We start from the raw sequence: 56,550 nt of genomic DNA on the forward strand, positions 1-56,550 counted from the left end.
GCCGCGCTCACCGTCACGACGGTCATCCCGACGGAAACCCGGACGGTCGTCACGACGCTCGAACCCACCACGACCACGCTCACCGTCACGACGGTCATCGCGGCGGAAGCCCGGACGGTCACCGTCCCGACGGTCGTCACGGCGGAAGCCCGGGCGGTCGCCGTCACGCCGGTCGCGGGAGAAACCGCCGCGCTCACCGTCACGACGGTCATCCCGACGGAAACCCGGACGGTCGTCACGACGCTCGAACCCACCACGACCACGCTCACCGTCACGACGGTCGTCCCGGCGGAAGCCCGGACGGTCACCGTCCCGACGGTCGTCACGGCGGAAGCCGCCACGGTCACCGCCGCGGTCGCCGTCCCGGCGGTCATCGCGGCGGAAGCCACCACGGTCACCGTCACGGCGCTCGTAGGAGGACGAAGAGGTGCGCTCGGTGGTGCTCGGCGCGGCGGACGCGGTGTCCGTCACGACGGCGGTCGGCTCGGCGCCGTCCACCGACTCGGCGGCAGCACCGGCGTCCACCGCGGCGGCACCGTCCGTGAGGACGGCGGCCGGGTCTTCGCCCCGCTCCCGCGCGGCCCGCGCGCTCAGCCGGTCGGCCTCCTCGCGCAGTTCGGTGGCGCGGCGCTGCGCCCGCTCCAGCTGCTTGGCCAGGTCCGAGACCTCGCGCTCGGCCTGCTTGGCGGCGCCGGACACCGACTCGGCCTGGACCTCGGTCATCGACCGGGCACCCGTGATCTCGGCGACCTCGGGCTCGAACACCCCGCCGCCGCCCACGATGTGGCGACCGGCGTCGACGCCCGCGTCCTCCATCAGTCGGAAGATCTGGCGCCGCTGGTGCGGCAGGGCCAGCGACACGACCGTGCCGGAGCGACCGGCGCGGGCGGTGCGGCCCGAGCGGTGCAGGTAGTCCTTGTGGTCACCGGCCGGGTCCACGTTCAGGACCAGGTCGATGCCGTCGACGTGGATGCCGCGCGCGGCGACGTCGGTGGCGACGAGGACGTTGACGTACCCGTCCTTGAAGTCGGCGAGGGTGCGGGTGCGCGCGCCCTGCGTCATGCCGCCGTGCAGGGCGTCGGCGCGGACGCCCGCGTCGCGCAGCTGCTCGGCGACCCGGTCGGCACCGAGCTGGGTGCGCACGAAGATGATGGTGCGGCCCTTGCGGGCGGCGATCGCCGCGGTGACCGGGGCCTTGTCGCGCGGCTTCACGACCAGGATGTGGTGGGTCATCGTGGTGACCGCACCGGCCGACGGGTCGACCTCGTGGGTGACGGGCGCGTTCAGGTACCGCTTGACCAGGGTGTCGATCTCGTTCTCCAGGGTGGCGGAGAACAGCATCCGCTGACCGCCCTGGGGAACCTGGTCGAGCAGCTCGGTGACCTCGGGCAGGAAGCCCAGGTCGGCCATCTGGTCGGCCTCGTCGAGGACGGCGACCTGGACGTCGCCCAGCGAGCAGGCGCCGCGGTTGATGACGTCGCGCAGCCGGCCGGGGGTGGCGACGAGGACGTCGACGCCGCGCTCCAGGGCGTAGATCTGGTTGCCCATGGACGTACCGCCGCAGACGACCTTCATCTTCAGGCCGAGCACGTCGCCGTACGGCTGGAGGGCGTCCGCGACCTGCATCGCGAGCTCACGGGTGGGGGTGAGGATGACGCCGCGGGGGCGCTTCTTCGCGGTGTGGCCGCCCGCGAGGGTCGTGAGCAGCGGCAGGCCGAAGGAGAGGGTCTTGCCGGAGCCGGTGCGGCCGCGGCCCAGGATGTCCCGTCCGGCGAGCGCGTCCGGAATGGTCGCGGCCTGGATCGGGAACGGGGTGGTGACGCCGTTCTGGGCGAGCTTGCGGACGACACCGTCGGGCAGACCCAGGTCACCGAACGTGACGGTCGGCTCCTGCTCCTCGACGACGGCCTCGGCGGCGGGCTCAGCGGCGACGGCCTCTTCGGCCACGGGCTCCGCGGCGGTGGGCTCCTCGGCGGCCTCGACCACCTGGGTCCCGGCCTCCTCGGCGACGACCTCGGCGGCGACGGTCTGCGCCTGGGGTGCCTCGGGGCTCTCGACGACGGCGACGGCCGCGGGGGCCTCCACGTCGACCTCGGGGGTGGTGGGGGACTGCTGGGGGGTGCTGACGGTTTCGGCGTCCTGGTTGAGGACAGCGCGGTCAGCAGGGGAAACGGACATGCGAAATGCGAACCTTCCGGAGTTCACGGCACGCGCCCAAACTCCGTGAAGCTGCTAAGCGACCGCCTCTATGCGGTCCGGCCACGGCAGGGAGTACGCGCCACACGCGGCGCGCTTCATTCCTCGCTCTGTGAGGAGTGCGCCGGGCAAATGGGATCAAACGATCTACCACCATACGCACCTTGAGCCCCCCGAGGCAAATGCGGTCGGCGTGACCCGCCTCACCCCCGCTCCCCCGCCCGGTGGGACCCCACCGGACCGGACACCTGACCGAGCGGCGAGGAGCGGAAACACCGGTTCGCCGGGCCGGCGTTCCCCTCCGCCTCCCGAACCTCCGTGTCCTCTTGCCCTGACAGGGAGTTGGACAACCGTAGTCAATCACCGCCCCGGAGGTGGCCCCGTGCGTTCCCTGCCCGTACCCGTCCGCCTGGCCACCCTGGCGGCGGCGCTCGCCGCCACCGCGGGCTGCGTCAGCGTGGGCGACGAGGCCGCCCCGCGGGGCGGCCCCTCGCAGTCCTCCGGTTCCCGCAGCGGCGGCAGCGCCGTGGAGACCGACGGCGTCCCGGAAGCGGTCAGCGACGCTGACGGACACCGCACGGGCGGCTCCCGGAACGCGAAGACCCAGCACAGCGGCAAACCGGCGGACCCGGACGCCAAGACCCCGTCCGCCTCCGCGCCGGGCACGGCCGCGCCCGGCGCCCCCAAGGCCACGACGCCCGCCGGGACGACCCGGGCGCCCCGCCCGGTGGAGCCGGGTGCGCCCACCCTGAAGCCGCCCGAGCCGGCGCCCACGCCGACCCGCACCACCCCGGAGCCTGAGCCCCCGAAGCCGACGCCGGAACCCCCCGCGCCCCCGGAGCCCACGGTGGCGGAGCCGTCCTCGTCGGCGCACGAGGAGCCCCCGCCGCAGGGGCAGGCGGCGGCCCGCACCTTCCGCGTGGAGCCGTCCCCGGAGGCCGGCCAACCGGTGGTGTGACCCGGCCCCGCGCCCCGGTCCCGCCCCCGCGGCGCCCCGGTCCCGGACAATGGTCGTGTGCTGGAGATGACGCGAGAAGCGTTCGAAGAGCTGGTGGCCGATGCGCTGGACACGATCCCGCCGCAACTGACCCGGGTCATGGACAACGTGGCCGTGTTCGTGGAGGACGAACCCGCCGCCGACGACCCCGAACTGCTCGGGCTCTACGAGGGAACCCCGCTGACCGAGCGCGGCGAGTGGTACGCGGGGGTGCTGCCCGACCGCATCTCGATCTACATGGGGCCGACCCTGCGCTACTGCGAGACCCCCGAGGACGTCGTCCACGAGGTGGCCGTGACGGTGGTCCACGAGATCGCCCACCACTTCGGCATCGACGACGAACGCCTCCACGAACTCGGCTGGGGCTGATCCACGGGCCCCCGGTCGGGCGCGGTTCGACGCGGTCCGGCGCGGCTCGTGACGCCGCCCGTAAACCGTTTTGGCGATACCTCCCGCCATCCCATATGCTTCTCACGTCCCCGACGCGCCGGAAGGTGCGCAGGCGGGCCGATAGCCCTCATCGTCTAGCGGCCTAGGACGCCGCCCTTTCAAGGCGGTAGCACGGGTTCGAATCCCGTTGGGGGCACCGTGTGCGAGTATTCTCGTCACACGATCTTGGTCCTGTGGAGCAGCTTGGAGTGCTCGCCACCCTGTCAAGGTGGAGGCCGCGGGTTCAAATCCCGTCAGGACCGCTTGCAGATCGCCTCGGCGAACTGCGTGGCTGGGTAGCTCAGTTGGTACGAGCGATCGCCTGAAAAGCGATAGGTCGCCGGTTCGATCCCGGCCCCAGCCACCTTCACCTCCTCACAGGGGTCCACACGCCCTCTCCGGCTCCCCGGAGGGGGCGTTTCTGGTGTCACCCCCCACGCCGGCCCCGCAACCGCCCGCCGACCGACGCCACACCGCCCCGCCCACCCCACTCCGCCCCGCCCCGCCCCGCCACGGCCGCAGCAGACCCCGCACCGCACAGGGCTACGCAGGGCCACAGAGGGCCACCTCAGCGACACAGATCACCGACGGGCCGACTACAGCGCGGCGCGATATCTGGGTACCCTCAATCAAACTCCATAAGTTACCGCTTAGTAATCTGCACTCGCAGGCCCGAGGAGCCTCCATGCAACTCGCCGCGATCATCGTGTCGTTGGTGCTCGCCACAATCGGCGCAGCCCTGTTCGCCCGGGCCATCGCCCAGATCTACCGGTACGTCCGGCTGGGTCAGAACGTCCCAGCAGGCACCCGAACGGATGATCCGAAGCAGCGGACGTTGACAGTGGTCCGGGAGTTCCTCGGCCATACCCGGATGAACCAGTGGGGCGTCGTCGGCGTGGCCCACTGGTTCGTGTCGGTCGGCTTCTTCACCCTCGTGCTGACCCTGGTGCACGCCTTCGGACAGCTCTTCCAGGCGGACTGGAGCCTCCCGCTCATCGGCACCTGGGCCCCGTACGAGGTGTTCACCGAGCTGATCGGCGCCCTCACCGTGCTCGGCATCCTCACGTTGATGGTGATCCGTCAGCTGTCGCTGCCGGGCCGCGCCGGGCGCAAGTCGCGTTTCGCGGGCTCCAACATGGGCCAGGCGTACTTCGTCGAGCTGGTGATCCTCATCATCGGCGTCGCGATCCTGGTGCTGCGCGGGCTGGAGGGCGCCCTGCACCACGTGGACGGTTACACCGCCGCGTACCTGGTCTCGTACCCGCTCGTCGCCGCCTTCCGGGGGCTGGACGTCACCACGCAGCAGAACCTCGTCTACCTGTTCGCGATGATCAAGATCTCCACCTCCTTCATCTGGATGATCACGGTCTCGCTCCGCACCGACATGGGCGTGGCCTGGCACCGGTTCCTCGCGTTCCCCAACATCTGGTTCAAGCGCCGCGCCGACGGCGGCACCGCGCTCGGCGAGCTGCTGCCGATGACCTCCGGCGGCACGCCCATCGACTTCGAGGACCCGGGCGAGGACGACGTCTACGGCGTCAGCCAGGTCGAGCACTTCTCCTGGAAGGGCCTCCTCGACTTCTCCACCTGCACCGAGTGCGGACGCTGCCAGTCGCAGTGCCCCGCCTGGAACACCGGCAAGCCGCTCTCCCCCAAGCTGCTGATCATGTCGCTGCGCGACCACGGGCACGCCAAGGCGCCGTACCTGCTCGCCGGTGGCGGCAAGACGATGGAGGGCGAGGAGAAGGCGAGCGCGGAGGCACTGGCGCAGGTGCCCGCCGCCGCGCTCGCCGAGGCCGAGCGGCCCCTCATCGGCACCGCCGAGGAGAACGGCGTCATCGACCCGGACGTGCTGTGGTCCTGCACCACCTGCGGCGCCTGCGTCGAACAGTGCCCGGTGGACATCGAGCACATCGACCACATCGTCGACATGCGCCGCTACCAGGTGATGATCGAGAGCGCCTTCCCGTCCGAGGCGGGCACGATGCTCAAGAACCTGGAGAAGAAGGGCAACCCCTGGGGCCTGGCGAAGAAGCAGCGCCTGGAGTGGGTCAAGGACGTGGACTTCGAGGTCCCGGTCGTCGGCGAGGACGTCGAGGACCTCACCGAGGTCGACTACCTGTACTGGGTGGGCTGCGCCGGGGCGCTGGAGGACCGGGCGAAGAAGACCACCAGGGCGTTCGCCGAACTGCTGCACATCGCCGGCGTGAAGTTCGCGATCATGGGCGGCGAGGAGCGGTGCACCGGCGACTCCGCCCGCCGCCTCGGCAACGAGCCCCTGTTCCAGCAGCTCGGCCAGGAGAACGTGGCCATGCTGAACATGGCGTTCGGCGAGGACGACGAGGACGAGTCCACCCGCAAGCCCAAGGCGGCGAAGCGGATCGTCTCCACCTGTCCGCACTGCTTCAACACCATCGCCAACGAGTACCCGCAGCTCGGCGGCGACTACGAGGTCATCCACCACACGCAGTTGCTCCAGCACCTCATCGACGAGGGCCGGCTGGTGCCGGTCACCCCGGTCGAGGGGCTGATCACCTACCACGACCCCTGCTACCTCGGCCGGCACAACAAGGTCTACACGCCCCCGCGCGAGATCATGGACAAGGTGCCGGGACTGCGGCAGCAGGAGATGCACCGCCACAAGGAACGCGGCTTCTGCTGCGGCGCGGGCGGCGCCCGGATGTGGATGGAGGAGCGGATCGGCAAGCGCATCAACAACGAGCGGGTCGACGAGGCCCTGTCCCTCAACCCGGACATCGTCTCCACCGCCTGCCCGTTCTGCCTGGTGATGCTGACCGACTCGGTCAACGGGAAGAAGAACGACGGCCAGGCCAAGGAGTCGCTCCAGGTCGTCGACGTCGCCCAGCTCCTGCTGGACTCCGTCAGGACCCCCACCGACGGCGAGCCCCCGGCCGGTGCGTCCCCCGCCGAGAACGCGCCCGAGCCGGAACCCGCCACGTAGCCGAGCAACGGACGCCCCCGTCAACCCGCAGAGGCCCGGATCACCCCGAGGAGTGATCCGGGCCTCGCCCGTTCCCGGAAACCGCCCCGGGCCTCACTCCGAAGGGTGAGCAGGACCCCGTCCACGGTCAGGCGTACGAGGTCCCCACCAGGGCGGGACGGCCGCTCGGCGCCACCGAGGTGAGGGTCGTATGAGGGGTACGGACAACGCCGTACGCGGGCGCGAGCGCCGTGCAACCCTTCCTCCGGGCCCCTTGGCGCCCGCACGCCGGACGGGAATCGGGCCCCTCCGGAACCCCCGCGCCCGCCCGGCCACCCCTTCCTCCACAGGAGCCGTAGTGCGCCACAACCGATCGGCCGCCGCTCTCGCCGCGGCCGCGTTCCTGCTCGCCTCCGGGGCGTGCCTCACGCTCGCCGCACCGGCCCACGCCGGCACCCCCGGCGGTACATACGCGAACGACCGCAACAGCGACTTCGACGGCGACGGCCGCGAGGACGTCGTCACCGCCGCGCCCACCGCCACGGTGGCCGGCGCGCGCGGCGCCGGCCACGTGAGCGTCCGGTACGGCTCCGACCGGGGCCCCGGCGCCGAACGCGCCGTCCGGATCAGCCAGGCCACCGCCGAGGTGCCCGGCGCACCCGAGGCCGACGACGGGTTCGGCACCGCCCTCGCCACCGGCGACCTCAACAGCGACGGCTACGACGAACTGATCGTCGGCGTGCCCGGTGAGGACCTGGCCGGACACCGTTCCGCGGGCGGGGTGACCGTGCTGTGGGGCGGCAAGAAGGGTCTCAGCACGTCCGGCAGTTGGCTCCGGGCCCGCCACCCCGCCGAGAACGCGCACTTCGGCGCGGCCCTCGCCGCCGCCCGCTTCAGCGCCGCGCACCCCGGCGACCTGCTGGCCGTCGCCGACCGCCACGGACTGGAACTCGCCGAGTGGGCGCCGGTCCCGCCGCCCGTCGACGGCGGTGGCCCCGGCGGTCCGCCCGGCGGCATCGCCCCACTGGACACCACCCCGCACGACACCACCCCGGACGGCACCACTGCGCACGACACCACCCCGGACGGCACCGGGGCGGCCCGGTCCCACACCCCCGCCCGGCCGCTCGCCCGCACCGCGCTCCCCCGCCCGGCGGGCGCCCGGGCCACCGTGGTGCGCACCCTCACCACCGGTGACTACAACAGCGACGGGCTCGCCGACCTGATCGCCTCGGGCACCAGCACCGGAGCCGATGGCGGCGCGGGGTGGTCCGCGTACTTCCCCGGCGGCGCACGGGGCCCGGCGTACGCCCGTGACCTGGTCGGCGGACCCGTCGCCGCCTCCGGCGACATCGACGGCGACGGGTACGACGACCTGGTCACCGGTGAACCCGCCGCCTCCGACGCCGCCTCCGACAGCGGTGGAGCGGCCCCGGCCGGCGGTCTGGTCGGCGTACGGTACGGCGGCCCGTCCGGCCCCGCGGCCGAGCCCCAGTGGTGGACGCAGGACTCCCCGGGCGTCGCGGGCACCCCCGAGCACGGCGACGGATTCGGCAGTGACCTCTCCGTCGCGGACGCCGACGGCGACGGCTACGCGGAGGTCGCGATCGGCGCGGCCGGCGAGGACGTGGGCCGGGTCGCCGACGCGGGCGCGGTGTGGGTCCTGAAGGGTTCGCCGACCGGGCTCACCGGTCGCGGCTCCACCCACTGGAACCAGGGCTCCCCACAGGTGCCCGGCGCCGTGGAGCGGGGCGACTCCTGGGGCGCGCAGGTCCGGTTCACCGGCCCCGACGCCCAGGGGCGGTACGCACTGCTCGCCGCCGCGCACCGGGAGGACGACGGCACCGGGAGCGTGTGGCTGCTGCCCGCCGGCCGCGACGGGGTCGGTGCGGCCGGCTCCTCGACGTTCGGCGCCGGCCGCCCGCACGGGGGCGCCGGCCACTTCGGCGCGGTGATCGACGAGTAGCGGAAGGCGGGCGGCTGCGGCGGCCGTCCGGGCCCCGCCGCAGCCGCTCCTCCCCCTCGGGTACTACTCCTCGTGGACGAGCCGCCCGGGGTGTTCTCGACTACCCGAACGAGCCCCCGTACCCGCCCCCTTAGGGGATGTCACAGCTCGGCCGCAAAGCCCCTTCCGGTGGCCCCGCCCCGGCACGCCGCCGCTCCGGACCGGGTACGTTCGATGACGTGGCTGGATTCAGGATCGGACGCGGCCGGGACAACCGCACACCCCAGACGCGGGGGCAACAACAGCCCCCGCCGCAACAGCCGTACGGGCAGCAGGCACCTCCGCCCCCGTACGGCGGGCCGCCCGCGCCTGCCCCCGGACAGCCGCCGTACGGGCAGCCGCAGCAGTACGGCGGCGGCCCCGGTGGCCCCGGCGGACGGGACGGTTCCGGTCGGCGACCGCCCTACGGTCAGCCGGCGCAGTACGGCGACCGCGGCGGCCAGCCCCGGCAGGGCGGCCAGGGCGGCGGCGGTTGGCCGCAGGGCCCGGGCCCCGACCAGGGGTACGGACAGGGCCACGGTCAGGGACCCGGCCGGGGCGGCCAGGGCGGCGGGTACGGCGGCGGGTACGAGGAGCCGGAGTACTTCGGCGACGGCGGGCACCAGCAGCACGGCGGCCCCGACCCGTACGCGGCCAACAACGCCGGCCACACCCAGGCGTTCGCCATCGGCGAGGACCCGTACCAGCAGGGCGAGACGTACCGAGCGGGCGAGCAGGCGGCGCCCCCGACGGGTCCGCCGCTGCCGTGGAAGGACCTGCTCAAGGGCATCGTGCTGCGCCCCGCGCAGACCTTCCTGCGGATGCGCGACTACACGGTCTGGGGCACCGCCCTGGTCGTGACGTTCCTCTACGGCCTGTTGGCGATCTTCGGCTTCGACGGGGCGCGCGAGGACGCGATCAGCTCGACGCTGTCGGCCGCGGTGCCGTACGTACTGCTGACCGGTGTCGTCATGGTGTTCGGCGCGTTCGTGCTCGGCGCGGTCACCAACACCCTGGCCCGGCAGCTCGGCGGCAACGGCGCCTGGCAGCCCACGGTCGGCCTCTCGATGCTGATCATGTCGATCACCGACTCGCCCCGCCTGGTCTTCGCGATGTTCCTGGGCGGCGACGCGCCCTTCGTCCAGGTCGTCGGCTGGATCACCTGGCTGGCGGCGGGTGCGCTGTTCACGGTGATGGTGAGCAAGTCGCACGACCTGCCGTGGCCCAAGGCCCTGGGCGCTTCGGCGATCCAGCTGGTCGCGCTGCTGTCGATCATCAAGCTCGGCACGTTCTGACCGCACGAAGGCGCGCCCCCGCTGGAGGGGGCGCGCCTTCGGTCGTCTACAGCGCGTCGCGCGACGGGGTGACCGGCGTGCCCGCCTTGCGGACGGGCGGCTCGACGCTCCACGGGAAGTTGATCCAGTCGTCGGTGCGCTTCCACACGTACTCGCACTTCACGAGCGAGTGCGACTTCTCGTAGACGACGGCGGACCGGACCTCGGCCACGTGGTCGAGGCAGAAGTCGTGCACCAGCTTCAGCGTCTTCCCGGTGTCGGCGACGTCGTCCGCGATCAGCACCTTCTTGTCGGTGAAGTCGATCGCGTTCGGCACCGGTGCGAGCATCACCGGCATGGCGAGCGTGGTGCCGACCCCGGTGTAGAACTCGACGTTGACCAGATGCAAGTTCTTGCAGTCCAGGGCGTACGCGAGCCCCCCGGCGACGAAGACCCCGCCGCGCGCGATGGAGAGGATCACGTCGGGCTGGTAGCCGTCGTCCGCGATGGTCTGTGCCAGCTCGCGCACGGCGGTGCCGAACCGCTCGTACGTGAGGTTCTCGCGCTCGCCGCTCATACCTGGGTCCGGTGGAAGTTCAGGAAGGAGCGCGAGGCGGTCGGCCCGCGCTGTCCCTGGTAGCGGGAGCCGTAGCGCTCGGTGCCGTACGGGAACTCGGAGGGCGAGCTGAGCCGGAACATGCAGAGCTGGCCGATCTTCATCCCCGGCCACAACTTGATCGGCAGCGTCGCCAGGTTGGAGAGTTCGAGCGTGACGTGCCCGGAGAACCCGGGGTCGATGAACCCCGCGGTGGAGTGCGTCACCAGTCCGAGGCGCCCGAGGCTGGACTTGCCCTCCAGCCGGCTCGCGAGGTCGGCGGGCAGCGAGATGACCTCGTACGTCGAGGCGAGCACGAACTCGCCCGGGTGCAGGATGAACGGCTCGTCGCCCTCGGGCTCCACCAGTCGCGTCAGGTCCGCCTGCTCGACCGAGGGGTCGATGTGCGGGTACCGGTGGTTCTCGAACACCCGGAAGTAGCGGTCGAGGCGCACGTCGATGCTCGACGGCTGCACCATGGATTCGTCGTACGGGTCGATGCGCACCCGTCCCGCGTCGATCTCGGCCCGGATGTCCTTGTCTGAGAGAAGCACGTCCCGAGGATACGCAGTGCGACCCGCCCGCCGCGCCGCCGGGCGCGTCGGCCCCTGGGCGGGGCGGGTCGCGGGGGTGCTCGGCGAGGGGGCCCCAGGGGCGACCCGTCGAGGCCGGGGCGGGCTGCTCGGGCGGCTCGCGGGCCGTGGGCGGGGCGGGCGTGGGGCGGGGCCGGGGCGTGCGGGGCCGGGTCTGGCCGCGGGACTGTGGCTGCCCGCCGGGGCCTCGCGGCCTACGGCTCCGAATCCGGTTCCGGTGCGACTCCGGCTCCGGTTTCCGGCGCGCCCGCGCCCGGGGCTAGCGCTTGGTCAACGGGACGGGGACGGGGACGGCGCTGCGGAGCCTGGCGCACCGCGGGCAGCGCAGGAGCCGCCCGGGGCCGAGCCGCCCGGCCTGCTGCATCGGGAACGAAGCGGTGCTGAACACGTGCCCTTCGGCACAACGAACTACAGTGCGCTCCATCAAGTCCTCTGAGCCCCTTCCCCACGATCCGCGAATGGGCGCCGGGCACCAGGGAGCCACCCATGTGGGCGCCGCCGGACCGGCACGAAGCGCTACATTACGGGACGAATAGGGCGGCCCTCCAGGCGGCACTCCGATACCGGGAAGCCCTCCCGGTCGGCCCGTGCGCGGGGCCACCGTACGCCCCAACTCCCGCCGCCCGCATGCGCGTCCACCGGCCCGCGACACCCGGGGCGTACGGCGGGGACTTCGGGGGTCCGGCATGCGGTAGAGTGAGCCGCGATGCACCACCGGTCCAACCGGGTGCACTCGCGGGTGTAGTTTAATGGTAGAACATCAGCTTCCCAAGCTGAGAGCGCGAGTTCGATTCTCGTCACCCGCTCCACAGCCAAGGCCCAGGTCACGGACACGGGCCTTTTTGCTGTCCGCTGTGCGTCAACGCTCGCGTGCCAGATCCGTGCCAGAACGCTGATCGTCTGGATCAACGGTGTCGTCGTCCGGCGCGGCAGCGGTCTCCTACACCTCCTCTATCTCCTGACGCGCCTTGCGAACGGTCACGTAGAGGCCGGCGGCCGCTTCCCACCACCGGTCGTCGTCAGAGTGCTGGTAGATCAGCGCGGCCTTCCCAAAGGACTGGCCAGCGCGCACCACCGTGTCCTTCAGGGTCGCCCCGGAGTCAACCACGAGCCCGCCAGACCCTTCCCCTGCGAACAGTTCCTGGACGCGCAACCCCGGTAGGTGGACGGTCCGTGTGCCCGCCCCGAACTTGGTGTTGCCGGGGGCACTACGACCGTTCGTGCGCTCCGGTTCGGCGATGCATACCGTGAACCTCAGCGCGTCGACGTCCGGGCGGCGGAGCCGCGCCGGTTCGTCGTCGTCGCGAAGGTCTCGCGCCGTGGGGGGGGGATCACGCCGTCAAGGCTCGGAGAGCGCGCCTGTTGCCGGCCGGACGGGAACCTTCTGATCGGGCCGAAGCGACGTCGCCTTCCCTTGCTGTTTGACCATCAGGCAGCAGCCCTCCCATAGCACGGACGAGGACGCCTCACCGGCTGCACCGTGCGGGAGCGGAAGAACTCCTCGACCGCACTCTCGGGGATGCGGACGGGCCGCCCCAGCTTCACGTACCGGATGCGCCGTTCCTCGATCAGCCGCCGGGGGGGGAAGCGCGGTCCTGCCGAGGATGGTGCAGTACCGGCCGGACTTGGTGGAGAAGTGCCCACGGAAGCCGAGCATGTGGGCACAGCGGAGACGGAGGTGTTCGAGGTCCTTGATGGCGTACTTGGCGATGTACGCGGTGACGCGCCTTCAGTCAGTTCCCGGCCGTCGTCGAAATCGGCGGACTGGATGGTGCAGACGTCGAGTTGGCAGCCGAGGATGAAGGTGCGGGTGCGTCCGTCGACGACGGGGCCGTCGACGCGGACCTTGGCGGTGGCGGTGCGGATTGCGTCGGTGTGTGGGTCGACGGCGGACGGGATGCGAGCTGGCGGTGAGTGGTGGACTGAGGTTGGATCCATGTGCGCGCAGCCAACCCACCCCCTTAGCGTATGGCCATAATATTCGCAAACTTACCTGAGTGGTGTTGTCGCTGGCTGTAGCTTGCCCTCATGGGAGCATGGGTTGATCAGATTTTCAGGGCAGTGCAGGCAGAGCGAGGCGGAGTGGTGCGTCGATCAATCTTCGACGTAGAGCGTTACTCGTCGCTGCAAGAGATCGTAGACATCGCTCGGGCACGCCACTTCCACGTGCTTGAGACCGGTGATCAGGTTGTGATTCTCTGCAATGAAGGTGAGTTGAGGATCCACTGCTGACCCGTCTGCACCGCTGACGACAACGCTTGACACCAGCTGGTCCGCTCCACACCGATCCTCACGGGCTTCCCCACAGCCTGCAAATGGCCTTCAACGACCGATCTCTACAGAGCTACGGATCGGAAGTTCGTACGGCCAGTCCGCGTCCACCAGCTCGGCTCGCTCTGGCCGACTACACGGCAACGTGATTGAGGCCGGCGGGGTGCGCCGAGACTCACGCGTGCGTGATCGGCCGGTGCAGCCCCGCCATCGTGGCTGACTGTCGTCGACTGACGATCAGACGCACCTGGCACAGCTTCGCCATGGAACGTACGAAGCGAAGGCCCGTGCGACTCGCGTGCCAGATCCTGTGCGGAACCGCTAGGGAACAGCTGGACCTTGCCCCGGGTTGCATAGGGCTGCAACACCACCTCGCCGCAGGTCAGCGCAGCAACCGCCGCCAAGAGAACCGAGCTTCCCAAGCTTATAGCGCGGGTTCGATTCCCGTCATCCGCTCTTGAACGAAGGCACAGGGCAGCGACCTGGGCCTTCTTCGTTGTCAGACCTCTCAGGCCCTTCCGTGCCCTCCGCGTGCCCCAACTCGCAGAAGTACCCTGCTCCGGGGGCCTTTCGCGCACCACCTATACCACTCAGACGCGGAACCGCCTCGGATCGCGAGACGCATTTCATGTGACCTGCGCCACACAAGCGTCCAGATTCGCCCGTCCGCAACCCCGAAGGCGGCCCTCAACCACACCGCCCGCACGGCCGAGTTCACGACCGCGCAACGCTCGCCCTACGCCTCCGAATGTCGCCGAAGGCACTGCCCGCCGAAGCGCAGGCAGGCTCGCCCCGACTCAACAGATGATCACGAATGATGACCAGCTGGTGACGCATTGTCAGTGGCAAGTGCTTCCATGGATCCGGTGCGCAGCGAGGCGCATCGCGACTGGTGGGGGGATACAGCTATGCCCTGGATCAATGACTACTTCCGAGCAGACGGCACCCGGGTCAAAGGCCACGTCCAGCTACCTGCCGGGGCCCGAAGGGAGACCGCGACGCTCGGCCTGATCGTCGCCGGAGTGATCGTCTTCGGGAACGGAACAACATCCGCGGGGACCGGAACAGGATCGGATCAGGAGTTACCCAGGCCGCAGTCGACGGTGGTCTACCCGCTCACGTGGCCGACGTGGGAGAACCGCCCAGCACCCCACCCCCTACCGACAGTCTCCTATCCGATCGTCTTCCCCAGCACAGGGAGGGGCCGGTGACCCGCCCCGCCGCTCGACGCCGGCCGAACCGAGGCAGTCGGCCGCGTAAGCAGAAGGGCTCCGACTTCCAGTTCTTCTTGATGATCGGCCTCGTCGGCATTTGGGCATCCGGCTTCCTCATGTCGGTGCAGTCCTGGTTGGCCGACCACCTTTGGGTCCTCGCTCTCCCGGTCGCAGCTCTAGCGGGCGCGATCGCCATGGGGATGCACCTGCAGAAGGAGCGAGCCCGCAAGGAGGCCACTCGAGCCCAGGGACTCCGGTACGTGGTGGAGCACCTGGACGGCCTGCCCTACACCCATTTCGAATACGCCGTGCGAGACCTACTCCGTCGAGACGGCTGCCAGGATGCAGAGCAAGTCGGTAGAGGTGGCGACCAGGGAGCCGACGTAAAGGCCACAGACCCCTTCGGTCGACGTTGGGTGATCCAATGCAAGCACCGCAAGGACGGTTGGTCCGGGTCCGCGGTCGGCACCCCCGACCTCCAACGCCTCAACGGCACGGGACGCCAGATCCACAACGGCGACGTCATCGTCATGCTCACCAATGGCCGCTTCTCTAAGCAGGCCCCCGGCTTCGCCAAGTCGCAGCACCTCCACCTCGTCGACCGCCACCTCCTCGCCCAATGGGCCAACGGCTCACGCCCACTGTGGGAACTGCTCCGCGCCGTCCCACCACACCGAAACAAGAGCGCGAAGTATCCGGCTGCGCAACATCGATCAGACAGAGGAACATCGTCTCCCTATGAATGAGATCCGAGTCGAGGCCGTCTACCAAGCGTCAAGCGAGCCGACGGTCGGCCGTATGTGCGACATCGATATCGCCCTGGCATCTCGGCCGCTAACGACCACGGTGGGCGCATTCGATGTTGTACTCGCGTTCCCAAAGTTCGAAGGACGACTCCCTGCCGAGGGATACCACGGCTGGTTGGGGGAAGAAGACGCGCCCGTGGCACTGTGTCCGACGTACTTCACGGCACACACCGTGTTCACGCTTCCTTCCGCCCTTGATGAGCCCATCGTCCAGGCAGAGCTGAAGGCTGCCGTCGCAGCCATCAGATTCGCCGCTGCACGCCTGTCTGACGCTCTGCGGGTCGAACAACCGAGCGTGGGCATGGTTGGTCATGTACCGAAGGTTCTCTCCCTCACGGCAACAAACATCACCCAGGGCATCCCGCTGAGAGTGCCTGAACCCCTCAACCCGGGCTACCCCATTGTTCGAGGGCTGCCTGTCCTCACCGCCGACATCGCAATGAGCGCACTGCGCGACGGACTGCCACCTGCACGAGCGCTGCTCTCACAGGCGAGATACCTCACGCAGTCGACCAACAGCCCACAGCCAGGGACTGCGATTCTGCTGGCCGCAGTGGCGGCCGAGACCTACGCCAAAGAGTCGCTCAAGTCCCGTCGTCCTCCGGGGTCCACACCCAGCGTGCGGTCACTCCAGCAGACGCACGGCGCCGTTGTCGCTCTCTATGGTCCGATTGCAGAAGTGGTGATCGGGCGATCCCTCGAGCAAGACGATCCGGCTCTCTGGTCAGGCCTCGGAGAGCTCTTCACGGCTCGGAACAAAATGGCGCATCAGTTGACGACGCCCACACATCCTGATGCGAGGCAATTGGTCATCGCTGCGATGAGAGCCATGGACTGGCTCGGCTAGGGACCCGCTACTGGCTCATCAGGGCAGGCAGATCGCTCGTCACTGGGTCCACTACGGCTTTACCGGAACCGGCATGTGGATCAGCCCTGTCCAGAACCGCTGGCCAGCTGTCCTCACCAACAAGATCCGCTTCAACCGCGACCGCGAGCCCCACACAGAGATCCGCAGCGCTTTTCGGGCTGCTGCGATGCGTCCCGAGGAACCGTAGGCCGCGAGGGCTACGTGATCAGCTCTTGCCCTCTGGCTCGTAGGTCGCATCGACGGCGGCGTCCCTGACGCCATAGCCGGACAGCAGTAGCGCCAGAGCCTCCTTACGGATCTCGCTGGCGGTGCTCTGGGCGACATCCAGCCGCTCCATGACCGTGGTCAGCGGCACGGCCTCGTGATCAATCTTGTCGGTCGGCACGTCGGGGTGGTGCAGCCAGCAGCATGCGTGCCACCCGGCGTGCCGAGCGCTGACGCGGGGTTAGCCAGGCATAGTCGTCAGCCGCCTCAGCGGCAGCTTCCGCACGTGCGGCATCGGCCCTCAGCTGGGCGGTAGCCAAGTCCAGGCGTGCAGCCGTATGGTCCGCTCGTTCGGCAAGGCAGGCGTAGACGCGGGCGACATCAGCCAAGGCTCGGGCAGCAGCACGGTCACCCTGGGTCCAGGCCATGTATGCCTGCCGGGCCACGTCACGGGCAGTCCCTGCATCGTCGTAGGCCGGCCAGCCAGCCAGCCAGCAGGCAGACGCCCGGCAACATGTATCGGGTCACCCGAGCTAGTCGGGGACGGAACCCGAATTACCTGAGAACCCGAGTCGGGGGCGGGGTACATATCTCACCCAAAGATCCCCGGCAAATGAGTGTCGGCGGATTGCACCCCACACTCTGATCCGGCGGTGCTTGCGCCCGCAACGCGCTGCAACACACACCGCAGTCGGGCCCAAGAAGGTCAGCAGCTGCCACCTCAAGAAATTCCGCGCCGCGATGCGTGATCCGCACGTGCCCCAGCCGTGCCCTTCAGGGCGGTGAATAGCGGTTAATGGGGGGTCAGTGCGACCCCATCACCGCCCCCATCTTTGAGCTGTTTACGCAGGTCAAAGGGTACATGGGTGCGCTCCGTGCAGTAGATTCCCAAGCTCAGAGCGCGAGTTCGATTCTCGTCACCCGCTGCAATATCAGCCCCTAGGCTCACAGCCAGGGGGTTGTTTGTTGCCCAGGCCAATTAATGCGGCGACGGCCCTAATTGGAGGAACCGTAGTCTCCTTCCGCTGGAGGGCCTAACCCCTCCCCGGCGGCATGGTCGTCCACCAGGCCTACGGGTCCGCTTCGACGACACCCGCCGCATACTGCTATGCGAGGACGCGGACCGCTTCGGATTCCCCGGGCGAAAAGCCGGATGCCAGCGAGAACGCCCGGCCGTCCTGGCGCGCAAGTGCCGCGAAGAATGCCAGATCGCCATCCGGAGCACGTCTGGCGCAACTGTCTCGACAACGCTCAAGTACGAATCGAGCCTGGAGCAACCGTTCGTCGTCCTGACATCCATGCCTCAGTGAGATGCGAGGGAAGTGACGGTGGAACTCGACGCGGGGTCGTGGGGCCGAGGCGATGGACTTGTACGGACGCCGGCTCACCATCGCCAAGGTGACGCGCAGGGAGCACGAGGACCGGGCACTCGATGCGTACACCTGATGCGCAGGGACACGCCCGAGTCCCGCAGCTGCCACTCCCCCCGCCGGGAACGGAGCCTAGGCGGTCGCGGGCGGGACGGTGAGCAGGGTGGTGGTGAAGGCGGCCAGGTCGGCGCGTAGTTGCTCGCGCGATGCGTGCTCGCGGTCGACCAGGTGGCCGACGAGGTCGGCGCGGACGGCCGCGAGGAGGGCGTGTGCGGCGAAGTCGGCGTTCGGGAAGCCGGGCAACCGCTCCAGGGCGTGGCGCAGCGTGTCGTGCCACCAGTCGTAGTGCTCGGCGTCGTAGGGGCTGTCGTTGCCCGTCGCCTCCAGCGCGAGCGAGAGGTGGCGGTGGTCGAGCTTGAAGCACAGGAGCGCGTCGAGCAGGGCGAGTACGCGTTCCCGGGGAGGGGTGTCGGGGCCGAGGGGGTGCGGGCCGTCCGTGACGGCCCGGCGGACCGGTTCGAGCCGGGCCGCGTAGAGCGCGCGGATGAGGCCGGTGCGGTCGGTGAAGCCGCGGAAGAGGGTCGCCTTGCCGACGCCGGCCGCGGCGGCGATGTCGGCCATGGTGACCTGCTCGGGCCGGTCGCGGTCGGCGAACAGGCGGTCGGCCGCGACCAGGACGGCTTCGCGGTTGCGGACGGCGTCCGCACGGGGCTTGCGCTCGGGCACGGGGTTCCTCGGGGTTCCTTCGGTTGCACAAACGGACCAGGGGTCCGTATCTTGCCCAGCAGTAAACGGACCAGGGGTCCGCATCGTATCCGAGGGAGCCTCCATGACCGAGCCCGCCGCCGTCCTCGTCATCGGGGCCACCGGCACCACCGGCAGTCGGGTGGTCCGAGGGCTCGTCGCCCGGGGGCACCGGGTCAGGGCGGCCGGTCGGAGCGGCGCTCACCTCCCCGGCGCGCAGGGGGTCCGCTTCGACTGGTACGCGCACGCGACGCACGCACCGGCCCTCGACGGTACGGACCGCGTCTACCTCGTGCCGCCCCCGGCCTCCGCGGACCCGGCCGGCGCGATGCTCCCGTTCCTGGAGCTGGCCCGTGCGTCGGGGGTACGGCGTGCCGTGCTGCTCAGTTCGTCGGCGATCCCCGCGGGAGGCCCGGCCGTCGGACGGGTGCACCGGGCGCTGCCCGAGCTGTTCGAGGAGTGGGCGGCGCTGCGGCCGTCCTGGTTCATGCAGAACTTCACCGGTGACCACGCGCACGCCCGGAGCATCCGCGAGGAGGGGACGATCCGTACCGCGACGGGCGACGGGCGCGTGGCCTTCGTCGACGCGGACGACATCGCGGACGTCGCCGTGCACGCGCTGACCGATGCCCGGGTCCCGGGTGCGGACCTGGTCGTCACCGGTCCGGCGGCGCTCGGCTACGACGAGGTCGCGGCGATCCTCAGCGAGGTCGGCGGGCGGACCGTCACCCACCGGCGGTTGACGTACGAGCAGTTGCGCGACCGGTTGGCCCTGGCGATGCCCGTGGAGTTCGCTGCGGTGCTCGCCGGTCTGGACGGGGACATCGCCGCGGGGCCGAGGACCGCACCACCGACACGGTCCTACGGGTCACCGGTCGTCGGCCCCGTGACTTCCGCACGCACGTGGAGCGGGCTGCGGGGGGGGGCCTGGCTCGGCCCGCCCGTCCTGTCCGGGTATGTGAATCCACCAGAGCGACACGCAGCGGCTTCGGAGTGCCGACGCCATCGCCTCAGAGTGGAAGGTCGTCAGGCAGGAGCCGGAACGCTTTGTGGCTACCCAGCGGGCGCACTGCCCGGAAGTCACGACGGTCGAGAGTGAGGATGGCGTCAGTGTCGTAGTCGGCAGCCAGGGCCACGTTCAGCGCGTCGGCGAGGTCGAGGTCCAGGGCGTGGTAGCGGAGGCGGATGGACTGGGCGGCACTCAGATGGTCCTCGGTGATCTCCGGAACCACGACGCGGCCACGACGCATCCATCGACGGATGTCGTCGACCGAGCTGAGGGCAGCTTCCCGCCCAAGCTCACGAGTGGCGACGTGATCGAGTTCCGCCAGCAGGAGGGGCGACATGACCAGGAGCCCCGCAGCCATGATCGCCTCGTTCGCGCCAGCGTGTTCCCCATGGGTCGAATCGAGGGCAGCCAACAAACCTGACGTGCCGGCGATAACAATGATCACGCAGCGGTTCCCGTGTCCGCAGCACGAACCACCGCGTCGACGACGGCGTCACGGACCTCCAACTTGGACGGCGTACGGCCCGAGCCCTCGAATGTGCGGGAGAACAAGGGTTCGTCCCAAACCCGGTTCGCCATCGCCGCAAGGTGGATGCCCTGGCGGATGATCTCGGCCTCGCTCACACCTCGGCGCTTTGCAGCGTCCTTGATGATCGCCAGGTCCTCGGGATCGGCATAGACGTTGGTGCGCTTCATGGACATGTACCAAGGTTAGCCCATGTACCAAACCTACACACCCGATGGTCACTGTCCGTACAGGGCCCCGCCCGTTGAATCGGTGGCGTACGCATCGAGTGGAAGCGGTCTGTCTGGACGGTGCGGCGGCGCTGGCAGACGTGTTCGCCCAGCTCACCACTCCGGGGGACGGCGGGGTCGCGGGTCAGGCGCGGAGGTAGGCGAGGACGGCGAGGACGCGGCGGTGGCCCTCGCCGTCGAGGTGGAGTTCGAGCTTCTGGAGGATGTTGCCGACGTGCTTGTTCACGGCCGCTTCGGTGACGAACAGCGCGCGGGCGATCTCGCCGTTGGCGCGGCCCTCCGCCATCAGGCCCAGCACCTCCCGTTCGCGGGGCGTGAGGCGTTGCAGGGGGTCGCGGCGGCGGTTGAGGAGTTGGCGCACCACTTCGGGGTCCACCACCGTGGCGCCGCCGGCGACCTGGGTGACGGCGTCCACGAACTCGCTGACCGCGCTGACCCGGTCCTTGAGCAGATAGCCGACGCCGCTGTCGCTGCCCAGGTCGAGCAGATGGGCGGCGTAGGACTGCTCGATGTACTGGCTGAGGACCAGGACCGGCAGGGCGGGGTACTCGGCGCGCAGGGCGATGGCGGCGCGCAGGCCGTCGTCGGTGTGGTCCGGTGGCATGCGGACGTCGGTGACGACGATGTCGGGGCGGTGTTCGCGGACCGCGGTGACCAGCGCGTCCGCGTCGCCGACCGCGGCGAGCACCTGGTGGCCGAAGCGGGTGAGCACCCCGACCAGGCCGTCGCGCATCAGGGGGGAGTCCTCGGCGAGGACGACGGTCAACGGCACGGCAGTTCCACGTGCACCAGGGTGGGGCCGCCCGGCGGGCTGGAGATCCGGAGGCGGCCGTCCGCCGCGGCGACCCGGTCGGCCAGCCCGGTCAGTCCGGTGCCCCCCTCGGGGCTGGCGCCGCCCGTGCCGTCGTCGCGGACGGAGAGGGTGAGCAGATCGGTGTGCACCCGGGCGAGCACCTCGACGCCGGTCGCCGTGCTGTGCTTGGTGGCGTTGGTCAGGGCTTCGGCGATCACGAAGTACGCGGTGGTCTCCACGGCCACGGGCATCCGGTGCGGCAGCCGGACGTCGACCGTGACGGGGAGGACCGAGCGGGCGGCGAGGTTCTCGGCGGCGGCGGCCAGACCGTGGTCGGTGAGGGCCTTCGGGTGGACGCCGCGGCTCAGCTCCCGCAGTTCGTCGACGGCGAGCCCGACCTGTTCCTGGGCCCGGGCGAGTTGTTCGGCCAGCGGGAGGTCGGGGCCGGCGTCGAGGCGGGCCAGGCCGAGCAGCACGTTCAGGGAGACCAGTCGCTGTTGGGCCCCGTCGTGCAGGTCCCGTTCGATGCGGCGGCGCTCCGCGTCGAAGGCGTCGACCAGTCGTGCCCGTGAGGCCCGTACGTCGGTGAGTTGATGGCCGAGTTCGCTGTCGCGCGGGGTCAGCATCAACCGGGTCACCGCGGCCCTGGCACCGGCCCAGGCGGTGATCGTGTACGGCGCCGGGGCGAGCAGGCAGACGCCGACGACCGCCAGCGGCCAGGCGTCCGGGTCGCCGAGCGGGGACACCATCACCAGTACCGGGACGACCAGGGCGAAGCCCAGGACGAGGAGGTCCATCCACCACAGCGCGGTCGCCGACACCGCGGTGAAGCCGAGTTCGCGCCAGGTCGCGGTCTCCCCCAGTCGCGTCCGCAGCCAGCCGACCGCTCCGGGCTGCTCGGGGGCGCGGTGCGGGTCGGGTACGGGGTCCAGGTCCACCAGGCGCAGCCGCCACCGTTCGAACCGGCTGACGGCGATGCCGGACAGGGCCACGCCGAGCAGGATCAGCGGTCCGACCACCAGGACCAGGGTGACGAGCCCGGCGACCAGCGCGAGGGCGAGGGCGGTGCTGGTGAGGGCGCCGAAGGCGGCGCCGGTCAGCAGGTAGGCGAAGGACCGCCAGGGCCAGCTGGAGCGGAGGACCCGCAGCGGGTTCTGGCCGAGGGCCTGCCAGGCGGTTCTGTGGTGCATGCTGCGACCGTAGGGGAGGCGGGAACGGGTGTCGGTAGTGCGGGCACTACTTCGGGGCTCCTGTGCACGCCCGTGTGCGGACGGGGGGCTCAGCGGTGCACTGGACACCATGAAGCCGTTCACCTCCCGCTCCCCCGTCCGCCGCCCGCCCGGTGCCCTGCCGGCCGCGTTCCGGACGGCCGTGGGCGCCGTGGCCGCCGTGGTCGCTTTGGCCGCCGCAGTCACCGCGGTCACCGTGACCGTCGCGCCCGGTACCTCGGTGGCCAGCTCCACCGCCTCCCTGGACCCGGCCTCGATCGACCGGTTCGTCCGCGACTACGTCGCACAGACCCGTCTTCCGGGCGCCGTCGTCGCCGTGACCCGGGGCGACCGGGTGGTGCACACCGCGGGGTACGGGCGCACCGCGTCCGGGCGGCCCATGACCGAACGGACCCGGGTCCCCGTGGCCTCCCTGTCGAAGGCCATGACCGCGCTGGCCGTCATGCAGTTGGTCGAGGCGGGCGAGGTCGCACTCGACCGTCCCGTACGCCACTACCTGCCCGAGTTCACCCTGGCCGACCGGCGCGCCGGGGAGATCACCGTCCGGCAGCTGCTGACCCAGACCTCCGGCATGGCCGACTCCGCCCATCCGGACCTGACCCTCGCCCAACCCCGCACGTTGGAACAGGCGGTCGCCGCGATGCGCGGGGCGCCCCTCGCCACCGATCCCGGCCGTCGGCACCGGTACCACAACCCCAACTACTTCGTCGCCGCACGGCTGGTCGAGGTGGTGAGCGGGCGGCCCTTCGCCGAGCAGCTGTCCGCCGAGGTGTTCGAGCCGCTGGGGATGGAGCGCACCGCGTCCGTCGACAGCACCACCGAGATGCCCGACCGGGCCCGCGGATACGTCCGCGCCTACGGCACCACGTTCTCCCGTCCCCAGCCGCGTTGGTTCGCGACCGGCAGCCACGGTGTGGTCACCACCGCCGAGGACTTCGCGCAGTGGTTGATCACGCAGAACAACGCGGGGGTGTCCGCCGACGGTCGGCGCATCGCCACGGCGCGCACCGTCGCGCTCACGCACACTCCGCCCGCGGCGACGAAGGACACCGACTACGCGATGGGTTGGTGGGTGAACCGGGAGGGGGACGGACCGCCGGCGGTCCAGCACACGGGTCAGCTGCTGACCCACAACTCGATGGCGACCCTGCTGCCCGAGCAGGGGATCGGGATCGCGGTCGTCACCAACACCGGGATGATCGCCGGGGACGACGCCCCGCAGATCGTGGAGGGGTTGGTCGACCTCGCCCGGGGCGAGGAGCCGGAGGTGTCCGCGCCCTTCTCCATGACGGCCGACTGGGTCCTGGCGGCGTTCACCCTGCTGGCGGCGGGCCTCGGGGTGCGCGGGGTGGTGCGGGCCGGGCCCTGGGTGCGGCGCGCCGTCCGACGGCGGTGGTGGGTGGTGGCGTTGCGGCTGCTGCCCCAGGCCCTGCCGATCCTGTCGCTCACTCAACTCGCCGCGCTCATGGGCTTGTTGATGAACCGCTCCGGGACTCTGACCCAGGTCGCCCACGCCTGGCCCGCCCTCGTCGTCTGGGCGGCCGTCGGCGCCCTCGCCTCCGGTGCGGTGCTCGCGGCGCGGGCCGTCGCCTTCGTCCGCCACCGCCGTCACGTCCGGCGCGGGGCCCCCGACGCGGTGGGTGCGTCGGGGGCTGCTCGGGGGGCGGTGAACACGGCGACGTCGTAGCGTTCGGTGGCGGGGGCGGGGCGGTTCGGCGGCTCGTTGCGGGCGTCGGCGGCCAGGCACCGTAGGCCGTGGGCGAACTCCGCGGGCGTGAGCCGGGTGAACTTCGACTGGGGGCGGGCGGTCATCCGGGCGTGGTAGGCGCCCAGGCTCGGGGTGACGGGCTGCGCGAAGGAGGTGACGGTGTGGACCGTGAAACCCGCTCCGGTGAAGTCCCGCACCACCTGGTCCCGGGACGGGAACCGTCGTTCGTCCAGGTCACGCAGGCGCGGCCAGTAGTCGTAGACCAAAGCGTCCAGTGCGTCCCGGAACGTCGTGCGGACGACGGCGACGCCGCCGGGGCGCAGGACCCGGGCCAGTTCCCGTGCCGCCCGGGGGCGGTCGGGCAGGTGGTGGACCACCCGGGACAGGAGGGCGAGGTCGAACAGGCCGTCGCGGGTGGGGAGGGCTTCCGCGGTGCCGGTCACGTAGTGGACCGCGGGGTGCGGGTTGCGGCGCCGGGCCTGAGTGAGCATGGGCGTGGAGGGCTCCACCCCGAGCACCGTCGATGCGTCCAGCCAACGGGCCATCGCCGAGCAGAACATGCCGGTGCCCGAGCCGACCTCGACGATCGCGGGAGCCGTGCGGCTCGCGAAGGAGCCGATCAGCCGCGTCCAGGCGGACAGCGCGTCGTCGGGCATCTCGTTGCCGCTCTCGTAGACCCCGGCCAACCGTTCGTCGTCGTAGACCCCGTTCATGCCCGGCATGCTTCCGGTCGCCGTGTTCCGGGGCCAGACCGTCTCCCTCCGTACGGTGGGAGACCTCACGTTGAGGGGGCGCGGTGGAACGGGCGGGGCTGGGCGATGTGGTGGAGCTGGTGCGTGGGGTGCGGGGGCTGGTGCCCGTGACCGGGGCGGGTGTGGCGGACGGGTTCGCGGCCCGGGGGTGGACGCCCGGCGGGCGGTTGCGGGACGGGTTCGAGTCGTCGTGGGACAAGGGCGGGGTACGGGGGTGGGTGCACCTCCACGGCGGGGGCGTACGCGTCGAGTTGACCGTGTGGATGCGGGACGTGGACGAGGACACCGGGTACTTCGGGGACCTGGAGGCGGTCTACCGGGACGGTGAGGAGGTGCTGGCGGACGTGGTCGCCGGGCTCGCCGCGTCACCGCTCTCCGTCGACCTCGTGGCGGCGGGCGGAAGGGACCGGGACGCGGACGACTTCGTCGCGTGCAGGCGGTGGTCCCTGGGGGAACGGGCGTTGCTCGCCGGGGTCGTCCAGGAGGACACGGACCTCCCGGTGAGGGTCGTCGTGGTGTGGGAGGAGGAACGGTGAGCGGTGGGCCGTCCACGTCCCGAAGTCGTTTTCCGGTGAAGTACCCCGCGGCCGCAGCCCGTTGGTGAACAATCACTCCGTATGGCCATCGACTACCGCAAGCGTCCCAGAATCGACTACCGGAAGGCGGCCGCGGCACCCGTCGCCCCTGCGATCAGTCTGGAGAAGGTGTCGGCCCGGGCGCCGGGACTGGTCAGCCTCTACAAGACGGCCGCCGCCTCGCTCGCCGAGCACCGTGTCGAGGGGCAGCGGGCGGCCGTCTACCTGGTCCTGGACCGGTCCGGGAGCATGCGCCCCTACTACCGCGACGGTTCCGTCCAGCACCTGGCCGAGCAGGCCCTCGCACTGGCGGCGCACCTCGACGACGACGGGGTGGTGCCGGTCGTCTTCTTCTCCACGGACGTCGACGGGACCGCCGAGATCAGCCTGGACGCCTACCGGGACCGGATCAATCCCCTGCACGAGTCGCTGGGGCACATGGGGCGCACCAACTACCACGTCGCCATGCAGGCGGTCATCGACCACTACCAGGCGTGCGGCTCCCGCGATCCGGCGTTCGTGGTCTTCCAGACCGACGGTTCCCCGACGTCCAAGGCCGCCGCCGAGCACGTCCTGTGCACGGCGGCGAGGTTGCCGATCTTCTGGCAGTTCGTCGGCTTCGGGGAGGACGAGTTCCGGTTCCTGCGCAGGTTGGACGAGTTGCCCGTGCCCGCCCGCCGGGTGGTGGACAACGCCGGGTTCTTCGCCGCCGGCCGGTCGCCCCGGACCGTCTCCGACAAGGAGCTGTACGACCGGCTGCTGACGGAGTTCCCCGCGTGGTTGTCGGCCGCGCGGGGTGTCGGCGTCGTCGGAGGGTGAGGGACCGGGCGGCCGGGTCGCGGGTCAGTTGGCGGTGCGGTCGCGGTCCGGGGAGTAGAGGTAGCTGTCGGGGAAGGCGGACGCGCCCAGCGTGCGGCCGACGATGATCACCGCGGTACGCAGCACGCCCGCCGCGCGGACCTGTTCGGCGATGCCGGCGAGGGGCCCGCGCAGCACGACCTCCTCCGGGCGACTGGCGTACGCGACCACCGCGGCCGGGCAGTTGGCGCCGTAGTGCGGCAGCAGCTCCGCGACCACCCGGTCCGCGTACCGGGCCGCGAGGTGCAGCACGAGCAGCGCGCCGCTGCGGCCGAGCGTCGCCAGGTCCTCGCCGGGCGGCATCGGGGTGGCCCGCTGGGCGATGCGGGTGAGGACGACGGTCTGCCCCACGGTGGGCACCGTCAGCTCCCGCCCCAGCGCCGCCGCCGCGGCGGCGAAGGCCGGTACGCCCGGCACCATCGCGTACGGCACCCCGGCCGCGTCGAGCCGGCGCATCTGCTCGGCGACCGCGCTGAACACGGAGGGGTCGCCGGAGTGCAGTCGGGCCACGTCGTGGCCCTCGCCGTGGGCGCGCACCAGTTCCTCGGTGATCCGGTCGAGGTCGAGGTTCGCGGTGTCGATCAGCCGGGCGTCCGGCGGGCACTCGGCGAGCAGTTCCCGGGGGACGAGGCTGCCCGCGTACAGGCAGACCCGGCAGGAGCCGAGGAGTCGGGCGCCCCGGACGGTGATCAGGTCGGGGGCCCCGGGGCCCGCGCCGATGAAGTACACGGTCATGCGCCGTCTCCCTGGTGCCGGACGGATTCCGGCGTCGCCGCGTCGAGTTCCTTGCGTGCCGCCCACTGGGTGACGGGCATGGCCTGGCGCCAGCCGGTGAACCGGCCCACCGGCACCGCGTGCGCCACGGCCAGCCGGACGAGTTCGCCGCCGTGCCGGTGGCGGGCCTCGGCGAGCAGCGCCTCGGACTCCAGGGTCACCGTGTTCGCGACGAGCCGTCCGCCGGGCCGTAGCGCGGCCCAGCAGCGGTCGAGCAGTCCGGGTGCGGTGAGGCCGCCGCCGATGAACACCGCGTCGGGGGCCGGTAGTGCGTCGAGCGCGTCGGGGGCCGCCCCGGTGACGACCCGCAGTCCGGGTACGCCGAGCGTGCGAGCGTTGCGGGCGATGCGTTCGGCCCGGTCCGGGTCGCGTTCCACGCTCACGGCCCGGCAGGACGGGTGGGCCCGTAGCCACTCCACGGCGACGGAACCCGAGCCGCCGCCGACGTCCCACAGCAGTTCGCCCGGTTCGGGGGCCAGCACGGCGAGCGTCGCGGCCCGCACGTGTCGTTTGGTGAGCTGGCCGTCGTTCTCGTAGGCGGCGTCCGGCAGGCCGGGCACGGTGCCGAGCGCCACGGCGTCCGGGGCGCGTACGCACTCCACGGCGACCAGGTTCAGGGCGGCGCCGGGCGGGCGGGTCCAGGCGTCGGCGCGCTGCGCTCGGGTGAGGTGTTCGTCGGGGGCGCCGAGGCGTTCCAGGACGCGGACGGGGCTGGGGCCGAAGCCGCGGTCGCGCAGCAGTGCGGCCACCGCGGCGGGGCCGTCGGCGTCGGCGCTGAGCACCAGGACCCGGCGGCCCGGGTGCAGCAGCGCCGCGAGGCGGTCCACGGGGCGGCCGACGGACGTGACCACGTCGGTGTCCTCGACGGGCCAGCCGAGGCGGGCGCAGGCGAGGGAGACGGACGACGGGTGCGGGTGGACGTCCAGTGCGGTCGGGCCGACGACTTCCGCGAGGGCGCGGCCGATGCCGTGGAACATGGGGTCGCCGCTGGCCAGCACCGCGAGGCGGCGGTCCGCGTGGGCGGCGAGGAGGGCGGGGACCGCGGGGCGCAGGGGGGACGGCCAGGGGACGCGGTCCGCGGTGCACTCCGTGGGCAGCAGGGCGAGTTGGCGGGGGGCGCCGAGGATCACGTCCGCGGTGCGGAGGGCTGCGCGGGACGCGTCGGGTAGGCCCGGCCAGCCGTCCGCGCCGATGCCGATGAGGGCCACGGGGTGGGGGTGGGGGGCTTCGGTCGTCACCGACGCACTTTATCCGGGGGGTCCGGGGGGTTCCTGGTGGGGGCGGTTCCGTGCGGGGTGGTGCGGCTCCTGGTCGGCGGGTGTCCGCGGGTGCGTTGTGGTTGCTCGCGCAGTTCCCCGCGCCCCTGACGGAGCGCCCCCCGGGCGGGCGGGGCGGGCGCCCCCGGGGGTCAGGGGGTGCGGGTGTAGGTGAGGAACACGCCGCTGCTCGGGAGGACGGTGTGGTCGGTGAGGGTCCAGGTGCGCGGGTCGAACGCGGCCCCGCGGGAGAACAGCGGGATGCCGTCCCCGATGGTCAGCGGTCCCACCTTCAGGACCAGCGCGTCGATCTCGCCGTACAGGGAGCCCGCCAGTTCGCCGCCGCCGAGCAGCCAGATGTCCTTGCCCGGCTCCTGCTTGAGCTTGCGCACGGTCTCCACCGGGTCGTCGGCGACCAGTTCCACCGCCGGGTCCGGGCTCTCGGTCATCGTGCGGGAGAACACCAGGTGGCGCAGGTGGGGGTAGGCGTCGGTGAGTCCGGCGGCGAGCCCGATCTCGTAGGTGCGGCGCCCTTCGAGCACCGTGTCGAAGTGGGTGCCCTCGGCGGTGACGGACAGGGCCTGCCGGGCGGGCCCGGGCAGCGTCTCCGGGTACTCGGTGGCGAGGTGCTGGAGGTAGTCCTGGGGAACGGGCCAGAAGCCGTTCGGGCCGGTGGGGTCGGCACCGTCCGGGCCGGCGATGTATCCGTCGAGCGTGGTGGCGACGTAGTAGACGAGTTTGCGCATGGCACGTTTCTAGTCCACGTGTCCGAGCGGGGACACCCCCGAAGGGCCGGTGGGCCACCGGTACCGGCGACGCGCCCGCCCCGTCAGGGGGTGCGGCCGACGATCAGGCCCGCGCGGTCGATGCAGACGACGTCCACCGCGACGGGCGCGCCCCGCAACACGGCGAGGGCCTCGCTGCGCGCCTGCGCGGCGACCAGGTCTCCGAGCGGCACGCCGGCCTCCTCCGCGAGCCGCAGCGCCGCGAGCCCCGTGTTCGCGGTGCTGATCGCCCCGGTCAGCGCCGCGTCCGCGCCGGCGCCCGCCGCCAGCGAGGCCAGGAACCCCTTGTCCACCTGGGACCGCGCCGAGTGCAGGTCGAGGTGGCCGGCCGCCAGCTTGGACAGCTTGGCGAAGCCGCCGCAGACGGTGAGCCGGTCGACGGGGTGGCGGCGCAGGTACTTGAGGACGGCGCCCGCGAAGTCGCCCATGTCGAGCAGGGCGTCCTCCGGCAGCCCGTGCAGTTCGGTGACCGTCCGCTCCGAGGTGGCGCCGGTGCACGCGGCGACATGGGTGCGGCCCGCCGCCCGGGCGACGTCCACCCCGCGGCGGATGGAGTCGATCCACGCCGAGCACGAGTAGGGCACGACGATGCCGGTGGTGCCGAGGATGGACAGTCCGCCGAGGATGCCCAGCCGCGGGTTCCAGGTGGAGCGGGCGAGCTCCTCGCCGTGGTCGACGGAGACGGTGACCTCGCAGTCGCCGCCGCCCCCGTACCGCGCGGCGACCCGGGCCACGTGTTCGCGCATCATCTGCCGGGGCACCGGGTTCACCGCGGGTTCGCCGACCGGCAGCGGCAGCCCGGGCCGGGTGACCGTACCGACGCCGGGGCCCGCCCGGAACACCACCCCGGAACCCGGCGGCAGCACCCGTACCGTGGCGCGGACCAGCGCCCCGTGCGTGACGTCCGGGTCGTCGCCGGCGTCCTTGACGATCCCGGCGGTCGCCGAGCCGTCCGCGGACCGTTCCTCGACGGCGAGCGCGAAGGACGGGGTCTGGCCCCGGGGCAGGGTGATCGTCACCGGGTCGGGGAACTCCCCGGTGAGCAGGGCGGTGTACGCGGCGGTCGTCGCCGCGGTCGCGCAGGCACCGGTCGTCCAGCCGGGCCGCAGACCGGTGTGTTTGAGTTGGGCTCCGCGTCCGCCGGAGGGGCCGGCGGGGTCAGTGGCCATGAGGGGAGTCCGGTTCCGTGCACGTACTGGTCCTGGGAGGGACGGCCGAGGCCCGTCGACTCGCCGCGCTGCTCGTCGGGAGCGCCCCGGACCTACGGGTGACGTCCTCGCTGGCCGGGCGGGTCGCCGCGCCCCGGCTGCCGCCCGGTGAGGTGCGGATCGGCGGCTTCGGCGGGACGGACGGGCTCGCCGCCTGGCTGGTGCGGGAACGGGTGGACGTGCTGGTGGACGCCACGCATCCGTTCGCCGAGCGGATGAGCACGAACGCCGTGGGGGCCGCGGCGGCGACCGGGGTGCCGCTGGTGGTGCTGCGGCGGCCCGGCTGGCGGCCGGTGGACGGCGACGACTGGCACCCGGTCGATTCGCTGGCCGGGGCCGCGGCGCTGCTGCCGACGCTCGGGGCGCGGGTGTTCCTCACCACCGGGCGGATGGGGCTCGCCGCGTTCACGGGCACGGCGGAACTGGACCGGCTGTGGTTCCTGGTCCGTTCCGTGGACCCGCCCCGGCCGCCCGTGCCGCCGCGGATGCACGTCCTGCTGGACCGCGGGCCGTTCGCGCTGGACGACGAGCGCGCGCTGCTCGCCGCGCACCGCGTCGACGTGCTGGTCACCAAGGACAGCGGCGGTCCGGCCACCGCGCCGAAGCTCACCGCCGCCCGCGAGGCCCGGGTGCCCGTGGTGATCGTCCGCCGGCCGCCCGTGCCGACGGGCGTGCCGGTGGTGACGGGTCCCGAGGAGGCCGCCCGGTGGGTGCGCGGGGAGCGCTGAGGTCGGCTCACGCCTCGGGCGCGCCGCTGGGCTGCTCGGCCCCGGCTTCGGCTTCGGCTTCGGCCCCGGCTCCTGGTGAACCGCCGGGCGTCTCCGGGTAGCGGCGGGGCGTCCACACGATCGTCTCGCCGTCACCGTCGCCGCGCCGCACCGTGCGGGTCTGCGAGGAGCCGACGAGCAGGATCGTGCGCATGTCCACCTCGGCCGGGTCGAGCGTGCCGAGGGTGACGACCCGGACCCGTTCGCCGTCCCCGCCGACGTCCCGTGCGACGACCACCGGGGTGTCCGCGGCGCGGTGCTCCAGCAGCAGGTCACGGGCCTTGCCGACCTGCCAGGTGCGGGAGCGGGAGCCCGGGTTGTAGAGGGCGAGGACCAGGTCCGCGCGGGCCGCGGCGTGCAGCCGCTCCGCGATGACCTCCCACGGCTTGAGCCGGTCGGACAGCGAGATCGTGGCGTAGTCGTGGCCGAGCGGGGCGCCGGCGCGGGCCGCCGCGGCGTTCGCCGCGGTCACCCCCGGCAGGACCCGTACCGGAACGTCCCGGTACGCCTCCTCGGAGGCGACCTCCAGGACGGCGGTCGCCATGGCGAAGATCCCGGGGTCGCCGCCGGAGACGACGGCGACCTTGCGGCCGCGCGCGGCGAGTTGCAGGGCGAACTCGGCGCGCTCCGACTCCACCCGGTTGTCGGAGCCGTGCCGCACCTGGCCGGGGCGGTGCGGCACCCGGTCCACGTAGGTGGTGTAGCCGACGAGGTCGTCCGCGGCGGCGAGGGCGCCCCGCGATTCGGGGGTGAGCCACAGCGGGCCCGCCGGTCCGGTGCCGACCACGACGACCTCGCCGCGCTCGCGGACCGGCCGCGGGGCGTCGATCCGGCTCGGCAGCACGGCGACCGAGAAGTACGGTACGGAGTCCTCGGCGACGTCCGCGAGGTCCGCGGTGCGCTCGCCGTCCATCGTGGCCCGCTCCACGTACCGGGCCTCGGCGAGGCGCCCGGACGCCTCCAGGGCGCGGCGGACCTTGCCGAAGGTGCGGCCCAGCTTCATCACCACGGCGGAGTCGGTCGCGGCGAGGCGGGCCGTCAACTCCTCCTCGGGCAGGGTGCCCGGCAGGATCGTCAGGACCTCCTCCGCCTCCACGAGGGGCGTGCCGAGGCGGGCCGCCGACGCGCTGACCGAGGTGACGCCGGGCACCACCTCGGTGGGGTAGCGGTGCGCGAGCCGCTTGTGCATGTGCTGGTAGGAGCCGTAGAACAGCGGGTCGCCCTCGGCGAGGACGGCGACGCTGCGGCCCGCGTCCAGGTGCGCGGCGAGCCGGGCGGCGGCCTCCTCGTAGAACTCGTCCATCGCGCCGCGGTAGCCGCCGGGGTGGTCGGTGGTCTCCGTGGTGAGCGGGTAGACGAGCGGTTCCTCGACGTGGTCCGCGCGCAGGTGGCGGGCCGCGATGGAACGCGCGATGGAACGTCCGTGGCGGGCGCTGTGGTACGCGACGACGTCCGCGGCGGCGATGACCTCGACGGCCCGGACGGTCATCAGCGACGGGTCGCCCGGCCCGAGCCCGACCCCGTACAACCGTCCCGTCCGCGGGCTCCCTTCGGTGGCGCTGTTGCTGTGGTGATCGGCTTCGGTGCCCCGCATGCTCATTCTTCCTCGCTCGCGATGGCGTTCAGCGCGGCGGCGGCCATGGCGCTGCCCCCGCGTCGGCCGCGCACCACCAGGTACTCCAGGCCCGACGGGTCGGCGGCCAACGCGTCCTTCGACTCGGCGGCGCCGATGAACCCGACGGGCACGCCGATCACGGCGGCCGGGCGCGGGGCGCCCTCGCGGACCATCTCCAGCAGCCGGAACAGTGCGGTGGGCGCGTTGCCGACCGCGACGACGGCGCCGTCCAGGCGGTCCCGCCACAGTTCGAGTGCGGCGGCGCTGCGGGTGGTGCCCAGCTCGGCCGCGAGGTCCGGCACGGCCGGGTCGGACAGGGTGCACAGCACCTCGTTGTCGGCGGGCAGCCGCTTGCGGGTCACGCCGCTCGCCACCATGTTCGCGTCGCACAGGATGGGCGCGCCGGCGAGCAGCGCCTCCCGTGCGCGGGCCACCACGGCGGGCGAGTGGGCGAGGTCGCGTACGAGGTCGACCATGCCGCAGGCGTGGATCATCCGGACCGCGACCCGACTGACGTCGGAGGGCAGCCCGGTCAGGTCCGCCTCGGCGCGGATGGTGGCAAAGGACTGGCGGTAGATCGACGCGCCGTCCTTCTCGTAGTCGAACACTCTGTTCTCGCTTCGTGGTGGTCCGTGGTGGTTCGCGGCTGCTCAGGGTGCGGTGCGTGCCGCCGCAACGGTAGTCGCGAGGGTTGCGGGGCCCGTCACCGAGGTGGGGTGCGCGGGGCCGCTGCCGCGGACGGTGCTGACCTCGTACCCGGTGGGGGTCGCCACGACGTCGACCCGTGCGCCGCGGGGACGGCCGCAGCGGCGGGCGCAGCCCGACCAGTGCACGGGCAGCCCCCGTACGGTGCGGCGGGCGGCGGCCGCGTCGGCGCGGACGTCGGCGAGCGACTTGGCGCAGCCGGGGTGGCCGACGCAGGCGGTGACCCCGTCCCAGGGGGAGCCGGGGGCGGTGACCAGTCCGGTGGCCGCGAGGTGCGGCAGGTCGGCCGGGGTCGCGCCGGGGACGACCACTCCGCGCCAGGGCGTGAGGCGCAGTTCGCCGCCGGTGCGGTCGGCGAGTTCCCGCAGGGCGGTCCATTGGGTGGGGGTGATCCGGCCGAGCGGGACGAGGACGCTGACGCCGCCGGGGAGGGCGCCGGGGGGCGGGGGGCCGCCGGGGGCGGGCTCGCCGGGGGCGAGGGTGCTCGTCGTCGGGGTGGGGCTGGTGGTGCCGGTGCGATGGGCCGTGCCGGTGCGGCGGGCGGTGTCCGTGGCCAGGGCGTGGACGGCTTCGGGGCCGCCCGGCAGTTCGGCGATCCGCCAGACGCGGTCGGCGCCCGTCGCGTGGGCCGCGGTGGCCGCTGCGAGGAACGCTTCGGCTGCGTGCAGGGCGGTGCGGGGGGCTTCGGACGCGGGGACGGTGAGGGTCGCGACGTCGCCCAGGTGCACCGTCGCGGTGCCGCTGCCCGGTTCGTCGGCGACCAGGGTGACGTCCGGTTCCAGGGCGGCCATGTCGCCGCGGCCGTCGTCCACGGCGAACAGGAACCGTCCGGACAGGGCCGGGGTGCGGGGGCTGGCGCACAGCAGGGCGTCCAGTTCGCGGAGCCAGGGGCCGACGGGGCGGTGCCCGTGGCCGTCGAGGCCGGACAGGGGGGACGCGACGATGTTGCGCACCCGCTCGTGGGCCACCGAAGGGAGCAGACCCGCTTCGGTCAGTGCGGTGGCGAGGGCCGCTCCGCAGTCCTCGCCCAGGCCTCTGAGCTGGAGGTTTCCGCGGGAGGTGAGGTGCAGGTCGCCGTCGCCCAGGTGGGCGGCGGCGGCGCTCAGGTGTTCCGCCTGGGCCGGGGTCAGGACGCCGCCGGGTATCCGTACCCGGGCCAGGGCGCCGTCGTCGGCGGAGTGCAGCCGCAGCGCACCCGGGCATGCGTCGCCGGTCACCCGGGGTGGGGGGGCTTCGGGGACTTCCGCTCGGTACGGCTCCGCGTTCTGCACCCTTTGAGCGTACCTAGCTAGGGGTGGTGGGGGTGGGGGCATCCCCGCGGGTGCGGGGAGCAGGGCGCGCCCTGCGCGCACGGCTCCCCGGTGGGGGGTCCATCCCCGCGTGCGCGGGGAGTAGAGGAGCTGACCTGTGACGTTAGCTGGCCGAAGGGCCGTTTTTACTAACAAGTCGAGAATCCGACCAAGCACCCAAAGCGGGTGGCAAGGTAGCCGAACGTTTCGCCCGAGGCACTGCGGATCCTCCTTCTGCCGAGGCTCTTGCCGCGCAGGATCAAAGTATGTCGCCCGTGCCGCCGTTGGGCCTCCGGCGGGCACTGTTCTCGGTGCGGTAGGGGCACGCGCAGGGCCGTTGACCGGCCGCGCCGGTGATCATCCACGGAGGAACTGGTAGCCGATCCACACTTGGACCTGTGTCAGCCCGTTCAGGTCCAGTCCCGTGTCGAACTGTTGTTGCGGGATGCTCACCTGCCAGCTGCCGCCCACGCCACGCCCCCAGAGCGCCAGCGACTTGGGTGCGTCGAGGGGTGGGTCATCGCCGAATCCCTCGTCGGGCAGCAGCGGCGTCGTCTTGGCGCTGCGCGTGCTGACCTTGGGCAGCAGCCACTGGGTCGTCACGCTCTGGTCGGACCGGCGCTGCTCGTACTTCCCGTCGTGGGACACCTCGCACGAGATCTCCCCTTCGGGGTGAAAGGCTCCGATGAACGCCAACCGGATGCTCTTGATCTTCGCGTCGAAGTGGTCGGTCGGTATGTCGGCGACGGGATCGATCGTGAAGGTGAACCGGTGGTGGGACTTCAGGTCGACCACCTGGGCATCGGAGGGTTTGAACGATCGCCTGAGCCAGTCCTGATCGAGCGGTCCGTCGAAGTAGCCGGTGTAGTCGGCCTGCATGTCGACCAGGGTGAAGATCTTGCCCCAGGACGACGTGAGTTCACTCGCGAGCCTGGCTTCGTCGATCTCCTTCTCGTAGTAATCGGTCGCGAGGTCGGGGCTGATCCGGCCGGCGTCGAGGGGGAAGTGGGCGTCCTCGTTCTTCAATGTGTAGATCTCGACCGACCGCTTCGCGCGAAACGCGAGGCCCAGCAGTGCGTCGGCCTTCGACTGAGCGGTGGAGATCGCCAACAGTCCCGTTTGCTTGACCACTTCCGCATCCAGGACCTGCCGGTGTTGCAGGGCGTCCGCTTGGGCGGCGACGCCCTGCGCGCGGGCCAAGCGCGCGGTGCCCGCGTCGACGCGTTGGCGGGCGAGCACGGCGCGGTTGCGGGCGAGGAGCAGTTCGTGGGTGAGGTCGGTGCCACGCTTGATCAGTTCCACGTGCGGGGAGTTCCGGGCCGTGGTGACCTGGGCGAACCGCCGTGCGACGGTGACGAAGTTGACGATCGTGCCTGCGCCGCCGATGACGGCGGAAGCGTCCTGGTCGACCGTGTTGTACGCAGCCTTGATCTCCGCCAGATCGGCGTCGTCGCCGCGCAGGAGTGCTTGGGCGATCGGCGCTGCGTTGTCGAACACGGTGTCCGCGAGCAGCATGAGGTTCGGTGCGAGGGCGACGAGGCTCGCTCCGGCGGTCGGGACCGCGGCCGCCACGCTCAGGATCGCGCCACCGACCTCGGCGACCGTCGCAACGATCCCGCCGAAGGAGATGCCCGGCGGGTCCGGCTGCTGCTGGGCCTCGACGATGGCCCTGCTGATGGCGGCGGTCACCTGGTCCAGCTGCTCTTGTGCGTAGGTGACGTCGTCGTCGGCCTGGTCCTGTTCCGTCCTGGCGATGCCCAGGGTGCGGTCGGCGTCATCGCGTGCTGCGGCGGCCTGGAGCGACAGTTGACCGGCGATGTCGGCGAGATCACCGATCGTCTTGCTGGCGATGATCCCGTTGACGCCGATTCCGAGGAACTGTAGGACGGGGGTGAGGAAGCGGGTGAACGCCTCGATGTACTTGTCGAAGTTGGGCACCACGTCGAGGTCGGGTGGCAGGCCCAGCGCGTTGGCGCCTCCACCGACCCACACCTGGCCGGGCGCCGGAGCGAAGCCGACGAGCTGGCGTTGCAGGCGGATCGCGTCGGGATTGTCGGGTTGCAGTTCCAGTGCCCGTTGGAACTCGGTCGCAGCGCGGGCTCCGTACTCGACACGGTCCGGGACACCCGGGTTGTACAGGTGGTAGAAGTACTCGCCGGTGACGATGCGGTAAGGGGCCCAGTAGTTCGCGTACACCGAACCGGTGCTGTCGAGCAACGGTCGAAGACCGGCGACGTAGTCGGCTTCGGGGAGGTTGGCGAAGTTGACCTGGCCGTCGGCGCCCGCGGGCCCGTCCGCTCCCGGATCCCCGTCCACCGAGCCTGCGCTGTAGGGGCCCTGCGCGGCCGCCCCGCCGGGCCCGCCTTGACCGCCCGAAGCGCCGGCGGCCGAGAGAGCCGGTGGCGTGTCGTCTTCGATGCTGGTGAACGTGATCGACCCGCCGTTGCCGCCGGGACCACCCGGTCCGCCCGGGCTGCCGTTGGTGGGTTCGGCGCCCGGGATGTCCACGGGGTCATGCCATATCTCGTGGGTGGTGCCGTCCAGGTCCGTGACGACCTCCGTGTAGCCGTCGCTGTGGTAGTCGCCCGTCCCCGGTGAGCCGTCCGTCCCCGCCGCCCCGGAGGTCCCGTACCCGCCGGAGGCATCCACCCGTGCGTTGATCGACCGCCGGCACATCACCGTGACCGTGCCGCCGGTGCCCCCTCTGCTCGAAGCGCTGGCATCGATCACCCCGTTCGTGCCGTCGTACACGTCGGCGACGATGATCACGCGATTCGCGGTGACCCGGAGGTTGCACCCGACCGCGTGCTGCACCACGCGCCCGATCAGGAAGACCGGCCCGATACTGGGTCGCGTGCAGAATTCGTTCAACCTCTCCGTGATCGTCACCGTGTCGCGTATGTAGGGGTAGTAGTCGGGAAGCATCTGACACTCCTCGCCGACAGGTTCATCAGAGGGAATCCCACTCGCACTTCTGGAATCGCGGGCCTGCCGGCGAACTCGCCGCAACTCCGCTCCCCGGTCTGCCGATCACCGCGCCCCTCACAGCAGCGACTCGCGCTCCAGGACTCGGCCGCATGCCCTGAACGGGGTGGTCCTGCCGGGTGAGGGCGAGGGACCCGACGTGGTGGCGAGGAGACGACGTTCGCCGTACGGAGAGGGCGCGGGGAACGCGATCAACACTCTCTTCGAGGGTCCCACGAGCCACCCCACTGCGCCAATCGACCTTGGCTGTCGTCGTGCACGCTCACCACGCGCCCGGTACACGGTGAAATCCGAGGAGTCGAGTGGGCTGACGACGATGGTCGGCCGCTCCGAGGAGAGGTCCATCAACGATGCGCGGCAGGTGCGTTGCGGCCGGGGTCCGTAGCGCTCTGCACCCCGTCGGGCTGGACGGCCCTGGGTGACGCGTCGACGGATCAGTTGGGGATCATGTCCGCATGGACTTCGACCTCGCCCCGCCTGCCGGCGTGGGCCCGTTGCGGATCGGTACGGCTCGACACGCGGCCGACACGGCCTTGGACTCGCTCCGCGACCTGTCCGCGATCTCGGAGTCCGACCGGCCGGGACAGCACGTGTTCCGTCCCAGCGGGTTGATGATCAGCATCCACTGCATGCGCGGCGTGCTGGAAGCCGTCGAGCTGGGGAGGCCGTCGTCCCCGTCGGACCGGGTGCTGTTCCGGGGGCTGGACGTGTTCGCGCTGCCGGCCCGCGAGGTCGTCCGGCGCGTCGGTGAGTTCACCTCGATCGGGGAGGAACCGGACGACGGCGCTTCCTTCATCGCCCCGGACCTGTTGCTGTACTTCTGGCGCCCGTTCGCGGCCGACGACGAGCCGGAGGAGGAACGGGGTCACCACTTCAGCTCGGTCCTGCTGGCACGGCCCGGCTACTACGACACGCCGGCTCAGCAGCGGAGCTCGTGACCGGCCCCGTCGGGAGACGTTCAGGTCCCGGTGGGCGGGCGCTCTGTTCGGCGGACTGGTCCATCAGTTGCCCGAGGGGGAAGTCGACGGCGATGCGCATCTCCCGGTCCAGGCCCCCTCGTCCTCCTCGCCGAGGAAGCCCACCTGGGACCAGCAGTGCCTTGCGGCGTCCACCTGAATTCCGCACAGGGTGTGCCGCATACGCGGGGAACAGCCGCCGATGGGCCTGTCGCTGGGCTTCGAGGCGGGTCCATCCCCGCGTGCGCGGGGAGCAGTTGGAGGCTTGGCCTTTCCAACCGAAGAGACTAGGGCCACCCCCGCGTGCGCGGGGAAGGGAAACGGGATCAAGATCTCACAGGAGGGCCTCCAAGAGCGCGGTGCCGCAGTGCCCAACGAGCGGGCGGCTGTTAGGTGCTGGCGGGCTCTTCGGTCTGAGCGCCATCGCGGGAACAGCCGGCCGCAATGGCGACCCCGCCCTCGTCCAGGCCATCAGCAAGCGCACCCCGGATGCCGGCCGCTCCCTGATTCAGCCACCGGTGGACACCGCGGTTGCAGTCATGCGGCCCGGGCGGCGGCTACCCGGGCCGCCCACGCCGTGGCCCGGGCCAGGTGCTTCGGCTGGAGGCCGGTGTGGGGGTCGGGCTGGACGAGGAGGGTCGGCGTGCCTCGGGCGGTGCGGGTCACGGCCCAGTCGTGGTCGAGGGCGGTGAAGTCGTCGTCGATCCAGACGGAGGGTGCGTCGCCGAGCCAGGTGTCGACGTGGTCGCGCTTCCACAGGTAGCCGTGGGGGTGGCTGGTGGTGATCTGCGGGCGCGGGAGATCGACGTACGGGAGGCTGGGCAGGCCGAGGAGGGGGCCGACGAGGGTGGCGGCGTCCTGCCGCCAACTGGTGCACCAGACAGGGGTGACCAGGCCGCTGCGGATCACCTCCGTGAGCAGGCCGCTGTGGGTGGGGTCGAGCCAGATGGTGACCGGGTCGTCGGCGCTGCGGCCGGTGGGGACGACGTCGTGCCGGGTGTGGCCGGCCGGGATCGAGCGGTCCGGTCCGGGGAAGGGGATGAGGACACCGTCGACGTCGAGGAGTAGATAGGGCGGGCGCATTCGTTCCTCCAGGCGAGCCGGGACGAGTGGCTGTCAGCGCTTGCGGGCGCGGATCAGCAGGGTGGTGGGCCAGTGGCCCGTGCGGGGGTCGTGGAACTCCTGGGCTGAGGTGAGTCGGAAGTCCGCGCGGTTGAGGTGTCTCTCCCAGCGGTCGGTGACGAACTCCCATCGGGCGACGGGGAGTTTGGTGCGGTCGGGAAGGGTGACGTGGTCCCGGCGGGGTCGGTCGTCGCCGGACTGACTCCGACCCCCGCGCTGCGGGTGCGGGACGGAGAAGGCGAGGACCCGGCCCGGGGGGAGGCGCTGGGCGATCGCCGGGAGCAGGAGTTCGGGGGCGATGAGGCCGACGGCGCCGAAGACGGAGTAGATCGCGTCGAACCGTTCGTCGGACCCGTACAGGGTGTGCAGGGCGTGACCGGCGACGAAGGTGAGGTTCTTGAGCCGTCCGTAGTGGGAGCGGGCGCGGCGGATCTGGAGGCCGACCAGGTCGACCGCGGTGACGTGGGCGCCCTGGCAGGTGGCGAGGTAGGCGGCGTTGTGGCCGGGACCGCAGCCGAGTTCCAGGACCTTCTTGCCGCGCAGGTCGGGCCCGAGGACTTCGGCGCCGGGACCCTGTCCGGGGCGCGTGGTCCACTCCATCCGGGTGGGGACGGAGAGGGGTTCGGCGGGTTCGGCGGGTTCGGCGGCGGTGCGCTGGAGGGCGTGGGCGTGCCACGGGGAGGCGCGGGAGGCAGGGGCGAGCACGTCAGACCTCCAGGAGGTGGAGGACGTCGTCGAGGTGGCGGCGGACGACCTTCAGGTAGAGGGGGTCGGTGGCCGGTTCGTCGACCCAGCGGACGGACTGCTCCATGAACCACTCGACGACCCACACGCGGTGCCAGCCCAGGGCCCAGCGCTCCGCGGCGAGTCCACCGCGCGGGGCGAGGGCGTCGGGGGTGCCGCCGGCGGTGACGTACTGCTCCAGGAGGGTGCGTAGCCGCCCGGGCTGCGGGGGCTCGACGGTGCCGTGCCAACTGGCGAGGTCGAGCAGGCCGGGACCGGTGAAGGCGCGCGCGAAGTCGAGCATCCGCCAGCCCCGTTGGCCGATGTGGAGGCTGGTGGGGTGGAACTCCGAGTGCACCCAGCCGAAGGGGGCCAGGGTCGCCCCGGCCGAGCGGTCCCCGGCGGCCCGGGCGATCCGGTCGAGTGCGTCCTCGACGTCATCGGCCTCCTGCCACCGGTCGGCCTTGCGGAGCCGTTCGAGGTGTTCCAGCGCCCGGCTCGGCAGCCTGCGCAGTCGCTCCTGGTCGAGGACGGGCAGGGGCGGAGCCGTGCGGGCTCCGTGCAGCACCACGGCCGCGGCGACACCGTCCAGTTCATCGGCTTCACGGACGGACGGCCCGAGGTCTTCCATGAACATGCCGAGCCAACCGTCCAGGACGGCGGAGGCGTGGACCTGGGGGACGGGGAGGCCGTGGGTGCGGGCGAGCCGGAGGGCCTGGTCCTCGCTGTTGAAGGGCTTCTTGGCGTACTTGAAGACGGCCGTGGAGCAGTCGGGGAAGGTCACGCGCTCGACACCGGACAAGGACCACACGCGTACCTCCTCCCGCACGGCGGTGGTCTGACCGGCCAGGGTGAGCAGGTTGTCGAGGAGTTCGGCGCTGGGGTTCGTGGTCATGTGAGGGCTCCGGGGAGTGGTGGCGTCCGGGGCGGGCGGTCGGGAGACGCTGGCCCGCCCCGGAGCCTGATTTCGGGTGGTGGCTACGCGGCGGGGCGCACGCGGTGGGCGTAGACCTGCTCGATCCAGCCCTCCTTGAACGCGGCGAGGTCGTCGCGGAAGGTGGCCATCGAGGCACCGTAGGGCGCGACGACGCCGCCGGACTGGTTCGGCACGGACTGGCAACCGTGCACGAGGCGACCGCCGAGCGCGGCGTGGGCCTTGATGGACTCGATCCGGCGGTGCTCGTTGAACCAGCCGCCGTGGTAGACCTCGTCGAGCATCCCGCCCATCTCGTCGTCGAGGTCGAAGACGACGGAGGTCGCGGCGGGGAAGAACCAGCACGGGCCGACGTTGGAGATGTGCCCGTCCAGCTCGATCTTGTTGAGCGCCATGAGGGTGGCGGCCTCGCGGAGCATCCGCAGGTGGTCGGCGGTGATCCGCGGCAGCCCGAGGCCGGCCAGGTGCTCCTCCCGGAAGAGGTACGCGTACACCTCGTACGCGGTCGTCAGGACCCGGGCCGCGTCGGCGGTGGACTCGCCGTGCTGCTTGACGAAGTCGAGCGCGAGCTGTTCGACCGCGCTCTCGGTCGTCTCGTCCAGGTCCAGGAGCTGGGACGCGACCAACTCCCAGTCGGCGACGAGCCAGGTGTGCGACTCGAAGCGGAAGAAGTACGCGGCCGGGTCGACGGTCAGGCGTCGGCCTTCGACCCGGAGGCCGGGCAGCCGGCCCCAGCGCGGGTCGAACGCCTCGGGCAGCTCGACCGTGATGGGCGTGGTGTCGATGGTGGTCACCAATCTCTCCGTCTCTGATAGTCCGCTCCGGGCGCAGCAGTGCCCGAACTCGATGAGTAAGTAGGGAACTTCGGGGGCCGACCGGTCGGACGAGAATCCGTGGATCGCGGTCGCGCCGTTCCGGTCAGCTGTCGATAAGTGAACCGGCGGTCACGCTCAGTGGGTACCGTGAGAGGCGGTTGAAGCGGTTTACGTGGTTTACAGCTTCGAAGCGGAGGCGATCGTGGTGGTGCGACGAGTCCCCAATGCCCCTCTGCGCGATGCCATCGAATCGGTCGGCTGCACCTATGAGGCCCTTGCCAGGGACGTGCGGCGCATCGCAGCTGAGAACGGCGAGATCCTTCAGACCAACAAGTCGGCCATCTCGCACTGGGTGAACGGCACCCGCTCCCCTTCAGGTCGGGTGGGCCAGTACTTGGCCGAAGCGTTGTCCCGCCGCACGGGCCGCATCATCACCCGGGCCGAAATCGGCTTCCAGACGGGTGATGCCACAGAGCCAGCGGAACCCGACCCCGTGCTGGCTGTCACCGATCTGGGTCGCGCCGACGTCGAGCACCGTCGTTTCCTCGCCATCGCGGCCTTCACCACGGCCGGGGTCGCCATGCCGCTCGGCCACGACCAGGAGGCCACCGCCCGCATGCTCCGCGCCCGCGCCGGTACATCCCTGGTCGGTGCTGAGGACGTGGACGTCGTACGGCAGATCACCGCGGCCTTCAGCGCGGCCGACGAACGTCTTGGCGGCGGGCACGGCCTGACCACGGTCGCCGCCTACCTCGCCGACACCGCGGCCCCGATGCTGCGCGGACGATTCCCCAGCGAAGCGCTACGCCGGGCCGCCTTCGGCGCGGTCGCCGAACTGGCCTACCTCGCGGGGTGGAAGCACCATGACCTCGGCCAGGAGGGCGCCGCCCAGCGCTACTACCAGGTCGGCTACCAACTCGCCTGCGAAGCCGACCCCTACGGCCACGCCGCCTGGATGATGCGCGCCCTCGCCCACCAAGCGCTGAGCCTCAAACAACCTCACCACTGCGTGGATCTCGTAGAAGGTGCGCTGCGACGCGGTCTCGGCCATGTCGACGGCCGGACCGAGGCCCTTCTCCACATCACCCACGCCCGTGCGTATGCCGCCACCAACGAGAACCCGGCGGCGGCACGTGCTCTGCTCGCCGCGGAGGACGCCCTCCTACGGGACGACTGCGCCCAGCCGGACTACTCCCGTGTGAGTGGCCCCGCCGCCGGGACCGTTGCCAGCCACACCGCCCGCACTCTGACCGACCTCGCCGACCACATCGGCACCGAGCAGCAACACCGGGACGCCCTCGTCCGCTGGGACCCCGAGAAGTACAAGCGCGTCCACGCCCTCACCCATGCCGACCTCGGTGACAGCCTCGCCGCCCAGGCCCGTGCCGACGAAGCCGTCGCCGCCTGGACCCAGGCCCTCGTCCTCATGGAAGGCATGACCTCCGACCGCACCCGCAAGGCGATCACTTCGGTCCGATCCACGCTCGCGGTCTACCAGCGCCGCAAGGTACCCGGCGCCGCCGATCTCGCCCGTCGGGCCCGGGAGGCACTCGCCTAGCATGCCCGACAACCCACCCGACGAAGGGAACACCGTGGCCCAGCAGACCGAAGACCAGCCGAAGGCCCTCAAGCCGGCACTCGAATCGATGACCCTGCTGGTCGCGGCCGTCATCGTGCACGACGAAGCCACCAACCGCGTCGTTCTCCTCCAGCGCAGTGAGAACGCCAAGTTCGCCCAAGGAATGTGGGACCTGCCCGTCGGCAAGAGCAATCCCGGTGAACCCATCACAGAAACCGCGGTCCGCGAGCTCTACGAGGAGACCGGCCTCACGGTGAAGCCCGAATCCCTCAAGGTCGCCCACGTCATCCACGGCGCCTGGGGCGTCGAGGCCCCCAACGGCTTCCTCACCGTCGTCTTCGCTGCGCACGAGTGGACCGGCGAGCCCGAGAACCGCGAGCCCCGCAAACACTCCCAAGTCCGCTGGGTCGACGTCGACGCCGTCCCGAAGCAGTTCGTGGACACCACGGCCAGCGCCCTCCACCGCTACCTCGCCGGGGGCCCGCAGGTGTCACTCGACGGCTGGGTGTAGCAGATCGGTCACCACGGCAGTGTTTCCCCTGGCGCACCACGCCGGCAAGCCCGTTCTGGGTGACTGAACTGGCCATTTACTGGCCCCAGTAGGCCCGGGCCTACTGGGGTGAATTAGTCAGGAGGCAGCGGCCAACGCCAGGCTGACGATGAGGTTCAACCACCCTGGGTTGGACCACCACGGCTCCCGCACTTGTAGTACAACGACGATCATATTTCCCTCCCCCGAGATTATGGGCGTCCATGTCGGCAGCCCTACAGCTGAATGAACGACGGTCGCGACTGCCGGTTTCGGCCTTGGAGGTAAAGCAGCGGAACAGTCTCTTCGGCTGTAGGAAACTCGCCGTGGCGAGATGGACTGGCGATCGACAACTGGCTACATGTGCGGATTCGTAGTTGAGGTGCCATCCCCGCATGCGCGGGGAGCAGACGCCCGCCCGCTCCGCGAGGTGGTACGCGAGGGGTCCATCCCCGCATGCGCGGGGAGCAGTCGCCGCCGAGCTGGAGCGCGCACGAGCCGCTGGGTCCATCCCCGCGTGCGCGGGGAGCAGCCTGGGGGAGTTGTGACGGGCGGCCCCGGCATGGGTCCAACCCCGCGTGCGCGGGGAGCAGTACGTTCTGTGTCGGGCCACTTCGGACACGAAGGGTCCATCCCCGCGTGCGCGGGGAGCAGAGGAGCTGAACTGCGACGTTAGTCGGCCGAAGGGCCGTTTTCTTGAAGAAGTCGAGATCCCGACCAATCAACTAAAGGTGCTGAAAGGTAGCCGAGAGTTCCGGCTGAGGCACTGTGGATACTCCTTCTACACAGGGGCAAAGCATGGCGCCCGGCACGCGGTTGGTCCACCGTCGGGCAGCCGTGACGTGTCGGAGGCTACAGGCCCAGGCTCGTGGCGAAGTCCGAGAAGGTGGGGGCGACGATCCGCCATCGGCACGCGCTGGCGTCCGCCCAGAAGTCGCTGCCGACGATGCGCGGGTCCGCGGGGTCGGAGCGGTAGTCGAGGGCCAGGGCGCCGTCGTCACCGGGGGTGCGGGTGATGGCGATCAGCACGGCCCGCTCGGCGTCGAGCCAGGGGAGTTCGAGCGGGCCGGCGGTCCTGCTTCCGCGGGCCACGCTGAAGTAGGTGGCGTGCGGATCGTCGGCGAGGAGGTCCATCGACTGCGAGGCGAACGTCATCTGTTCCGGGTTGCGCACGAAGGCGAGCGGGTCTTCGAACCACGGGACGGCTTCCGTCAGCGCGGTGTCGCCCGGGTGGCGCCAGCGGCCGCGGTCGATGAGGGACGTCAGCCGGGCGGGCAGGGCGAGTCCGCGGACCGTCGAGGGCACCATGGCGCACAGCTTCACACGGCACCGCACGCCACCGAGACGGACGGGCCCTACCCCGTCGTGCCGTCCAGGAGTTCACGCAGGATGTCCAGGTGGCCGTTGTGGCGGGCCGTCTCCTCGGTGAGGTGGAGGAGGATCCAGCGCAGGTCGACGTGGACGCCGTCGCGCACGGCCCGCTCGGCCCGGCGGTCCAGGTCGTGCGCGGCGACCAGGGCGCGGTGGCGGGCGCTCTGCTCGGCGTACTCGTCCAGCAGCTGGCCGAGGGGGAAGTCGACGGCGATGCGCATCTCGCGGTCGGGGTCCTCGTCGGTCCAGGGGCCCTCGTCCTCCTCGCCGAGGAAGACCACCTGGAACCAGTAGTACTCGACCCAGCGGAGGTGGTTGATCAAGCCGCTCACGGTCATCAGCGGTGAGCCCGGCAGCAGCGCCTTGCGGGCGTTCTCCGCGGAGATGCCGTCGCACTTGGCGCGGGCGGTGTCGCGTGCGTAGTCGAGGAACGTGGTGAGCTGGGTGCGCTCGTCCCACGCGGGTGGTGTGTCGTCGATTCTGGTCATCGCGGGAAGCGTCCCTGATCGCCGGGCCGGTGTCGAGGCATTTGTCGGTGGGCCCGGTCGAGCCGACCCCCTCGGGCCCGCCTCCGCCGGCGCACCCGACCCGGTTCGCACCCGTCCCGGTCCGCGCACCCGAGGCCCGGAGAGCGGCCCGCGCTGGAAGGCCGGGGGCGGCCCCCACCGGCAGGGTGTGCGGGGCGCACCGCGCACCCGGGGCGTCGCGGGGACGGTCACCGCACTCGTACAAAGGGTGTGGTCGGGCTGCGTCAAGGGGGAGGGGAGTGACGAATCCGCACGTGAGGCGCCATTCAGCCCCGGGCGGGAACTGCATACGATGGTCCGTGGCGGGCCAACCGGGCCCGCCATCGCCACGACGGCGACAGGGGAGGAAGCCGGTGCGAATCCGGCGCGGTCCCGCCACTGTGTCCCGGCCCCCGTGGGCCGGACGAGCCAGGAACTCCCGCCGTCCGACACCACCCGGGGCGCGGACACCCCGAGGAAGGCCGATGCCGCATGCTGCACTCCCCCGATGAGACCGGCGAAACGGACGGCGCCCAGCCCGAGCCGGTCGCGCCCCGCATCCTCCTCCTCTCGACGTCCGACACGGACCTGCTGAGCGCACGCGCGGCGAACCGCACGGGCACCCCCGTCCCCTATGTCTTCGCGAACCCGTCCCGGTTGCCGTTGGGTGATCTGCCGGCGCTGCTGGACGGGGTCGCGCTGGTAGTCGTGCGGCTGCTCGGCGGGGTCCGGGCCTGGCAGGACGGGCTCGACCAGCTGACCGCGACGGGCCTGCCGGTGGTCGTGCTGACCGGTGAACAGGCGCCGGACGCCCAGCTGATGGCGGCGTCCACGGTGCCCGTGGGCATCGCCGCGGAAGCGCACGCCTACCTCGCGCACGGCGGGCCGGCGAACCTGTCGCAGCTGGCCCGGTTCCTGTCGGACACCGTGCTGCTCACCGGTCACGGTTTCGAGCCGCCGGCGCCCGCCCCCGCCTGGGGCCCCTTGGAGCGCACCCCGGTGAGGGCCGAAGCGGACGGCGTGCCGACGGTGGCCGTCCTCTACTACCGGGCGCACCACATGAGCGGCAACACCGCGTTCGTCGCCGCGCTGTGCGAGGCGGTGGAGCACGCGGGCGGCCGGCCGCTGCCGCTGTACGTGGCGTCGCTGCGCAGCCCCGAGCCCGAGCTGTTGGACGCCCTGCGCGCGGCGGACGTCATCGTGACGACGGTGCTCGCCGCCGGCGGTACCCGGCCGGCCGAGGCGTCGGCGGGCGGCGACGACGAGTCCTGGGACGCGGGCGCGCTGACCGGGCTGGACGTGCCGGTGCTCCAGGCGCTGTGTCTGACCTCGTCGCGGGCCGACTGGGAGGCCAACGACGAGGGCGTGTCCCCGTTGGACGCGGCGAGCCAGATCGCGGTGCCGGAGTTCGACGGCCGGCTGATCACCGTCCCGTTCTCGTTCAAGGAGATCGACGAGGACGGGCTGCCCGCCTACGCCGCCGACCCGGAGCGGGCGGCGCGGGTCGCGGGGATCGCGGTGCGGCACGCGCGGTTGCGGTACATCCCGGCCGCGGAGAAGCGGATCGCGTTGGTGCTGTCGGCGTATCCGACGAAGCACGCCCGGATCGGCAACGCGGTCGGCCTGGACACGCCGGCCAGTGCGGTGGCGCTGTTGCGGCGGCTGCGCGCGGAGGGGTACGGGTTCGGGCCCGTGGAGGACATCCCGGGTCTGGTGTCGGGCGACGGCGACGAGCTGATCCGGGCGCTGATCGACGCGGGCGGCCACGACCAGGACTGGTTGACCGAGGAGCAGTTGGCGGCGAACCCGGTGCGCATTCCGGCGGCCGACTACCGTCGCTGGTTCGCGACGCTGCCCGAGGAGCTGCGGTCGGCGGTGGAGGAGCACTGGGGCCCGGCGCCCGGTGAGATGTTCGTGGACCGCACCCACAACCCGGAGGGTGACATCGTGCTCGCGGCGCTGCGCCGCGAGAACCTGCTGATCGTGATCCAGCCGCCGCGGGGCTTCGGCGAGAACCCGATCGCGATCTACCACGACCCGGACCTGCCGCCCTCGCACCACTACCTGGCGGCGTACCGGTGGATCGCGGCGTCCCGCGAGGACGGCGGCTTCGGCGCCGATGCGATGGTGCACCTGGGCAAGCACGGCAACCTGGAGTGGCTGCCCGGCAAGAACGCGGGTCTTTCCGCGGCGTGCGCGCCCGATGCGGCCCTCGGTGACCTGCCGTTGGTGTACCCGTTCCTGGTGAACGACCCGGGCGAGGGCACCCAGGCCAAGCGCCGGGTGCACGCCACGCTGATCGACCACCTGGTGCCGCCGATGGCCCGCGCCGACTCGTACGGGGACATCGCGCGGCTGGAGCAGCTGCTCGACGAGTACGCGCAGATCTCGTCGATGGACCCGGCGAAGCTGCCGGCGATCCGGGCGCAGATCTGGACGTTGATCCAAGCGGCCCGGCTCGACCACGACCTGGGCTTGGAGGACCGCCCCGACGACGACGGCTTCGACGACTTCCTGCTGCACGTCGACGGGTGGCTGTGCGAGGTCAAGGACGCGCAGATCCGCGACGGCCTGCACGTGCTGGGGGCTCCGCCGGCGGCCGGGGACCGGGTGAACCTGGTGCTGGCGATCCTGCGCGCCCGGCAGATCTGGGGCGGCACCACCGCGCTGCCGGGGCTGCGGGAGGCGCTGGGCCTGGACGAGTCGGCGGCGACCCGCACCGGGGCCGACGCTGCGGAGGAGGCGGCGCGGGCGCTGGTCGAGGCGATGGAGGCGGCCGACTGGGACCCGGCGGCGGTCGCGGTGGTGGCCGCCGACCACGGGCCGGACGTGGCGCGGGTGTTGGACTTCGCGGCGCACGAGGTGGTGCCGCGGCTCAACGCCACGCACCAGGAACTCGACCACGCGGTACACGCGTTGAACGGCGGGTTCGTGCCGGCGGGGCCCTCGGGTTCGCCGTTGCGCGGACTGGTGAACGTGCTGCCGACGGGCCGCAACTTCTACTCCGTCGACCCGAAGGCCGTGCCGTCCCGGCTGGCCTGGGAGACCGGTCAGGCCCTCGCGGACTCGCTGTTGGCCCGCTACCGCGAGGACAACGGCGACTGGCCCACGTCGGTGGGTCTGTCGCTGTGGGGAACGAGCGCGATGCGCACCGCGGGCGACGACGTGGCGGAGGCGCTGGCGCTGCTCGGGGTGCGTCCGGTGTGGGACGACGCCTCGCGCCGGGTCACCGGGGTGGAGGCGGTGCCGGCCGAGGAGCTGGGGCGGCCCCGCGTCGATGTGACGCTGCGCATCTCGGGCTTCTTCCGGGACGCGTTCCCGCACGTCATCGGCTTGTTGGACGATGCGGTGCGGCTGGTCGCGGACCTCGACGAGGCGGACGAGACCAACTACGTGCGGGCGCACGTGAAGGCGGACCTCGCGGCGCACGGTGACGAGCGCCGGGCCACCACCCGCATCTTCGGTTCCCGCCCGGGCACGTACGGGGCGGGGCTGCTCCAGCTGATCGACTCGCGGGACTGGCGCACCGATGCGGACCTCGCCGAGGTGTACACGGTGTGGGGCGGTTACGCGTACGGGCGCGAGTTGGACGGTCGGCCGGCGCGCGAGGAGATGGAGACCGCGTACAAGCGGATCGCGGTCGCGGCGAAGAACACGGACACCCGTGAGCACGACATCGCCGACTCGGACGACTACTTCCAGTACCACGGGGGCATGGTGGCGACCGTGCGGGCGCTGCGCGGTACGGCGCCCGAGGCGTACATCGGCGACTCGACCCGGCCGGAGACGGTGCGCACCCGGACCCTGGTCGAGGAGACCTCGCGGGTGTTCCGGGCCCGGGTGGTCAATCCGAAGTGGATCGAGGCGATGCGCCGCCACGGCTACAAGGGCGCGTTCGAGCTGGCGGCGACGGTCGACTACCTCTTCGGCTACGACGCCACGACCGGGGTGATCGCGGACTGGATGTACGACAAGCTCACGCAGGCGTACGTCCTCGACCCGGAGAACCGTGCCTTCCTCCAGGAGGCCAACCCCTGGGCGTTGCACGGCATCACGGAGCGGCTGTTGGAGGCCGAGTCGCGGGGGCTGTGGGCGAAGCCCGACCCGGCGACGTTGGACGCGCTGCGCCAGGTGTTCCTGGAGACGGAGGGCGATCTGGAAGGCGGCGCGGAGGGCGCCGAGGGCTGAGCGGGCCCCGGCCCGGGGGTGCGGTGCGTGCGCCGCGCCCCCGGGCCTTCCGGGTGGTTCAGCTGGCCGTGCGGGTCATGGTGGACGCGTAGCCGCCGCCCCCGGGGTAGGTCCAGGCGCCGCTGACGGTGTCGCCTCCGGCGTTGAAGGTGCCCCGGTAGTGGGCGGGCGAGCCCACCTCGCCGGCCCAGATGACCAGGGTGTCGCCCTCGATCTCGTAGAGGTAGTCGAAGGTGTTGCCCTCGCTGTCGTAGTAGCGGGAGTGGACGTGCTCGCTGGGCTCCTCGGCGCCGAACGGCTTCAGCCGGCCGATGACCTCGATGCCGGTGACGGCCTGCCCGTACTGGGTGAGGTCGATGTCCTGGACGAGGAACTGCTCGCCGGGGAGCCAGCGGTAGGTGACGGTGCCCTCGGCGCCGCCGGTGACGTTCCAGGTGCCGAGCAGTCGGTCGAAGTTCTTCATGCTCATGGTGGGTTCCTCTTCCGCGGAGTGGCGTCGGGGGTGCGTCGGGGGTGCGTCTGCGCTGCGTCGTTGCGTCGGACGCCCCTGTGACGGGTGCCGCCGGGGAAAAGGAATCGGCCGGCGCACTGTGACCTGGGTCACCGTGCGCCGGCCGTGGTGTCGCGGGGTCTACGGGGTCTACGGGGTCTACGGGGTCTACGGGGTCTTACAGGGTCGGGGACAGGCCCAGTGCGGGCAGGACCTCCGGTCCGAAGGTGGTGATCTCGGCGACCAGCCCGTCCTCGATCCGCAGCACGTCGATGTTGACCGCGCGGTACTCGGTGTCCCCGGGTTCGCGGACGTAGTTCACGGCCGCGGGCTGCCGGTTGACGGTGACCTCCACGGACCGCCACTCGCCCCACCGGTCCGGGCCCTGGAGCACCGGCCGCCACAGGTCGAGGATCGCGGTGCGGCCCTCGTAGACGCGGGCCACCGGCGGCATGGTCTGGCGGGCGTCCTCCCGCAGCAGGGCGGTCAGTTCCGTCAGGTCGGCGTTCTGCGAGGCGGTCACGTAGCGGCGCAGGGCGGCCCGTTCCGCGGCGCTCGGCTCGGTCGCCGGGCCCCAGTCGGCGCGGCGCGGCGGGAGGTGGACGCGCAGGGTGGCGCGGGCCCGCTGGAGTGCGCTCTTGACCGCGGCGACGCTGACCTCCAGGGTCCTCGCCGTCTCGTCCGCCGGGAAGCCGAGCACGTCCCGCAGGATCAGCACGGCCCGCTGGCGCGGCGGGAGGTGCTGGATCGCCGCGAGGTACGCCAGCTCGATGGTCTCCCGGGCGATCGTCCCCTCCAGCAGGGAGTCGGGGTACGGCTCCAGCCAGCGCACCTCGGCGATGGCGGAGGTGGCGGTGGCGACCTCGCGGGACCGGGCCGGGCCGCCGAGGAAGTCCAGGCAGACGCGGGTCGCGATGCGGTAGAGCCAGGGGCGCAGCCGCTCCGGGTCGTCCAGGGACTCACGCTTGCGCCAGGCGCGGATCAACGTCTCCTGGACGAGGTCCTCGGCGTCCGTGTACGAGCCGACCATCCGGTAGCAGTGGACGCGCAGTTCCCCGCGGTGCCGTTCCGCGCGCGCGGACAGGTCCTCGGCCGTGTTCGCCCGGTCCGCCGGCGCCCCGTCCGCCGGCGCCCCGCCCGTCATCGTGTCGTCCGTCATCGAGCGAGGTTAACCGTCCCGGTGGCGGTGGGCGCGGCGCCCGTTCCTCCCGGCGGACCGGGGGGAGAACGGGCGCCGCGTCGTTCACCGCGCGGGCACCTCCGTCGCCCGGCGGGCCCGTACGCTCCAACGGTCGTCCAGGCGGGCGAGCCGCACCGGGTGGCCGAAGCACGCACTGACCAGGTCGTCGGTGAGCACCTCGGCGACGGGCCCGGCGACGAGTCGGCAGCCGCCGCGCAGCAGCACGGCGTGGGTCGTCCCCGGGGGCAGCTCCTCCAGGTGGTGGGTGACCAGGACGGACGCCAGTTCCGGCCAGCCCTGTTGGAGCGCATCGAGCCGTTCGACGAGTTGTTCCCGCCCGGCGAGGTCCAGTCCGGTCGCCGGTTCGTCGAGCAGGAGCAGCCGGGGGCGGGGCATCAGGGCGCGGGCGATCAGGGCGCGGCCCCGCTCCCCCTGGGACAGGGTCGGCCACCGTGCCGCGTGCCGGTGCCCGAGGCCGAGCAGTCCGATCAGCCGGTCGGCGGTGGCTGTTTCGGCGGCCGTGGGGCGCCAGCGGGGCAGCGGCTGCACGCTGTTGGTCAGCCCGGTGAGGACCAGCTCGCGGACAGTCAGCGGGGCGCGCGGGTCGTGGCGCGGGTCGACGTGTCCGACATGGGCGCGCAGTTCCCGCAGGTCGACCCGGCCCAGCCGGTGGCCGAGCACGTCGACCGTGCCGCGGGTGGGGTGGGCGAGTGCTCCGAGCAGCCGCAGCAGGGTGCTCTTGCCCGCGCCGTTGGGGCCGAGCAGCGCCCAGTGCTCCCCGGCCCGGACGGTGAACGTCACCCCGTGCAGCACGGGGTTCCCGTCCCGGACGACGTCCACGTCCCGCACGCTCAGCACCGGGGCGGTGGTCATGCGCGCGCCCGGTCGGCGCGGTGGACGGCGGCCAGCACCGCGCGGGCCGCCGCGACCAGCGGATCGGGGTCGCGGCCGGCGCCCCAGTGCGGCACGCCGTCCACCCGGCACCGGGCGTAGGCGGCGTGCCCGCCGTCTTCGACGGGGTGCCCGGTGTGGGCCAGGAGTTCGACGGGGACGTCCGCGGTGCGCAGGGCCGCGACGACCGCGGACTGCGGGGCGTCCCCGCGGGCGGAGCGCTCCCGGCCGTCGATGCGCAGGGTGCAGCCGAACCGGTCCGTTTCGGCGTCCGGTGCGTCCGGTGCGTCCGCCGTCACGGTGACGAGGGCGTGGGGGCCGTCCGGGCCGGGGGCGACGTAGGTGGTGTGGAAGAGGTCGCCCAACTCGGTCGGGGACAGTTCCCGGCCGCTGTCGTCGGTGCGCAGTTGCACCGCGCGGGCGAAGTCGGGGCGCAGGTCCGCGGGGAGGTCGAGCCCGTGGTGGACGCGCAGCAGGTGCGCCACCCCGCCCTTGCCGGACTGCGAGTTGATGCGGATGACCGCCTCGTAGGTGCGCCCGATGTCCGCCGGGTCGACCGGCAGGTACGGCACCGACCAGGGCGCCGCGGACTGCGGGACGCCCAACTCGGCGGCTCTTTTCGCGTGGTGGGCCAGGCCCTTCGCGATGGCGTCCTGGTGGGTGCCGGAGAACGCCGTGTGCACCAGGTCGCCGGCGTAGGGGTGGCGGTCGGGCACGGGGAGCCGGTTGCAGTGCTCGACCACCTCGCGCACCGCGTCGATGTCGGACAGGTCGAGCATCGGGTCCACGCCCTGGGTGTACAGGTTGAGGGCGAGGGTCATCAGATCGACGTTCCCGGTGCGCTCGCCGTTGCCGAACAGGCAGCCTTCGACGCGCTGGGCGCCGGCCAGCAGGGCGAGTTCGGCGCAGGCGACCCCGGTGCCACGGTCGTTGTGCGGGTGCACCGACAGGATGACGTGCTCGCGGCGGGCGAGGTGGCGGTCGGCGTGGGCGATCTGGTCCGCGTAGACGTTGGGCGTCGCGATCTCGACCGTGGCGGGCAGGTTGTGCACCACGGGCCGGTCCCGGCTCGCCTCCCACAGGTCGGTGAGACCGTTGCACACCTCCAGGACGAAGTCGGGTTCGGTGAGGTTGAAGACCTCCGGGGAGAACTCGAAGCGGATGTCGGCGCCCGGCCGTTCCTCCGCCCGGCGCAGCAGATGGGTGGCGGCCTCCCGCACCAGTGCGTGCACCTCGGCCCGGGAACGGCCCAGCACCACGTCCCGCCAGGTGGGGGCCGTCGCGGTGTAGAGGTGCACCAGGGTGCGGGGGAGCCCTTCGACGGATTCGACGGTGCGGTCGATGAGGTCACGGCGGGCGGCGGTGAAGACGGAGACGGTGACGTCGTCGGGGACGGCGTCCGCTTCGACGAGGTGGCGGACGAAGTCGAAGTCGGTGCGGCTCGCGGAGGGGTAGCCGACCTCGATCTCCTTGAAGCCCATGGTGACCAGCAGGTCGAACAGTCGGCGTTTGCGGGCGGTGTCCATCGGTTCGGCCAGGGCCTGGTTGCCGTCCCGCAGGTCGACCGGCACCCACAGCGGGGCGCGTTCGATGCGGCGCGCGGGCCAGGACCGGTCGACCGGGGGCAGCGGGACCCGTTGGTGCGCGGGACGGTAGCGCTGGAACGGCATGCTGCTGGGGCGCTGGGGGTTCCAGTGCGGTGCGTGGTCCGGGAGTTCACCGGACGGGGTGTGCAGGGTGGGGAACACGGTGGTGCGGACGGCGGATGCCATCGGAGCGTCCTTCGGTCGGTCGTCCGTGGACCGGCAGCCCGAAGCCCCGCTGCGGGGCGCCGGTCGCGTCAGACCCCGCAGCGGCGACCGAGAAGGAGCAGCCCGTGTGCCAGCATGCGGAGTACCTTAACCACCCCTCAGGTCCTCAGACAATTTGAGGGGGCATCGAACGGAGCGTGAACTCACCATGACCCTGCGCGCGTTGCGACCGTCCTCACTGGTCGAGCAGGCCACCGAGCGGCTGCGCGAGCACCTCGCCGACGGCACCTGGACGGTCGGCTCCAAGCTCCCCGGGGAGAGCGCCCTGGCCGAGGCCCTCGGGGTGGGCCGCTCGACGGTCCGGGAGGCGTTGCGCGCCCTGGCCTGCGCCGGGCTGGTCCGGGCCCGCCAGGGCTCCGGGGTCTTCGTCCTCGCGACCACCTCTCCCGAACAGTGGTCGACCCGACTGCGCCGGGCCGCCGTGACGGACGTCTACGAGGTCCGCATGATCGTCGAGGTGGAGGCCGCCAGGATCGCCGCCCGGCGCCGCACCGACGACGACGTGGCCGCCCTGCACGCCGCCCTGACCGCCCGCCGGGCCTGTGCGCCCGACGACCACGCCGCGTTCGTCACGGCCGACATCGCGCTGCACGGGGCGGTGGTCGCCGCGGCCCACAACCCGGTGCTGAGCGATCTGTTCGCCGAGTTCGTGCCGGTGCTGCGCCAGGGGCTGCTCGACCTGGTGGACGTGCTGGACCTCCGGGCGGACGACCCCGACCACGGCGACGCCGCGCACGCCCGGTTGGTCACCGCGGTCGAACGCGGCGACGAGGCTGCGGCCGGGCGGGTGCTGCGGAAGGAACTCACGGACACGCTGGCGCTGTTGCGCTCGCTGTGAGCCGCGCGCCGGCGGTCCGCACCGGGCGCCCGTGTGCTGGTGCGCGCCCCGCGGTGCGTGAAACGATGCGGACCTGAGCAGGAGGGGGACGACGATTCAGTCGGTGCTGGGGAACATCGTGATCGGGCTGGTGACCAGCTTCCTGGGCGGCACCCTGGTCTGGTTGTGGGAGCGGGCGAAGCGGGCCCGTGCGGTGAACAGGCGGGCCGCGTTCTTCGGGGTCCGCCCCGGGCAGAGCTGTCTGATCGTGTTGGGCAACAAGCACGGCTCGCCCCGGACCGCGACCTACCGGGACGTCGAGGCCGCCATGGCACTGGCCCTGTTGGCCGGCGAGTTGGACTGCAAGGTGGTCCTGGAGACCGGCAGCTTCCGGGGCAGCAACGCCGATCGCACGGAGTTCTGCGTGGGCGGACCCACCGGGGGCGCCAACCTCCGCACGGGCGGTCACCTGGCCGCCCATCTGCCCGGAGTCACCCTCCACCCCTACGACCCCGGGCGTCCGGACTCGGTGGCCATCGAGGTCGACGGGGAGAAGTACCCGTTCGACAAGGGCGACCGGGAGTTCGCGCTCGTCGCCAAGTTCCAGCCGGTGGAGTCCGAGTGCCCGGTGTTCGTGGTGTCGGGCCAGACGTCCACGGCCAACCTGGCCGCGGTCCACTTCCTACGGCGCGAGTACGAGCAGGTGGCCGAGCGGCTGACGTCGGTGGAACGGTTCTGCCTGGTGATCAAGGTCTCCGGCATCGGGACCTACGGCTTCTCCCGCGCCGAACTGGAACGGGACGTCACCGCCGCCGCGTTCATGGCGTGAGCGCCCGCCCGCCCCGCACGGGCACGGTGGTCCACGGTCCGGGCCCGGAGGGTGAACGTGGTGCTCAGAGGTTGAACGTGATGTCGGAGAAGTCCCGGCCCTGGACGACCGGACCGGTCACCGTGCCGGTGACGGAGTTCTCGACCGTGCCGGCCGCTTCGGCGACCGGGCGGGCCTCCTCCCACCACCGGGCCAGCCACGCCCGGAACTCGGGATCGTGCGCCGCGCGCTCGTCCAGCGCCCGCGCCAGCGCCTCGGC

Annotated in this window: 48 protein-coding genes, 4 tRNA genes, 3 pseudogenes and 1 riboswitch (1 of these 56 only partly in view); of the genes and pseudogenes, 23 read left to right on the forward strand and 32 right to left on the reverse strand. The window is 71.9% G+C overall.

Features of this window, described 5'->3' with window-relative positions:
* Positions 1-2,178 (reverse strand): DEAD/DEAH box helicase (locus ACFYOU_RS22930; RefSeq protein WP_391308066.1); only part of this gene is annotated, 2,178 nt, incomplete at its 3' end.
* A 400-nt stretch (positions 2,179-2,578) separates the two neighbouring features.
* Between ACFYOU_RS22930 and ACFYOU_RS22935 the strand changes: the two genes are divergently transcribed.
* The 8 genes from ACFYOU_RS22935 (at position 2,579) to ACFYOU_RS22970 (ending at position 9,842) form a co-directional block, all read left to right on the forward strand.
* Complete coding sequence (locus ACFYOU_RS22935) at positions 2,579-3,154, forward strand: hypothetical protein (RefSeq protein ID WP_391308067.1); 576 nt, start codon at positions 2,579-2,581, stop codon at positions 3,152-3,154.
* A 57-nt stretch (positions 3,155-3,211) separates the two neighbouring features.
* Positions 3,212-3,562: a metallopeptidase family protein gene (locus ACFYOU_RS22940; protein WP_387010453.1), complete on the forward strand. Its 351-nt coding sequence runs from the start codon at positions 3,212-3,214 to the stop codon at positions 3,560-3,562.
* Positions 3,563-3,706: 144 nt separating this feature from the next.
* Positions 3,707-3,779: transfer RNA gene (locus ACFYOU_RS22945), tRNA-Glu, on the forward strand.
* Positions 3,780-3,810: 31 nt separating this feature from the next.
* Positions 3,811-3,885, forward strand: a tRNA-Asp gene (locus ACFYOU_RS22950).
* 27 nt (positions 3,886-3,912) lie between these two features.
* Positions 3,913-3,986: transfer RNA gene (locus ACFYOU_RS22955), tRNA-Phe, on the forward strand.
* A gap of 321 nt (positions 3,987-4,307) precedes the next feature.
* Entirely contained in the window at positions 4,308-6,584 is a 2,277-nt protein-coding gene (locus ACFYOU_RS22960) for a heterodisulfide reductase-related iron-sulfur binding cluster (protein ID WP_391308069.1), read from the forward strand.
* Between the two features lie 337 nt (positions 6,585-6,921).
* Positions 6,922-8,529, forward strand: coding sequence for an FG-GAP repeat protein (locus ACFYOU_RS22965; RefSeq protein ID WP_391308071.1), 1,608 nt, complete (start codon positions 6,922-6,924; stop codon positions 8,527-8,529).
* A 137-nt stretch (positions 8,530-8,666) separates the two neighbouring features.
* A complete protein-coding gene (locus tag ACFYOU_RS22970) occupies positions 8,667-9,842 on the forward strand; it encodes a YIP1 family protein (protein ID WP_391308073.1) in 1,176 nt (391 codons plus the stop codon).
* 46 nt (positions 9,843-9,888) lie between these two features.
* Here ACFYOU_RS22970 and ACFYOU_RS22975 read toward each other — a convergent pair whose 3' ends face one another.
* Together ACFYOU_RS22975 and dcd are read right to left on the reverse strand one after the other, a co-directional pair.
* Entirely contained in the window at positions 9,889-10,398 is a 510-nt protein-coding gene (locus tag ACFYOU_RS22975; protein WP_389763752.1) for a phosphoribosyltransferase, read from the reverse strand.
* Positions 10,395-10,970, reverse strand: coding sequence for a dCTP deaminase (dcd, locus tag ACFYOU_RS22980; protein ID WP_387010448.1), 576 nt, complete (start codon positions 10,968-10,970; stop codon positions 10,395-10,397). Before dcd ends, ACFYOU_RS22975 begins: the two co-directional genes overlap by 4 nt.
* Positions 10,971-11,744: 774 nt before the next feature.
* Between dcd and ACFYOU_RS22985 the strand changes: the two genes are divergently transcribed.
* Positions 11,745-11,818, forward strand: a tRNA-Gly gene (locus ACFYOU_RS22985).
* 131 nt (positions 11,819-11,949) lie between these two features.
* On the opposite strand, the gene ACFYOU_RS22990 is transcribed toward ACFYOU_RS22985, so the two are convergent.
* The 3 genes and pseudogenes from ACFYOU_RS22990 to ACFYOU_RS23000 form a co-directional block, all read right to left on the reverse strand.
* A complete protein-coding gene (locus ACFYOU_RS22990; RefSeq protein ID WP_391308075.1) occupies positions 11,950-12,117 on the reverse strand; it encodes a hypothetical protein in 168 nt (55 codons plus the stop codon).
* A gap of 320 nt (positions 12,118-12,437) precedes the next feature.
* Positions 12,438-12,653, reverse strand: coding sequence for an excisionase family DNA-binding protein (locus ACFYOU_RS22995; RefSeq protein ID WP_391308350.1), 216 nt, complete (start codon positions 12,651-12,653; stop codon positions 12,438-12,440).
* Positions 12,607-12,884 (reverse strand): annotated as a pseudogene (locus tag ACFYOU_RS23000) (replication initiator); the annotation flags it as partial. The gene ACFYOU_RS22995 and the pseudogene ACFYOU_RS23000, both read right to left, overlap by 47 nt.
* A gap of 1,603 nt (positions 12,885-14,487) precedes the next feature.
* Here ACFYOU_RS23000 and ACFYOU_RS23005 point away from each other — a divergent pair.
* The 3 genes and pseudogenes from ACFYOU_RS23005 to ACFYOU_RS23015 form a co-directional block, all read left to right on the forward strand.
* Entirely contained in the window at positions 14,488-15,240 is a 753-nt protein-coding gene (locus ACFYOU_RS23005; RefSeq protein ID WP_391308077.1) for a restriction endonuclease, read from the forward strand.
* Positions 15,233-16,147, forward strand: coding sequence for a hypothetical protein (locus ACFYOU_RS23010; RefSeq protein ID WP_391308078.1), 915 nt, complete (start codon positions 15,233-15,235; stop codon positions 16,145-16,147). The genes ACFYOU_RS23005 and ACFYOU_RS23010 overlap by 8 nt, the downstream gene beginning before the upstream one ends.
* 43 nt (positions 16,148-16,190) lie before the next feature.
* A pseudogene (locus ACFYOU_RS23015) lies at positions 16,191-16,355 on the forward strand (serine hydrolase); the annotation flags it as partial.
* 18 nt (positions 16,356-16,373) lie between these two features.
* Here ACFYOU_RS23015 and ACFYOU_RS23020 read toward each other — a convergent pair.
* Entirely contained in the window at positions 16,374-16,553 is a 180-nt protein-coding gene (locus ACFYOU_RS23020; protein ID WP_391308079.1) for a hypothetical protein, read from the reverse strand.
* A gap of 1,321 nt (positions 16,554-17,874) precedes the next feature.
* Positions 17,875-18,468, reverse strand: a complete 594-nt coding sequence (locus ACFYOU_RS23025; RefSeq protein ID WP_391308080.1) for a TetR family transcriptional regulator — start codon at positions 18,466-18,468, stop codon at positions 17,875-17,877.
* 103 nt (positions 18,469-18,571) lie between these two features.
* Here ACFYOU_RS23025 and ACFYOU_RS23030 point away from each other — a divergent pair.
* Positions 18,572-19,404 (forward strand): annotated as a pseudogene (locus tag ACFYOU_RS23030) (NAD(P)H-binding protein); the annotation flags it as partial.
* 92 nt (positions 19,405-19,496) lie between these two features.
* Here the strand turns inward: ACFYOU_RS23030 and ACFYOU_RS23035 are convergent.
* The 4 genes from ACFYOU_RS23035 to ACFYOU_RS23050 all read right to left on the reverse strand — a co-directional run bounded on the left by ACFYOU_RS23035 (position 19,497) and on the right by ACFYOU_RS23050 (position 22,234).
* A complete protein-coding gene (locus ACFYOU_RS23035; RefSeq protein ID WP_391308082.1) occupies positions 19,497-19,940 on the reverse strand; it encodes a PIN domain-containing protein in 444 nt (147 codons plus the stop codon).
* A complete protein-coding gene (locus tag ACFYOU_RS23040; protein WP_391308084.1) occupies positions 19,937-20,197 on the reverse strand; it encodes a ribbon-helix-helix protein, CopG family in 261 nt (86 codons plus the stop codon). The genes ACFYOU_RS23035 and ACFYOU_RS23040 overlap by 4 nt, the downstream gene beginning before the upstream one ends.
* A gap of 178 nt (positions 20,198-20,375) precedes the next feature.
* Positions 20,376-21,023 carry a response regulator gene (locus ACFYOU_RS23045; protein WP_391308086.1) on the reverse strand — a complete coding sequence of 216 codons (648 nt, stop codon included), beginning with the start codon at positions 21,021-21,023 and terminating at the stop codon, positions 20,376-20,378.
* On the reverse strand, positions 21,014-22,234 hold the full coding sequence (locus ACFYOU_RS23050; protein WP_391308088.1) for a sensor domain-containing protein: 1,221 nt from the start codon (positions 22,232-22,234) through the stop codon (positions 21,014-21,016). The genes ACFYOU_RS23045 and ACFYOU_RS23050 overlap by 10 nt, the downstream gene beginning before the upstream one ends.
* 109 nt (positions 22,235-22,343) lie before the next feature.
* On the opposite strand from ACFYOU_RS23050, the gene ACFYOU_RS23055 reads away from it, so the two are divergent.
* Positions 22,344-23,960, forward strand: a complete 1,617-nt coding sequence (locus ACFYOU_RS23055; RefSeq protein WP_391308090.1) for a serine hydrolase — start codon at positions 22,344-22,346, stop codon at positions 23,958-23,960.
* Here ACFYOU_RS23055 and ACFYOU_RS23060 read toward each other — a convergent pair.
* Complete coding sequence (locus ACFYOU_RS23060; protein WP_391308091.1) at positions 23,882-24,694, reverse strand: methyltransferase domain-containing protein; 813 nt, start codon at positions 24,692-24,694, stop codon at positions 23,882-23,884. The two genes, ACFYOU_RS23055 and ACFYOU_RS23060, sit on opposite strands and share 79 nt — an antisense overlap.
* A gap of 83 nt (positions 24,695-24,777) precedes the next feature.
* Between ACFYOU_RS23060 and ACFYOU_RS23065 the strand changes: the two genes are divergently transcribed.
* Both ACFYOU_RS23065 and ACFYOU_RS23070 read left to right on the forward strand, forming a co-directional pair.
* The gene (locus tag ACFYOU_RS23065) at positions 24,778-25,269 is read left to right on the forward strand and encodes a hypothetical protein (RefSeq protein ID WP_391308093.1); all 492 of its coding nucleotides are present in this window, start codon (positions 24,778-24,780) and stop codon (positions 25,267-25,269) included.
* 81 nt (positions 25,270-25,350) lie between these two features.
* Entirely contained in the window at positions 25,351-26,127 is a 777-nt protein-coding gene (locus ACFYOU_RS23070) for a VWA domain-containing protein (RefSeq protein ID WP_391308094.1), read from the forward strand.
* 24 nt (positions 26,128-26,151) lie between these two features.
* Here ACFYOU_RS23070 and cobM read toward each other — a convergent pair whose 3' ends face one another.
* From cobM to ACFYOU_RS23090, 4 genes are all read right to left on the reverse strand, one after another.
* Complete coding sequence (gene cobM, locus ACFYOU_RS23075) at positions 26,152-26,901, reverse strand: precorrin-4 C(11)-methyltransferase (protein WP_391308096.1); 750 nt, start codon at positions 26,899-26,901, stop codon at positions 26,152-26,154.
* Positions 26,898-28,178, reverse strand: coding sequence for a precorrin-6y C5,15-methyltransferase (decarboxylating) subunit CbiE (gene cbiE, locus ACFYOU_RS23080; protein WP_391308098.1), 1,281 nt, complete (start codon positions 28,176-28,178; stop codon positions 26,898-26,900). Before cbiE ends, cobM begins: the two co-directional genes overlap by 4 nt.
* Positions 28,179-28,348: 170 nt before the next feature.
* On the reverse strand, positions 28,349-28,942 hold the full coding sequence (locus ACFYOU_RS23085; RefSeq protein ID WP_389763789.1) for a dihydrofolate reductase family protein: 594 nt from the start codon (positions 28,940-28,942) through the stop codon (positions 28,349-28,351).
* An 83-nt stretch (positions 28,943-29,025) separates the two neighbouring features.
* Complete coding sequence (locus ACFYOU_RS23090) at positions 29,026-30,150, reverse strand: cobalt-precorrin-5B (C(1))-methyltransferase (RefSeq protein WP_391308099.1); 1,125 nt, start codon at positions 30,148-30,150, stop codon at positions 29,026-29,028.
* A 17-nt stretch (positions 30,151-30,167) separates the two neighbouring features.
* Here ACFYOU_RS23090 and ACFYOU_RS23095 point away from each other — a divergent pair, with 17 nt between their 5' ends.
* Positions 30,168-30,917 carry a cobalt-precorrin-6A reductase gene (locus ACFYOU_RS23095; protein ID WP_391308100.1) on the forward strand — a complete coding sequence of 250 codons (750 nt, stop codon included), beginning with the start codon at positions 30,168-30,170 and terminating at the stop codon, positions 30,915-30,917.
* A 7-nt stretch (positions 30,918-30,924) separates the two neighbouring features.
* On the opposite strand, the gene ACFYOU_RS23100 is transcribed toward ACFYOU_RS23095, so the two are convergent.
* From ACFYOU_RS23100 to ACFYOU_RS23115, 4 genes are all read right to left on the reverse strand, one after another.
* Complete coding sequence (locus tag ACFYOU_RS23100) at positions 30,925-32,550, reverse strand: precorrin-2 C(20)-methyltransferase (protein WP_391308101.1); 1,626 nt, start codon at positions 32,548-32,550, stop codon at positions 30,925-30,927.
* A gap of 2 nt (positions 32,551-32,552) precedes the next feature.
* Positions 32,553-33,179: a precorrin-8X methylmutase gene (locus ACFYOU_RS23105; protein WP_389763797.1), complete on the reverse strand. Its 627-nt coding sequence runs from the start codon at positions 33,177-33,179 to the stop codon at positions 32,553-32,555.
* A gap of 42 nt (positions 33,180-33,221) precedes the next feature.
* The gene (locus tag ACFYOU_RS23110) at positions 33,222-34,589 is read right to left on the reverse strand and encodes a cobalamin biosynthesis protein CobG (RefSeq protein ID WP_391308352.1); all 1,368 of its coding nucleotides are present in this window, start codon (positions 34,587-34,589) and stop codon (positions 33,222-33,224) included.
* A 333-nt stretch (positions 34,590-34,922) separates the two neighbouring features.
* Positions 34,923-37,490, reverse strand: coding sequence for a hypothetical protein (locus tag ACFYOU_RS23115; RefSeq protein WP_391308102.1), 2,568 nt, complete (start codon positions 37,488-37,490; stop codon positions 34,923-34,925).
* 515 nt (positions 37,491-38,005) lie between these two features.
* Here ACFYOU_RS23115 and ACFYOU_RS23120 point away from each other — a divergent pair.
* Positions 38,006-38,488, forward strand: a complete 483-nt coding sequence (locus tag ACFYOU_RS23120; protein WP_391308103.1) for a hypothetical protein — start codon at positions 38,006-38,008, stop codon at positions 38,486-38,488.
* Positions 38,489-39,043: 555 nt separating this feature from the next.
* Here the strand turns inward: ACFYOU_RS23120 and ACFYOU_RS23125 are convergent.
* The 4 genes from ACFYOU_RS23125 to ACFYOU_RS23140 form a co-directional block, all read right to left on the reverse strand.
* A complete protein-coding gene (locus ACFYOU_RS23125; protein ID WP_391308104.1) occupies positions 39,044-39,589 on the reverse strand; it encodes an HAD domain-containing protein in 546 nt (181 codons plus the stop codon).
* A 33-nt stretch (positions 39,590-39,622) separates the two neighbouring features.
* Positions 39,623-40,228: a methyltransferase domain-containing protein gene (locus ACFYOU_RS23130; RefSeq protein ID WP_391308354.1), complete on the reverse strand. Its 606-nt coding sequence runs from the start codon at positions 40,226-40,228 to the stop codon at positions 39,623-39,625.
* A gap of 106 nt (positions 40,229-40,334) precedes the next feature.
* Positions 40,335-41,246 (reverse strand): aminoglycoside phosphotransferase family protein, encoded by a 912-nt coding sequence (locus tag ACFYOU_RS23135; RefSeq protein WP_391308106.1) that lies wholly within the window; start codon positions 41,244-41,246, stop codon positions 40,335-40,337.
* Between the two features lie 83 nt (positions 41,247-41,329).
* A complete protein-coding gene (locus ACFYOU_RS23140) occupies positions 41,330-42,079 on the reverse strand; it encodes a hypothetical protein (protein WP_391308108.1) in 750 nt (249 codons plus the stop codon).
* Positions 42,080-42,302: 223 nt separating this feature from the next.
* Between ACFYOU_RS23140 and ACFYOU_RS23145 the strand changes: the two genes are divergently transcribed.
* Together ACFYOU_RS23145 and ACFYOU_RS23150 are read left to right on the forward strand one after the other, a co-directional pair.
* Positions 42,303-43,658, forward strand: coding sequence for a tetratricopeptide repeat protein (locus ACFYOU_RS23145; protein WP_391308356.1), 1,356 nt, complete (start codon positions 42,303-42,305; stop codon positions 43,656-43,658).
* Between the two features lies 1 nt (position 43,659).
* Positions 43,660-44,190 (forward strand): NUDIX domain-containing protein, encoded by a 531-nt coding sequence (locus ACFYOU_RS23150; RefSeq protein WP_391308109.1) that lies wholly within the window; start codon positions 43,660-43,662, stop codon positions 44,188-44,190.
* A gap of 870 nt (positions 44,191-45,060) precedes the next feature.
* Here ACFYOU_RS23150 and ACFYOU_RS23155 read toward each other — a convergent pair.
* Both ACFYOU_RS23155 and ACFYOU_RS23160 read right to left on the reverse strand, forming a co-directional pair.
* Complete coding sequence (locus tag ACFYOU_RS23155) at positions 45,061-45,516, reverse strand: hypothetical protein (RefSeq protein ID WP_391308111.1); 456 nt, start codon at positions 45,514-45,516, stop codon at positions 45,061-45,063.
* Between the two features lie 47 nt (positions 45,517-45,563).
* Positions 45,564-46,067, reverse strand: a complete 504-nt coding sequence (locus tag ACFYOU_RS23160; RefSeq protein WP_391308112.1) for a DUF664 domain-containing protein — start codon at positions 46,065-46,067, stop codon at positions 45,564-45,566.
* A gap of 382 nt (positions 46,068-46,449) precedes the next feature.
* A riboswitch (cobalamin riboswitch) is annotated at positions 46,450-46,524 on the forward strand.
* 53 nt (positions 46,525-46,577) lie between these two features.
* On the opposite strand from ACFYOU_RS23160, the gene cobN reads away from it, so the two are divergent.
* A complete protein-coding gene (cobN, locus tag ACFYOU_RS23165; RefSeq protein ID WP_391308113.1) occupies positions 46,578-50,273 on the forward strand; it encodes a cobaltochelatase subunit CobN in 3,696 nt (1,231 codons plus the stop codon).
* 58 nt (positions 50,274-50,331) lie between these two features.
* On the opposite strand, the gene ACFYOU_RS23170 is transcribed toward cobN, so the two are convergent.
* The 4 genes from ACFYOU_RS23170 to ACFYOU_RS23185 all read right to left on the reverse strand — a co-directional run bounded on the left by ACFYOU_RS23170 (position 50,332) and on the right by ACFYOU_RS23185 (position 54,606).
* Positions 50,332-50,742 (reverse strand): hypothetical protein, encoded by a 411-nt coding sequence (locus ACFYOU_RS23170; protein WP_391308115.1) that lies wholly within the window; start codon positions 50,740-50,742, stop codon positions 50,332-50,334.
* Positions 50,743-50,941: 199 nt separating this feature from the next.
* Positions 50,942-51,922, reverse strand: coding sequence for an RNA polymerase subunit sigma-70 (locus tag ACFYOU_RS23175; protein ID WP_391308117.1), 981 nt, complete (start codon positions 51,920-51,922; stop codon positions 50,942-50,944).
* Positions 51,923-52,006: 84 nt separating this feature from the next.
* Positions 52,007-52,816 carry an ABC transporter ATP-binding protein gene (locus ACFYOU_RS23180; protein WP_389763830.1) on the reverse strand — a complete coding sequence of 270 codons (810 nt, stop codon included), beginning with the start codon at positions 52,814-52,816 and terminating at the stop codon, positions 52,007-52,009.
* Positions 52,813-54,606 carry a 2-isopropylmalate synthase gene (locus tag ACFYOU_RS23185; RefSeq protein ID WP_391308118.1) on the reverse strand — a complete coding sequence of 598 codons (1,794 nt, stop codon included), beginning with the start codon at positions 54,604-54,606 and terminating at the stop codon, positions 52,813-52,815. Before ACFYOU_RS23185 ends, ACFYOU_RS23180 begins: the two co-directional genes overlap by 4 nt.
* 187 nt (positions 54,607-54,793) lie before the next feature.
* Here ACFYOU_RS23185 and ACFYOU_RS23190 point away from each other — a divergent pair, with 187 nt between their 5' ends.
* Positions 54,794-55,483, forward strand: a complete 690-nt coding sequence (locus tag ACFYOU_RS23190) for a GntR family transcriptional regulator (protein ID WP_391308120.1) — start codon at positions 54,794-54,796, stop codon at positions 55,481-55,483.
* Between the two features lie 103 nt (positions 55,484-55,586).
* Positions 55,587-56,291: a hypothetical protein gene (locus ACFYOU_RS23195; RefSeq protein ID WP_391308122.1), complete on the forward strand. Its 705-nt coding sequence runs from the start codon at positions 55,587-55,589 to the stop codon at positions 56,289-56,291.
* A 64-nt stretch (positions 56,292-56,355) separates the two neighbouring features.
* Here the strand turns inward: ACFYOU_RS23195 and ACFYOU_RS23200 are convergent, their stop codons facing one another.
* Positions 56,356-56,550: the end of a hypothetical protein gene (locus ACFYOU_RS23200; protein ID WP_391308124.1), read on the reverse strand. The gene runs 408 nt beyond the window's last position; only the last 195 of its 603 coding nucleotides appear in the window; the start codon falls outside the window, past its right edge; it ends in the stop codon at positions 56,356-56,358.

Origin of the sequence: Streptomyces sp. NPDC005955, assembly GCF_042871255.1 — a bacterium.
Lineage (GTDB): Bacteria > Actinomycetota > Actinomycetes > Streptomycetales > Streptomycetaceae > Streptomyces.

Excerpts from the sequence above, each read along its gene's own strand:
- ACFYOU_RS22960 (WP_391308069.1), top strand. The coding sequence starts at position 4,308 with ATGCAACTCGCCGCGATCATCGTGTCGTTGGTGCTCGCCACAATCGGC.
- ACFYOU_RS22970 (WP_391308073.1), top strand. The coding sequence starts at position 8,667 with ATGTCACAGCTCGGCCGCAAAGCCCCTTCCGGTGGCCCCGCCCCGGCA.
- ACFYOU_RS22975 (WP_389763752.1), bottom strand. The coding sequence starts at position 10,398 with ATGAGCGGCGAGCGCGAGAACCTCACGTACGAGCGGTTCGGCACCGCC.
- ACFYOU_RS23010 (WP_391308078.1), top strand. The coding sequence starts at position 15,233 with ATGAATGAGATCCGAGTCGAGGCCGTCTACCAAGCGTCAAGCGAGCCG.
- ACFYOU_RS23040 (WP_391308084.1), bottom strand. The coding sequence starts at position 20,197 with ATGTCCATGAAGCGCACCAACGTCTATGCCGATCCCGAGGACCTGGCG.
- ACFYOU_RS23050 (WP_391308088.1), bottom strand. The coding sequence starts at position 22,234 with ATGCACCACAGAACCGCCTGGCAGGCCCTCGGCCAGAACCCGCTGCGG.
- ACFYOU_RS23055 (WP_391308090.1), top strand. The coding sequence starts at position 22,344 with ATGAAGCCGTTCACCTCCCGCTCCCCCGTCCGCCGCCCGCCCGGTGCC.
- ACFYOU_RS23060 (WP_391308091.1), bottom strand. The coding sequence starts at position 24,694 with ATGAACGGGGTCTACGACGACGAACGGTTGGCCGGGGTCTACGAGAGC.
- ACFYOU_RS23070 (WP_391308094.1), top strand. The coding sequence starts at position 25,351 with ATGGCCATCGACTACCGCAAGCGTCCCAGAATCGACTACCGGAAGGCG.
- cobM (WP_391308096.1), bottom strand. The coding sequence starts at position 26,901 with ATGACCGTGTACTTCATCGGCGCGGGCCCCGGGGCCCCCGACCTGATC.
- ACFYOU_RS23085 (WP_389763789.1), bottom strand. The coding sequence starts at position 28,942 with ATGCGCAAACTCGTCTACTACGTCGCCACCACGCTCGACGGATACATC.
- ACFYOU_RS23090 (WP_391308099.1), bottom strand. The coding sequence starts at position 30,150 with ATGGCCACTGACCCCGCCGGCCCCTCCGGCGGACGCGGAGCCCAACTC.
- ACFYOU_RS23100 (WP_391308101.1), bottom strand. The coding sequence starts at position 32,550 with ATGCGGGGCACCGAAGCCGATCACCACAGCAACAGCGCCACCGAAGGG.
- ACFYOU_RS23110 (WP_391308352.1), bottom strand. The coding sequence starts at position 34,589 with ATGCCCCCACCCCCACCACCCCTAGCTAGGTACGCTCAAAGGGTGCAG.
- ACFYOU_RS23115 (WP_391308102.1), bottom strand. The coding sequence starts at position 37,490 with ATGCTTCCCGACTACTACCCCTACATACGCGACACGGTGACGATCACG.
- ACFYOU_RS23120 (WP_391308103.1), top strand. The coding sequence starts at position 38,006 with ATGGACTTCGACCTCGCCCCGCCTGCCGGCGTGGGCCCGTTGCGGATC.
- ACFYOU_RS23125 (WP_391308104.1), bottom strand. The coding sequence starts at position 39,589 with ATGCGCCCGCCCTATCTACTCCTCGACGTCGACGGTGTCCTCATCCCC.
- ACFYOU_RS23130 (WP_391308354.1), bottom strand. The coding sequence starts at position 40,228 with ATGGAGTGGACCACGCGCCCCGGACAGGGTCCCGGCGCCGAAGTCCTC.
- ACFYOU_RS23135 (WP_391308106.1), bottom strand. The coding sequence starts at position 41,246 with ATGACCACGAACCCCAGCGCCGAACTCCTCGACAACCTGCTCACCCTG.
- ACFYOU_RS23150 (WP_391308109.1), top strand. The coding sequence starts at position 43,660 with ATGCCCGACAACCCACCCGACGAAGGGAACACCGTGGCCCAGCAGACC.
- ACFYOU_RS23155 (WP_391308111.1), bottom strand. The coding sequence starts at position 45,516 with ATGGTGCCCTCGACGGTCCGCGGACTCGCCCTGCCCGCCCGGCTGACG.
- ACFYOU_RS23160 (WP_391308112.1), bottom strand. The coding sequence starts at position 46,067 with ATGACCAGAATCGACGACACACCACCCGCGTGGGACGAGCGCACCCAG.
- cobN (WP_391308113.1), top strand. The coding sequence starts at position 46,578 with ATGCTGCACTCCCCCGATGAGACCGGCGAAACGGACGGCGCCCAGCCC.
- ACFYOU_RS23170 (WP_391308115.1), bottom strand. The coding sequence starts at position 50,742 with ATGAGCATGAAGAACTTCGACCGACTGCTCGGCACCTGGAACGTCACC.
- ACFYOU_RS23175 (WP_391308117.1), bottom strand. The coding sequence starts at position 51,922 with ATGACGGACGACACGATGACGGGCGGGGCGCCGGCGGACGGGGCGCCG.
- ACFYOU_RS23180 (WP_389763830.1), bottom strand. The coding sequence starts at position 52,816 with ATGACCACCGCCCCGGTGCTGAGCGTGCGGGACGTGGACGTCGTCCGG.
- ACFYOU_RS23185 (WP_391308118.1), bottom strand. The coding sequence starts at position 54,606 with ATGGCATCCGCCGTCCGCACCACCGTGTTCCCCACCCTGCACACCCCG.
- ACFYOU_RS23190 (WP_391308120.1), top strand. The coding sequence starts at position 54,794 with ATGACCCTGCGCGCGTTGCGACCGTCCTCACTGGTCGAGCAGGCCACC.